Source organism: Hymenobacter sp. M1-2, from assembly GCF_057808495.1.
Map to the genome: position 1 here is coordinate 1 of NZ_JBTYZO010000034.1, position 57,671 is coordinate 57,671.

43 protein-coding genes and 1 pseudogene (1 of these 44 running past the window's edge) are annotated in these 57,671 nt (G+C 57.9%); 10 read left to right on the plus strand and 34 right to left on the minus strand.

Annotation, left to right across the window (positions count from 1 at the left end; translation table 11 throughout):
- Positions 1-154 precede the first annotated feature (154 nt).
- Together ACYSMN_RS23620 and ACYSMN_RS23625 are read left to right on the plus strand one after the other, a co-directional pair.
- Entirely contained in the window at positions 155-607 is a 453-nt protein-coding gene (locus ACYSMN_RS23620) for a hypothetical protein (protein ID WP_488926393.1), read from the plus strand.
- Positions 608-999: 392 nt separating this feature from the next.
- Positions 1,000-2,268, plus strand: a complete 1,269-nt coding sequence (locus ACYSMN_RS23625; protein WP_488926394.1) for a C45 family peptidase — start codon at positions 1,000-1,002, stop codon at positions 2,266-2,268.
- Between the two features lie 173 nt (positions 2,269-2,441).
- Here ACYSMN_RS23625 and ACYSMN_RS23630 read toward each other — a convergent pair whose 3' ends face one another.
- The 9 genes and pseudogenes from ACYSMN_RS23630 to ACYSMN_RS23670 all read right to left on the minus strand — a co-directional run bounded on the left by ACYSMN_RS23630 (position 2,442) and on the right by ACYSMN_RS23670 (position 14,053).
- Positions 2,442-2,996, minus strand: a complete 555-nt coding sequence (locus ACYSMN_RS23630) for an NUDIX hydrolase (RefSeq protein WP_488926395.1) — start codon at positions 2,994-2,996, stop codon at positions 2,442-2,444.
- 179 nt (positions 2,997-3,175) lie between these two features.
- The gene (gene rplT, locus ACYSMN_RS23635) at positions 3,176-3,520 is read right to left on the minus strand and encodes a 50S ribosomal protein L20 (RefSeq protein ID WP_488926396.1); all 345 of its coding nucleotides are present in this window, start codon (positions 3,518-3,520) and stop codon (positions 3,176-3,178) included.
- A gap of 205 nt (positions 3,521-3,725) precedes the next feature.
- Positions 3,726-3,920: a 50S ribosomal protein L35 gene (rpmI, locus tag ACYSMN_RS23640; RefSeq protein WP_045688686.1), complete on the minus strand. Its 195-nt coding sequence runs from the start codon at positions 3,918-3,920 to the stop codon at positions 3,726-3,728.
- Between the two features lie 183 nt (positions 3,921-4,103).
- A pseudogene (infC, locus tag ACYSMN_RS23645) lies at positions 4,104-4,661 on the minus strand (translation initiation factor IF-3); the annotation flags it as partial.
- A 345-nt stretch (positions 4,662-5,006) separates the two neighbouring features.
- Positions 5,007-6,950: a threonine--tRNA ligase gene (gene thrS / locus ACYSMN_RS23650; protein ID WP_488926397.1), complete on the minus strand. Its 1,944-nt coding sequence runs from the start codon at positions 6,948-6,950 to the stop codon at positions 5,007-5,009.
- 271 nt (positions 6,951-7,221) lie between these two features.
- Positions 7,222-8,379, minus strand: a complete 1,158-nt coding sequence (locus ACYSMN_RS23655) for a tetratricopeptide repeat protein (protein WP_488926398.1) — start codon at positions 8,377-8,379, stop codon at positions 7,222-7,224.
- 80 nt (positions 8,380-8,459) lie between these two features.
- Positions 8,460-9,224: a hypothetical protein gene (locus ACYSMN_RS23660; protein ID WP_488926399.1), complete on the minus strand. Its 765-nt coding sequence runs from the start codon at positions 9,222-9,224 to the stop codon at positions 8,460-8,462.
- A 263-nt stretch (positions 9,225-9,487) separates the two neighbouring features.
- Positions 9,488-12,340, minus strand: coding sequence for a DNA gyrase/topoisomerase IV subunit A (locus tag ACYSMN_RS23665; protein WP_488926435.1), 2,853 nt, complete (start codon positions 12,338-12,340; stop codon positions 9,488-9,490).
- Positions 12,341-12,850: 510 nt separating this feature from the next.
- Positions 12,851-14,053 carry a DUF4357 domain-containing protein gene (locus tag ACYSMN_RS23670; RefSeq protein ID WP_488926400.1) on the minus strand — a complete coding sequence of 401 codons (1,203 nt, stop codon included), beginning with the start codon at positions 14,051-14,053 and terminating at the stop codon, positions 12,851-12,853.
- A 183-nt stretch (positions 14,054-14,236) separates the two neighbouring features.
- On the opposite strand from ACYSMN_RS23670, the gene ACYSMN_RS23675 reads away from it, so the two are divergent.
- Positions 14,237-15,157, plus strand: coding sequence for a pirin family protein (locus ACYSMN_RS23675; RefSeq protein ID WP_488926401.1), 921 nt, complete (start codon positions 14,237-14,239; stop codon positions 15,155-15,157).
- 97 nt (positions 15,158-15,254) lie between these two features.
- Here the strand turns inward: ACYSMN_RS23675 and ACYSMN_RS23680 are convergent, their stop codons facing one another.
- Positions 15,255-17,165 carry a DNA topoisomerase IV subunit B gene (locus tag ACYSMN_RS23680; RefSeq protein WP_488926402.1) on the minus strand — a complete coding sequence of 637 codons (1,911 nt, stop codon included), beginning with the start codon at positions 17,163-17,165 and terminating at the stop codon, positions 15,255-15,257.
- Positions 17,166-17,359: 194 nt separating this feature from the next.
- Here ACYSMN_RS23680 and ACYSMN_RS23685 point away from each other — a divergent pair, with 194 nt between their 5' ends.
- On the plus strand, positions 17,360-18,547 hold the full coding sequence (locus ACYSMN_RS23685; RefSeq protein ID WP_488926403.1) for an AI-2E family transporter: 1,188 nt from the start codon (positions 17,360-17,362) through the stop codon (positions 18,545-18,547).
- Positions 18,548-18,574: 27 nt separating this feature from the next.
- Here the strand turns inward: ACYSMN_RS23685 and ACYSMN_RS23690 are convergent, their stop codons facing one another.
- The gene (locus tag ACYSMN_RS23690; protein WP_488926404.1) at positions 18,575-19,567 is read right to left on the minus strand and encodes a hypothetical protein; all 993 of its coding nucleotides are present in this window, start codon (positions 19,565-19,567) and stop codon (positions 18,575-18,577) included.
- Positions 19,564-20,004: a sugar 3,4-ketoisomerase gene (locus ACYSMN_RS23695; protein ID WP_488926405.1), complete on the minus strand. Its 441-nt coding sequence runs from the start codon at positions 20,002-20,004 to the stop codon at positions 19,564-19,566. The genes ACYSMN_RS23690 and ACYSMN_RS23695 overlap by 4 nt, the downstream gene beginning before the upstream one ends.
- Positions 20,005-20,244: 240 nt before the next feature.
- On the opposite strand from ACYSMN_RS23695, the gene ACYSMN_RS23700 reads away from it, so the two are divergent.
- The 3 genes from ACYSMN_RS23700 to ACYSMN_RS23710 all read left to right on the plus strand — a co-directional run bounded on the left by ACYSMN_RS23700 (position 20,245) and on the right by ACYSMN_RS23710 (position 23,198).
- A complete protein-coding gene (locus ACYSMN_RS23700) occupies positions 20,245-20,712 on the plus strand; it encodes a ferritin-like domain-containing protein (protein WP_488926406.1) in 468 nt (155 codons plus the stop codon).
- A 173-nt stretch (positions 20,713-20,885) separates the two neighbouring features.
- Positions 20,886-22,400, plus strand: coding sequence for an exonuclease domain-containing protein (locus ACYSMN_RS23705; protein ID WP_488926407.1), 1,515 nt, complete (start codon positions 20,886-20,888; stop codon positions 22,398-22,400).
- A 366-nt stretch (positions 22,401-22,766) separates the two neighbouring features.
- Positions 22,767-23,198: a hypothetical protein gene (locus ACYSMN_RS23710; protein WP_488926408.1), complete on the plus strand. Its 432-nt coding sequence runs from the start codon at positions 22,767-22,769 to the stop codon at positions 23,196-23,198.
- Here the strand turns inward: ACYSMN_RS23710 and ACYSMN_RS23715 are convergent.
- Both ACYSMN_RS23715 and ACYSMN_RS23720 read right to left on the minus strand, forming a co-directional pair.
- On the minus strand, positions 23,195-23,641 hold the full coding sequence (locus ACYSMN_RS23715; RefSeq protein WP_488926409.1) for a hypothetical protein: 447 nt from the start codon (positions 23,639-23,641) through the stop codon (positions 23,195-23,197). The two genes, ACYSMN_RS23710 and ACYSMN_RS23715, sit on opposite strands and share 4 nt — an antisense overlap.
- A gap of 69 nt (positions 23,642-23,710) precedes the next feature.
- Positions 23,711-25,312 carry a hypothetical protein gene (locus ACYSMN_RS23720; RefSeq protein ID WP_488926410.1) on the minus strand — a complete coding sequence of 534 codons (1,602 nt, stop codon included), beginning with the start codon at positions 25,310-25,312 and terminating at the stop codon, positions 23,711-23,713.
- A gap of 240 nt (positions 25,313-25,552) precedes the next feature.
- Between ACYSMN_RS23720 and ACYSMN_RS23725 the strand changes: the two genes are divergently transcribed.
- A complete protein-coding gene (locus ACYSMN_RS23725) occupies positions 25,553-27,154 on the plus strand; it encodes a hypothetical protein (RefSeq protein WP_488926411.1) in 1,602 nt (533 codons plus the stop codon).
- 641 nt (positions 27,155-27,795) lie between these two features.
- On the opposite strand, the gene ACYSMN_RS23730 is transcribed toward ACYSMN_RS23725, so the two are convergent.
- Positions 27,796-28,923 carry a DNA topoisomerase IB gene (locus ACYSMN_RS23730; protein ID WP_488926412.1) on the minus strand — a complete coding sequence of 376 codons (1,128 nt, stop codon included), beginning with the start codon at positions 28,921-28,923 and terminating at the stop codon, positions 27,796-27,798.
- Positions 28,924-29,198: 275 nt separating this feature from the next.
- Between ACYSMN_RS23730 and ACYSMN_RS23735 the strand changes: the two genes are divergently transcribed.
- Entirely contained in the window at positions 29,199-30,008 is an 810-nt protein-coding gene (locus tag ACYSMN_RS23735; protein ID WP_488926413.1) for a M48 family metalloprotease, read from the plus strand.
- A gap of 126 nt (positions 30,009-30,134) precedes the next feature.
- Here ACYSMN_RS23735 and ACYSMN_RS23740 read toward each other — a convergent pair whose 3' ends face one another.
- Positions 30,135-30,590 carry a PBECR3 domain-containing polyvalent protein gene (locus ACYSMN_RS23740; protein WP_488926414.1) on the minus strand — a complete coding sequence of 152 codons (456 nt, stop codon included), beginning with the start codon at positions 30,588-30,590 and terminating at the stop codon, positions 30,135-30,137.
- A gap of 146 nt (positions 30,591-30,736) precedes the next feature.
- Between ACYSMN_RS23740 and ACYSMN_RS23745 the strand changes: the two genes are divergently transcribed.
- Positions 30,737-31,915, plus strand: a complete 1,179-nt coding sequence (locus tag ACYSMN_RS23745) for an App1 family protein phosphatidate phosphatase (protein WP_488926415.1) — start codon at positions 30,737-30,739, stop codon at positions 31,913-31,915.
- Between the two features lie 200 nt (positions 31,916-32,115).
- On the opposite strand, the gene ACYSMN_RS23750 is transcribed toward ACYSMN_RS23745, so the two are convergent.
- From ACYSMN_RS23750 to ACYSMN_RS23835, 18 genes are all read right to left on the minus strand, one after another.
- On the minus strand, positions 32,116-32,565 hold the full coding sequence (locus ACYSMN_RS23750) for a YybH family protein (RefSeq protein WP_488926416.1): 450 nt from the start codon (positions 32,563-32,565) through the stop codon (positions 32,116-32,118).
- 125 nt (positions 32,566-32,690) lie between these two features.
- Entirely contained in the window at positions 32,691-33,434 is a 744-nt protein-coding gene (gene mtgA, locus ACYSMN_RS23755) for a monofunctional biosynthetic peptidoglycan transglycosylase (protein ID WP_488926417.1), read from the minus strand.
- A gap of 424 nt (positions 33,435-33,858) precedes the next feature.
- Complete coding sequence (locus tag ACYSMN_RS23760; protein WP_488926418.1) at positions 33,859-34,647, minus strand: 3-keto-disaccharide hydrolase; 789 nt, start codon at positions 34,645-34,647, stop codon at positions 33,859-33,861.
- A 14-nt stretch (positions 34,648-34,661) separates the two neighbouring features.
- Positions 34,662-35,537, minus strand: a complete 876-nt coding sequence (locus ACYSMN_RS23765) for a sugar phosphate isomerase/epimerase family protein (RefSeq protein ID WP_488926419.1) — start codon at positions 35,535-35,537, stop codon at positions 34,662-34,664.
- Between the two features lie 45 nt (positions 35,538-35,582).
- Positions 35,583-36,470 carry a hydroxypyruvate isomerase family protein gene (locus ACYSMN_RS23770; RefSeq protein ID WP_488926420.1) on the minus strand — a complete coding sequence of 296 codons (888 nt, stop codon included), beginning with the start codon at positions 36,468-36,470 and terminating at the stop codon, positions 35,583-35,585.
- A gap of 31 nt (positions 36,471-36,501) precedes the next feature.
- Positions 36,502-36,990 carry a c-type cytochrome gene (locus ACYSMN_RS23775; RefSeq protein WP_488926421.1) on the minus strand — a complete coding sequence of 163 codons (489 nt, stop codon included), beginning with the start codon at positions 36,988-36,990 and terminating at the stop codon, positions 36,502-36,504.
- Positions 36,991-37,003: 13 nt separating this feature from the next.
- Positions 37,004-38,056 (minus strand): sugar phosphate isomerase/epimerase family protein, encoded by a 1,053-nt coding sequence (locus ACYSMN_RS23780; protein WP_488926422.1) that lies wholly within the window; start codon positions 38,054-38,056, stop codon positions 37,004-37,006.
- 6 nt (positions 38,057-38,062) lie between these two features.
- Complete coding sequence (locus ACYSMN_RS23785; protein ID WP_488926423.1) at positions 38,063-39,214, minus strand: Gfo/Idh/MocA family protein; 1,152 nt, start codon at positions 39,212-39,214, stop codon at positions 38,063-38,065.
- Between the two features lie 75 nt (positions 39,215-39,289).
- Positions 39,290-40,546, minus strand: coding sequence for a nucleoside permease (locus ACYSMN_RS23790; RefSeq protein ID WP_488926424.1), 1,257 nt, complete (start codon positions 40,544-40,546; stop codon positions 39,290-39,292).
- Between the two features lie 108 nt (positions 40,547-40,654).
- Positions 40,655-41,254: a gluconate 2-dehydrogenase subunit 3 family protein gene (locus ACYSMN_RS23795; protein WP_488926425.1), complete on the minus strand. Its 600-nt coding sequence runs from the start codon at positions 41,252-41,254 to the stop codon at positions 40,655-40,657.
- Between the two features lie 11 nt (positions 41,255-41,265).
- Positions 41,266-42,945 carry a GMC oxidoreductase gene (locus tag ACYSMN_RS23800; protein ID WP_488926426.1) on the minus strand — a complete coding sequence of 560 codons (1,680 nt, stop codon included), beginning with the start codon at positions 42,943-42,945 and terminating at the stop codon, positions 41,266-41,268.
- 60 nt (positions 42,946-43,005) lie between these two features.
- Positions 43,006-44,448: a glycoside hydrolase family 27 protein gene (locus tag ACYSMN_RS23805; protein ID WP_488926427.1), complete on the minus strand. Its 1,443-nt coding sequence runs from the start codon at positions 44,446-44,448 to the stop codon at positions 43,006-43,008.
- 174 nt (positions 44,449-44,622) lie between these two features.
- Complete coding sequence (locus ACYSMN_RS23810) at positions 44,623-46,110, minus strand: glycoside hydrolase family 30 protein (protein WP_488926428.1); 1,488 nt, start codon at positions 46,108-46,110, stop codon at positions 44,623-44,625.
- Between the two features lie 31 nt (positions 46,111-46,141).
- Positions 46,142-48,082 (minus strand): sialate O-acetylesterase, encoded by a 1,941-nt coding sequence (locus ACYSMN_RS23815; protein WP_488926429.1) that lies wholly within the window; start codon positions 48,080-48,082, stop codon positions 46,142-46,144.
- On the minus strand, positions 48,079-50,424 hold the full coding sequence (locus ACYSMN_RS23820) for a GH92 family glycosyl hydrolase (protein ID WP_488926430.1): 2,346 nt from the start codon (positions 50,422-50,424) through the stop codon (positions 48,079-48,081). Before ACYSMN_RS23820 ends, ACYSMN_RS23815 begins: the two co-directional genes overlap by 4 nt.
- Positions 50,425-50,445: 21 nt before the next feature.
- Entirely contained in the window at positions 50,446-52,794 is a 2,349-nt protein-coding gene (locus ACYSMN_RS23825) for a GH92 family glycosyl hydrolase (RefSeq protein WP_488926431.1), read from the minus strand.
- A gap of 293 nt (positions 52,795-53,087) precedes the next feature.
- On the minus strand, positions 53,088-55,346 hold the full coding sequence (locus ACYSMN_RS23830; protein ID WP_488926432.1) for an RICIN domain-containing protein: 2,259 nt from the start codon (positions 55,344-55,346) through the stop codon (positions 53,088-53,090).
- Between the two features lie 114 nt (positions 55,347-55,460).
- Positions 55,461-57,671, minus strand: the 3' portion of a protein-coding gene (locus tag ACYSMN_RS23835) for an RICIN domain-containing protein (protein ID WP_488926433.1). It continues 36 nt past the right edge of the window; only the last 2,211 of its 2,247 coding nucleotides appear in the window; its start codon lies off the right edge, out of view; its stop codon occupies positions 55,461-55,463.

Consider the following 57,671-nt stretch of genomic DNA (forward strand, 5'->3'; position numbering starts at 1 on the left):
TTCGTCTTCGTTCACGCTATCGACCGATTCGGGCTATAGCCTGCAACTTGGGTTAGGTAGCTGTTTGCCTGTGAGTTGAAGGGTTTCCCTCATTTGAAGTGTTGCTGTTCTCTTCGCCCTCTTTACTTTAGCAGTTCCCTTTCATATCCTTTCTATGCACGGTTTCCTACACTTCGTCTTCTCCTGCTCGCTTGTGCTGCTGGCCTTAACGGCCAAGGCCCAGTGCGGCTGCGACGGGTACGAGCAGGTGCAGCCAGTAATGGAGCGCAAAAAAGGCAAAGGCTCACTTGAACAGCCCTTGTTGGCCAACCGAGCCGGCAGGGTCCTATTCGTGGTGCGAGGCACCGAGCAGGATTCGGTCGGCCTGTTTGTCTGCGGCCGGTTGCAGAAGCAGTGGCGCATCCAGACAACGGAGGACGCGCCCGCCTATGCGGCCAATAGCGTCGAGGTAGCGCTTACCGGCACCCATGACATGACCATTGTAAACTATGATAAGAAGCAATGCGCGTGCTTCTCTGCAACAGACCGGTTTCGGATTGTTAGCGTTTTTGTGTCGCCGCACACTTGGTGGTTCACGAAAACCAATTTGACCATGATCCTGGAATAAGCGTTCATAGCAGGCATGGCCGCGGGGAAGAATCGAAATAACATCTAAAGAACCCTCCTTTTCGCGGACGACCAGCAGCAGCCCAACAGTAATGGGTGCTGCTAAACAAATAAGGCAAGCCTTCCGAGTCGGTCCTATGCGGGTTTACGTAGCGGCTCCTGAGCTGTAATTGGGTTCCTGTCAAGGGAGGCTTTGGCCGACATGGCCTGATAGGGAAGTTTTTCCTATTTGTTTACAGCACCCAAAGTTTCTTGACTTTCTCAGTAACCTATCCAATTACGCGAAGTTACCCCGCCGATTACCAGGCACCCGCGTCGGCGTGCTTAGGTGCCGACGCGGGTGTTCTTACTACAGACGGCGCCCTATTTGTTACTCCACTAACTACTTGCGCCATGAAACAGCTCCTCGCTTTCCTCTTGTTGTGTCTGCTTTGCTCCAACAACGCACTGCAGGCGTGCACCATTGTTTCCGCCGCCCTGAAAGGCGAAGTTTTTGCTGCTTCGAACGAGGATGATTTCACCCCCTTTGCGCGCGTCTGGTTTAATCCCGCCACCAAGGGGCGCTACGGCTCCGTCTGTTTTGGGCAACCGGATTTGCAGGCGCAGGCCGCGGTCAATGAACACGGGCTCTTCTTTGACTTTACCCAACAAAACATCGACCCGTCGAAGTACAATATACAAAACCCTTATCCGGGCGACCTGTTTTTTGACCTCTTGGGCCAATGCAAAACAGTACCCGAAGCCCTAGCCTTTCTCAAAGCCCATCCGTACAGCAACTCCGCCCAAGCACTCCTGGCAGATGCCTACGGCAACTCATTGATCATCAATGCAGGGGCACAGGTCGAAAAGCAGGGACACTACCAAATCAACACCAACTTCAATGTGTGCGACCTCAAAACGGGCTCCTATTCGTGCCAACGCTACGACATCGCCAATGCGATGCTGGCGCAGACCTCCACCCTGTCGGTGCCGTTCTTTCAGAAGCTGCTGAGTCAAGTTCGGCAAGAAGGAAGCCTTGCCACGCAGTACTCGCTCATCTGTGATTTAAAACGAGGGCTTATTCAGGTGTATAACTTTCACGATTACGAAAACGGCTACACCATCGACATAAAGAAAGAGTTGAAGAAAGGCTACCGCCTCCAGAAAGTGGCCCAATTGTTCCCCCCTTCTTTTGCGTACCAGTCCTATGCCAAAGCCAGCCCGCTCTTTCGCAAGGAGCAACTCTTGGATCAGATAGCGCAGGTGGGCTTCGAGCAGGCCTTGCAGCCGTACCTCTCGGAGAGTCAACGACAGGCTCCGCGGGACTCCGCGTTGGTCGGGACAGTGGTAGAAGTGGCGCTGCAACTAGTTAAGGATACCTGGAACCAGCACCAGCAGGGCCAGATATGGACCTACTGGTTTAGTATGCCGGCCGGCTACCACGTCCCGCGCCTGCAAGACGAGCGGTTGACTCAAGCTCGCATCCTCATGAAGACATTGATGGCAGATGCCATGACGGACACCAAGCTGCGACATTTTTTGGCCGAAATGTACGCCTATACGCACCTGCTGGCCGGGGACGTCGCCACGGCACGGATATTTTACCACCAAGCCATCTCCGAGCCGGCGCAAACGTACCCTGTGTCCTACAACCGCGCGAAGACGATGCTCAACCGGCTTTAAACCACGCTGGAAGTAGTTTTCTTACAAGCGCACCTTTGCATTTTGGAGCCACCCTTTGGGTGTTGTTAAACAAATAAGGCAAAGCCTCCTATTCAGGGTAAAACGGGCGCCTAGCGAATTCTAGATCTATAGCGTCTTTTCTAACCTTGAAGTGCTCTAATAGCTAGCCTACGTCAAGGCTGCAGCTTCCGCAGGGCCAGTAGGCACAGGGCCACCGAGCCGGCCACTTGGATCTGGCCGCTGAGAATCATGGGTTCTATCTGGTCTAGCGGCACGGCCAGCACCTCAATATTTTCGGTGGCGTCCAGCTCCTGCACGGCGACCAGGCGGGCGTTGCGGGCCAGGAAGAAATAAATGGTATTGGTATCCTTGGTTGGGTTGTCGCTAACGGCCAGCAGCTGCTCTACTTCGTCGGAGGCGTAGCCGGTCTCTTCCAGTAATTCGCGTTTGGCGGCTTCGAGAGGCGTGGTTTCATCTTCATCCACCACCCCACCCGGCAGCTCAATCAGAATCATGCCGATGCCGTGCTTGTACTGGCGCACTAGCACTACGTGGTTGTCTTCAGTCAGGGCAAACACCAGCACCACGTCGGCCCGTACGCTCACAAAGTAGTCGTCAAGCTCCTGGCCGTCGGGCAGAGCTACATGGTCGCGGCGGAGCTGGTACCAACGGTGGTCGAAAACCAACTCGGACTTGAGCGTTTTCCAGGGCTCGATTTCTTTAGGCATAGCGCACTGTTGGAAAAGAAGCGGCAAGGTAATGATGGAAGCGGCCGAGTTTGGGCAGCGACCCAAAAGCGGGAGATGGTTTTATGGAGACGGTAATGACTACTGGTCCGGCTGACAAACGCGCACAAAAAAGAGCCTGCCCAGATGGGGCAGGCTCTTCGATCAGCAAGCACTAAAGCTTATTTGATTTTCTCTACGATGCCTTTGAACGCCTCGGGGTGGTTCAGAGCGAGGTCGGCCAGAACTTTGCGGTTCAGGTCGATGCCGCTCTTCTTGAGGCCACCCATGAACTGCGAGTACGACAAGCCATGCTCGCGGGCACCCGCGTTGATACGCTGAATCCAGAGGGCGCGGAACTCACGCTTCTTCACTTTCCGGTCGCGGTAGGCGTACAGCAGACCTTTTTCAACGGCGTTCTTGGCTACCGTCCATACGTTCTTGCGACGGCCGTAATAGCCTTTCGCCAAACGCATTACTTTTTTCCGACGATGGCGCGAAGCCACGTGGTTTACACTTCTTGGCATAACCTGCTTGTTTTTGGCGGCCGGCGGCGGACTACTGCCGCATCTTTCGTTTCAGCCGGACGCCTGGTGAAAAATGGTTTTTGGTTTTTGGTTAGTTGTTTTTGGTTGTGGTCGAGTTAAGCGCCAAAACCAATTAGATATTGATCGTTTTCGGATGTTGGCCAAATCAAGAGCCAAAAACTAAAAACGAACAACCAAAAACCAATCAAATGTTAAGCATGTCCTTTACGCGGTTCATGTCGGCCGAGCTAACCAGACCAACGTGCGTGAGGGCACGCTTCTGCTTGGTGGTTTTCTTGGTCAAGATGTGGCTTTTGAAGGCGTGCTTGCGCTTCACTTTGCCCGTGCCGGTCAGCGAGAAACGCTTCTTGGCACCAGACTTGGTTTTTACTTTCGGCATTGTGGTGGTAATAAAAGGTGAAAAACTGCGGCGGTCGGCTGCCTAGGGCCGGTGCGCCAGCGTGAAAACGGGCCGAAGCCCAGGGAAAAACTATTCAGCGGCCTTATCGGCGGGAGCGGGAGCCGGCTTGGGCTCTTTCGGGGCTTGCTTGCCTTCTTCCTTCGGAGCCGCAGGTTTGCTGGGCTTAACTGGAGCTGCCGCCTTAGGAGCCAGGTAGAGGAACATGCGCTTGCCTTCGAGCTTGGGCAATTGCTCCACTTTGCCGAGGTCCTCAAGGGCCTGCGCAAACTTGAGCAGCAGGATTTCGCCCCGCTCCTTGAAGACGATGCTCCGACCGACGAAGTGCACGTACGCCTTGATTTTGGCGCCCTCGCGCAGGAATTCCTGGGCGTGCTTGAGCTTGAAAGCGAAGTCGTGGTCGTCGGTGTTGGGTCCGAAACGGATTTCCTTGATGACAACCTTGGTTTGCTTGGCTTTCAGCTCCCGGGTTTTCTTCTTCTGCTCGTACTTGAATTTCGAGTAGTCGATAACGCGGCACACGGGCGGCACGGCCGTGGGCGAAATTTCTACGAGGTCGAGGTTTTGCTCCTGCGCCATACGGCGGGCCTGCTCGATAGAGTAGACGCCCTGCTCGATGTTGTCGCCGACGAGGCGAACTTCACGGGCCGTAATCTTTTGGTTGATTTTAAACGGCTCCTCTACTTGGGCGCGAGGAATATAACGGCGGTTGGGGGTAGCTATGGCGGTTTCTCCTTAAGGTGAAAGTCGGTTTTACGGGACTGACACGACAATGGGCGGACCCAGTACGTTCAATCAGCGGGCAAATATCCAGCATTTTTTCCGAACGCTCAAGAAAGCCTATATAAAATTGCCGTTTTCGCCCGTGTTTTTGAGGTATGAGGATGTCCTTAGTCCGTTGTCATTGCGAGGAGGCACGACGACGCAATCCTTCCTCTTGCAGCACAACACCCACTGAAGCAACAAGCCCTTAATTCCAGTGCGGATGTTAAGGGCTTGTCTGTGTAGAATACTGGTCTCAGCGAGAGGAAGGATTGCGTCGTCGTGCCTCCTCGCAATGACAGCTGGTTATTTACCGTCCATCATGTCCGTTACCTGCTGCTGAAAGCTCTGCACGAACTCCGTGATGGGCATGGAACCCAAGTCGCCTTCGCCGTGCTTGCGGACGGAAACAACGCCGTTTTCCTGCTCCTTCTCCCCTACGATTAGCATGTAGGGCACTTTAGACACTTCCGCATCCCGAATTTTGCGGCCGATTTTCTCGTCGCGGTGGTCTACGGTGCCGCGCAGCTCGGCTTGTACCAGCGTGTCGTAGACCTGCTGGGCGTAGTCGTGGTACTTCTCCGAAATGGGCAGCACGGCAAACTGCTCGGGCGAGAGCCAGAGCGGAAAGTTGCCGCCGCAGTGCTCAATGAGCACGGCCACGAAACGCTCCAGCGACCCAAACGGCGCGCGGTGAATCATGACGGGGCGCTGGCGGGAGTTGTCGGGCGCCACGTACTCCAGCTCGAAACGCTCGGGCAGGTTGTAATCCACCTGAATGGTGCCGAGCTGCCATTTGCGGCCGAGCGCGTCGCGCACCATGAAATCGAGCTTGGGGCCGTAGAAAGCTGCTTCGCCAAGCTCGGTTACGGTGTTGAGTCCTTTTTCGGCGGCGGCTTCCTGAATGGAGGCTTCGGCACGGGCCCAGTTTTCGTCGGAGCCGATGTACTTGGTCTTGTTTTCCGGGTCGCGCAGGGAAATCTGGGCCGTGAAGTCGGGGAAGTCCAGGGCTTTCAGCACGTAGAGTACGATGTCGATTACCTTCAGGAACTCCTCCTTCACCTGGTCGGGGCGGCAGAAGATATGGGCGTCGTCTTGGGTAAAGCCCCGCACGCGGGTCAGTCCGTGCAGCTCGCCGCTTTGCTCGTAACGGTACACCGTCCCGAACTCGGCGAGGCGCACCGGCAGGTCGCGGTAGCTGCGCGGCTTGCTCTTGTATATTTCGCAGTGGTGGGGGCAGTTCATGGGCTTGAGGAAGAATTCCTCGCCCGGGTTTGGCGTCTTGATGGGCTGGAACGAGTCGGCGCCATACTTTTCGTAGTGGCCGCTGGTCACGTACAACTCCTTGGACCCAATGTGCGGCGTCACGACGGGCAAGTAGCCGGCTTTCATTTGGGCGCGGCGCAGAAACTGCTCCAGCCGCTCGCGCAGCGCCGTGCCTTTGGGCAGCCACAGCGGCAGCCCCGCTCCTACTTTCTCCGAAAACGTGAACAGCTCCAGTTCCTTGCCCAGCTTGCGGTGGTCGCGGCGCTTGGCTTCTTCCAGTTTCTCCAGGTACTCGCTCAGCTCCTTCGCCTTCGGAAACGTGATGCCGTAGATGCGCGTGAGCTGCTTGTTCTTCTCGTCGCCACGCCAGTAAGCGCCGGCCACGTTCAGCAGCTTCACCGCCTTGATGGGGCTGGTATCGGGGATGTGCGGGCCGCGGCAAAGGTCGGTGAAGTCGCCCTGGGTGTAGAACGTGATGGAACCGTCTTCGAGCCGCTCCAGCAGGTCCAGCTTGTAGGGGTCGGCCTTCTCGGTGAAGTAGGCAATAGCATCGGCCTTGCTCACGGCCTTACGCTCGTACTGGCTTTTTTTCTTGGCCAGTTCCAGCATCTTGGCTTCGATCTGCGGAAACTCGTCGGTAGAGATGGAGCGGCCATCGCCTAAATCAATGTCATAGTAGAAGCCGTTTTCGATACTTGGGCCGATGCCTAGCTTCACGCCGGGGTACAGCGCTTCGAGGGCTTCGGCCATGAGGTGGGCCGAGGAGTGCCAGAAGGTGGACTTGCCTTCCGGGTCGTTCCAGGTCAGGATGGCCACGTTGGCATCGTGTTCGATGGGGCGGTGCAGGTCGCGCACTTCGCCGTCGACGCGCACGCCGAGGGCATTACGGGCGAGGCCTTCGCTGATGCCGGCGGCAACGTCGTAGCCCGTAGCGCCATCTACAAACTGGCGCACCGAGCCGTCGGGGAGGGTGATGTTAAGCATTGAGAGAAGTGGATAATGGCTATACAAACAGCCGTGAGGCCGCAAGTTAAGCAATGCCTGAATGTCGGAACGCGCAATTCCTCTGTCATTGCGAGGCCAGAGGCCGTGGCAATCCTTCCTTTTGCTGAGACCAGTATTCTAAACAGACAAGCCCTTGATGCCAGCACGGACGGCAAGGGCTTGGTGCTTCAGTGGGTGTTGCGCTGTAAGAGGAAGGATTGCGTCGTCGTGCCTCCTCGCAATGACAGCGCCCGACCGGGAGATTTCTGCCTCAGAACTTAATCCGCTGCTGCTGAATAGTAATGGGCTCGATGGGCTCCACCGTCTGGCGCGGCGTTTCGTCCACGATGATGCCTCTGGCCCGGTTGCCGACTTTCCAGGCTTTGTAGGTCCAGTGCCTGTTGCCCGGGTTTTCGGCCACGAGCAGGCGGTATTGGTTGGCGGCTTCTTCGTAGCGGGCTAAACTTTCCAGGCTTTCGGCCAGCATCTGGCGGGCCCCGGCTAGCCGTGGCGCACGGCGCAAGGCGCGCTGTAGGTGTGGTATGGCTACCGCGTACTGACGCTTTTTGAAAGTGGCCAGGGCCAAGCGGTAGTCGGCGCGGTAGAAGGTGGTGTCCAGCTGCACGGTGCGGCTATAGATGCGCGCGGCACTGTCGGGCAGGTTTTGCAGCTCAAACTGCCGCCCGTAGTCGTACCAGAGCGGCGCGTAGGTGGGCGCTACCTTCAGGCCACGCGCCGCGTACAGGGCGGCATTAGCCGGCTGGCGGTAGGCATTCGAGAGGAAAGCCAGCTGGTGCAGCGTTTCGGGCTGTCGGGGGTCGCGGGCCAGGCTGGCGCGCAAGTAGTCGAGGGCCTGAGTGGTGTCTTGCAGGCCCACGTACGCCAGCCCCTTGTAAAAGAGTGCCGCGGTTTGGTCGGGCTCCTGCTGCAAGGCCCGGTCGAGGTAGTCGATGGCCGTTTGGTAGTGGCGCGCGGCCAGGTGAGTTTCGCCTACCAGCAAGTTCAGCTCGGGCGAGGCGTAGCCGTGGCGCGAGGCCACATCGGCGGCGACCAAGGCAGCTTCCAGCTTGCCTTGCGTGCGCAGGGCGCGGGCTTTGGTGAAGTAAAACTCGCCGGGCGCATCATCAAGGCTCAGGGCCTGGTTGATATCGAGCAGAGCGGGCTCCACTTGGCCGGCATCCAACCGAAAAGCCGCCCGGCGGGCGTAGAGCGAGGCATTGCGCGGCTGGCGGGCAATAGCCCCATCCAGCTCCTCAGCCTGAATTTTGGGTCCGCTCTGCACGGTTTTCAGGTTCACCATCGTCTCGGGCTGCTCCGGGTGCTCCTCCGAAACTGGCTCGCACGAGCCGGCCAGCACAGCCACTACGGGCAGCACCGTCAGTCGAAACAGACGAAAGAAAGGCACGGACAGAAAAGACAAGGCACGCATCAGGCAGCGAAGATACGCAGCCGGGGCCGGGGCTGCTACGCCGTTCCATCCCAAAAATCTACTTAGCCCCTCGCTACGGCCTATTCCATCCGCTTTACCGAATGCCTCATCTGCTTCGTCTGCTTGCGGTTGACCTGCTCCAGTAGCTTGCGGCAGCGGCGGCTAATTTCCAGCTCCTCGGCCGTGAAAGGCGTCAGAGACACCGCCGCTTGCAATACTATGCGGGCTTGGCTCTGCTGGCCTTGGTTGAGGTGCACCCGGGCGAGGTCGTAGGCGTACTGAATCCGTTTGGGGTCGAGCTGCTGGGCGATGGTAAGGGCGTTGATGGCGGCTCGGGTGCTGGCGCCAGAGGGCGTACCACCCAGAAAAAGCTGACTGTACAATCGCTCCAGCAGGTTGTAGTGGTCGACGCGGTAGTGCCAGCGGCCCAATAGCTGCCAGGCGTCAGCGAAATCGGCTCGCTGCTCCACGGCTTTGAAGATGTAAGGCTTCATTTCCTTGTACACCAACAGCCGACCCCGGGCAGTGAGTAAGGTGGCCTGGTTGGCCAGCGCCAGCGCTTCGGCATAGTTTCCTTCGGCCGCTTCGGGGCGCACCACCAGGGCCCGGCTGGCATAGAGCCGCGCCGCCGAGAAGTAGGCTATTTTCCGGGTTTCATCGTTGTAGCGCGCGCCTATCCGCACGCTGAGCACGGCGGCCCGCCAGAGCGCCTCGTACGAAGATGGTGCTTTGGCCAGTACTTGCTCGTACTTGGCCAAGGCTTCCGAATCTTTGTACTGGGCCTCCAGCGCGCGGGCTTCACTCAATAGCCTCGCTACCTCGTTGGGAAGTGGAGACTCGACCACGGGTCGGGGTTTAGGCTTGGCTTTAGCTTTACGAAACTGCGCCGAGGCAGGCAGCACCAATAGCCCCATCAACAGCCCCCACAGTAGAAACACGCGACCCAAAGCCCCAACCATCCAAAAGAAAATGCAGTCTGAAGTGTAAAGCTGTAGCTTTTCAGCGTATCGCCGGTTATGCTGAGTTGTTCTGGGTGCCACCGTACGGCCGGGCTGCCGCAAAGTTCATAAAAAAGCCCCACCAGATGTACTAGTGGGGCTTTTTTAATCTAAAACAGCTTCAGCTGCGACTTCGGCGTTTTCAGTATGGCCTGGGCTTGAGCTACCTCGGCGGCCGAGATGTCGATGGGGCCGCTGGGCTCGGGCAGCGAATCACCTTCGTCCTCAGAACCAGAGGCGACACCTGGGCGGGGCAGCGTAACGGGGCCTTTTTTCTTGGCTACCACGCGACGCTCCGGCTCGGGGCCTTCGTCGGTGAGGAGCGTTATGGCGTGAATGCGGAAGTAGTTGAGCTTGTTGCCCATAGCCTTCCAGCCTTTCACGTCAATGAACTCGTGCAGCAGGATTTTCTCGTTTTCCTTATCGGCTTTCTTGTCGCGCTGGAGCTTCACTTCCACGTGCGGCTCGGGGTTGCAAGTCACGCACAGCATCTTCGAGCCCTTGGTTTCGGCAATGAAGGTGAAGCGCTTGGCAATGGTGCTCGTTTCGATGCGGAAGCGCTTGACGTAGTGCATCTTGGTTTCGCCTTCCACGTACACGGCGCTCAGCACGGTGTCGGGCTCGAACTTGCGCAGCAGCACAATGTTGGGCACGTCGAAGTGAATGGCCGGGTCGGGCGCAGTGAGTTCGTAGGAGCCGTCCTTGTACACCACCAGAATGGCGTTGTCGGTGTCGAAAGTGCCCAGGTAGCGGCCGTGGCCGTCGGTGTTGAGGCGGCCCACCACGGCGTCGAAGAAAACTTCGCGCCCGCCCAGCGTGGAGTCGCCGCGGCTCTTTTGGGTGATTTTCTTGATCGGCTGCTTGGTCACGATGTTGCCCATCGAGCCTTTGCCCTTGATGGCCAGTTCAGCGAAGTCGAAATCAAACTGCTTCACGCGGGCTGGCGCCTTGTCGGAGAGCTGAATGCTCACGATTTCCGACTCCGAGTTGGGGTTGGCCGTGAGGTAGAGCGTCTTGGTGCCTTTGGTGCCTTTGGTGAGGTCGTAGGTTTTGTCGCGGGTGATGCCCGTCACGAGGAAGCGCTTGGCGAAGGCAATGCCCGAGGCGCCGTCCTGGTACACCATGTTGTACACCAGCCGGTCGTCGTTTTTGTTGTAGACGCCCACGTGCAGAATGTCCTTGCCCACGAAGGTTTTTTCCGCAATGCGGGTCACCATGAATGTGCCGTCGCGCTTGATGGCGATGATGTCGTCGAGGTCCGAGCAGTCGCACACCAGCTCGTCCTTTTTGAGCCCGTAGCCCACAAAACCATCTTGGCGGTTCACGTAGAGCTTCTGGTTGGCTACGGCTACTTTCTGGGCCGTCACTACGTCGAAGGTGCGCAGCTGGGTTTTGCGCTCCCGGTTCTGGCCGTACTTTTTCAGCAACCCTTCGAAGTAGCTGATGGCGTAGCGCGTGAGGTGAGCCAGGTGGTCAGCCACTTCCAGCAACTCGGCTTCGAGCCGCTGAATGTACTCCTCGGCCTTGAACCCATCGTACTTGGAAATCCGCTTGATACGAATTTCGGTGAGACGGGTGAGATCTTCCTCCGTGATGGCGCGGCGCAGCACAATGCGCGTGTCGTTGGCCCGAAGCTTCTCGCCTTCAATGCGCACGAACTTGCGCAGGCCGGCATCAATGGTCTGGAGAATGTCTTCCCAGGTTTCGCACTCCTCGATTTTGCGGTAGATGCGGTTTTCGATGAAGATCTTCTCCAGCGAAGCCGAATGCCACTTTTCCTGCAACTCGTCCTGCCGGATTTCCAGCTCCCGCTCCAGCAGCCGTACCGTTTTCTGGGTGCTCAGCCGCAGCATGTCTTCCACGCCCACGAAGCGCGGCTTGTCTTCGATGATGACGCAGGTATTGGGCGAGATGCTGATTTCGCAGTCGGTGAAGGCGTACAGGGCGTCCATGGTGAGGTCGGGGCTCACGCCGGTAGGCAAGTGCACCTGAATTTCCACCTGGGCCGCCGTATTGTCGACCACCTTCCGAATCTTGATTTTATTGGCCTCTGAGGCTTTCACGATGCTTTCCATCAGCGCCGTAGTGGTGGTGCCGTATGGAATGTCCCGGATGATGAGCATGGTCTTGTCGGCCTTCTCGATGGTGGCGCGCAAGCGAATTTTGGCCCCGCGCAGGCCGCCGTTGTAGTTCGAGACGTCGCAGAGGCCGCCGGTCGGGAAGTCGGGGAAGAGCTGAATGTCCTTGCCCCGCAACACGTCGATGCTGGCCTTGCACAGCTCCCGGAAGTTGTGGGGCATGATCTTGGTGCTCAGACCCACGGCAATACCTTCTACGCCTTGTGCGAGCAGCAGCGGGAACTTCACGGGTAGCGTGGTAGGCTCGCGCTTGCGGCCGTCGTAGCTCATTTGCCACTCCGTGATGTCGGGATTGAACACTACGTCGAGCGCAAACTTGCTCAGGCGGGCTTCGATGTAACGCGGCGCGGCGGCTCCGTCGCCGGTACGAATATCGCCCCAGTTGCCCTGCGTTTCGATGAGTAGATCCTTCTGGCCCAGATTCACCATGGCGTCACCGATGGAGGCGTCGCCGTGCGGGTGGTACTGCATGGTTTGCCCGATGACGTTGGCCACTTTGTTGAAGCGGCCGTCGTCCATCTCCTTCATGGCGTGCAGAATGCGGCGCTGCACGGGCTTCAACCCATCCTCAATGGCCGGCACTGCCCGCTCCAAAATCACGTAGGAAGCGTAGTCCAGAAACCAGTTCTGGTACATGCCGTTCACGGTGGCCACGTCGTGAATGGTTTCGCCGGGCGCGAACTTGGGTTCCTCCTCGGCTTCTTCCGTCACCGGCACAGGCTCAGTTACGGCTTCCACATCGGCGCTCGACTCAGCCAGCAGCAGCTCGCCGGTTTCGCTCACCACAAATTGGGCCGACTCTTCCTCAGCATCAGCATCACCCATTGCGGCAGGCTCAGCGCCAAACTCAAAGGAGTCGCCGGCGCCGAATACGTTCTCTGGCTGCTCTTCGTGCGGGTCTTGGGGGTTGTTCTCTTCTGACACAGTGCGGTGTGGCGCTTGCCACGGTTATTGTTCTTGTACCTCTCTCCCAACCAAAGTGGCGGAAGGCTTCTCACGCGAAAGGCTCCTGGCACGCCAAATGCGCAGGAGAAAATGTAGGGGTCAGCTCATAGAGCTAGGGGAAAAAGCTGCAACTTAAAAAGCTGAAGCGCCCTAGAGAGCTAGAACAGGACCCTTGAACATCAAAAGTACCGTTAGCCACGCAGAACGCAATATTTCTAATGCCGAGCAGGGCCATAAAGTTCCTAATTATATTAGTCATGCGCAAGCCCCGAAAGCACTGTATTCAGGAAAATTCTTTATTCTATTGACCAAGACTGACTGAACACTTGGCAGCAGCATACTAATTTAATTAGTCATGTCACTTAGCATAGCGCTGGCCATTATGATGCATTACATGAAATCACGTACCTGTTTCCCTGTGGCGTGTTTCCAGGCGAGCTGAGCGTTCACAGAACGCGCTACAATTACTTGCGCCGCTGTGTTAGCAGATTCGAATGAATAGTTTTCAGTGAACAGCAAGTAGACTCCATGTGGCTTTAGTGTACCTGCCGCCAGTAACTGCTGCCGCAGCATCACCCCTCCTGGCCGCATGCTATCTGTAGCTGTAGCCGCCGCCAACGACCCAGCTACAACAATCATATGGCCACTGGGCTGTAGATAAGCCGTGGCGTCAGCAGTGCCTTGGCGTAGGACAAACTTTTCGCCCGGCAAGCCAGTAATTGGAGCGGCGGGCTGAGTAATTGATGATGTGATGGTTGCTGCATCCTCCAGAGCTTTCCTTGGTTGCTTCGAACGAGCTTCGACGCTTGGTCGTGAGGCTAGTTTCTTATTAGGCGGGGCTGGTAAAAATGTAGATGCCAGCGCGATTGGAGAAGATGGCACAAGTCGAGTAAGGGGCCGGCCGTCGTGGCCTTCTAGAAATGCTTCTGCTTCCTGCCGCGACACGTTGGTGTGCTGCTCGGCAACCACTTGCACCAAAGCATCAGGCAAGCTCGGAAAAGGATATTGCGTAATACGACGCTCTGCTTCAGGCCGAGCATCCTGCATCTTCTGCTGCTTACGCGTCAGATTCAGATAGCTTTCGGCAGCGGTGCGGGCGCTACGGTCAGCAACAGCAGCCTTGCTTAGAAACAGCATGAAGAACTCTGCCACTGTTTCCAGATCGTCTTCCGACAGGTTGAGGGTCTTGAAATGCTTACTGGCGAATTCACCGCTGGTGTAGCAATAGTAAAAGCGCCATATCCGGCCGTTGGTGATAATAGCCAGCTGAGCAGTATTATCCTTATTGTAGTCGCGGAGTTGGCGTTCCACTTTGGCCAAATCTTCGGGTAGACCTTTGGTTAGATTACCAGTGCCTTTACATTCGATGAAGATGGCGTCTTCCGAGAGATTATCAGCGAATAAAGCTAGATCTACCTTCTTTACATCCTCGTTCGGCGTCGCTTTGAACTCGGCATATACCTCACTTGGATTCCAGATATTCCATCCTAAAGCCTGCACAATGCGCGCCACCAGCGATAGACGAACATGCTCTTCATTTTTATAGTCGCCTACCTTCAGACGGTGGCGGATATCGGCCAGGATTTCTAGCATGGTAAGTAGACAATGAAACCACCAAAGTAATGAAAGCCCAGCTTCTAAAAAGACTAGACGTCATCGATTTCATCATTTACATCCGACTATAGATCTTCATTCATACGAGAACATTAAGTAGCTTTCCAACAACCAATCAGGTCAGCAAGATCAGGCATCTTCCCACTCTAACTGCTTTTCCTCATGCTCGATTTAGTGATTAATGCGCGCCAGGCGTCCATCAGTGCCGGGTTCGATGTGCGGCGGATCCTGCCTTTCCGGGAACGGCGCATGGTGGGGCCGTTCATCTTCATGGACCACGCCGGGCCCGTAAACGCGCCAGTAGGCCAACTGCCGGACCTCGACGTGCTGCCACACCCGCACATCGGGCTCTCTACGGTGAGCTACCTGTTTGGCGGCCAAGTCACGCACCGCGACAGCCTGGGCGTGGAGCAGATTATTCGGCCGGGCGAAGTGAACTGGATGACAGCCGGCAGTGGCATTGCCCACTCGGAACGGTTCGAGGACCCAGCCGCGTTGGCGGGTGGGCAACTGGAAATGATTCAGACCTGGGTGGCGCTCCCCGAAGCCGACGAAGAGACGGCGCCTAGCTTCCGCAACTACCAGCCGCAGGAATTGCACATCTTCACGGATACGGGCGTGTGGATGCGCCTCATCGCGGGCGAAGCCTTCGGCCTGCGCAACGACGTGCGGACGCATTCGCCGCTGTTTTATCTGCACGTGGTGCTGCAGCCGGGCACGCGCTTCGGGCCGCCGCGCGGCCACCAGGAGCGCGGAGCCTATGTAGCCAAGGGCCAGATTGAAGTGGCCGGCCACCGCTACTCGGCCGGGCAGTTGCTGGTGTTCACGCCAGGCCAGGACCCGCTCATCACCGCCCTCGAAACCACGACGCTCATGCTACTAGGCGGCGAGCAGCTCGGGCCGCGCTTCATCTGGTGGAACTTCGTGTCGTCGCGGAAGGAGCGCATCGAGCAGGCCAAGGCCGACTGGCAAGCTGGCCGCATCGCCTTACCACCCAACGACAACGAGGAATTTGTGCCTCTCCCCCAGGACAAGTCGCGCCCCGCTTCGTCGGCGTCGACGGCGCCGGAACCGTTGTCGTAGCGCGCAGTCAGGCTGCGCCATAGTAGCTCCGCAAAACATAAAAAAGCTCCGGCCCAAAGGCTGGAGCTTTTTTATGGGAGTCTTCACAATGGTGGGGTTACGCCAGGTCCTCCTCCAGCACTTCCGCCACCGGCAGTACATCGGAAGTCACGAGGTCCTTCTCGAGACGCAGGTTTTCGATGATGAACTCCTGCCGGGCGGGCGTATTCTTGCCCATGTAGTAGGTGAGCACCTGCTGAATAGAACGGTCCGATTGCAGAATCACGGGTTCCAGCTTGATATTGTCGCCAATGAACTTGCCAAACTCATCGGGGCTGATTTCGCCGAGACCTTTGAAGCGCGTGACTTCGGGGTTGCGGCCGAGCTGGCGCATGGCGGCCTGTTTTTCCTGCTCGTTGTAGCAGTAGATGGTGGTTTTCTTGTTCCGCACCCGGAACAGTGGCGTTTCCAGAATGTACACGTGGCCGTTGCGCACGAGGTCGGGGAAGAATTGTAGGAAGAAGGTGAGCAGCAGCAGCCGGATGTGCATGCCGTCCACGTCGGCATCGGTGGCAATGACGACGCGGTTATAACGCAGGCCTTCGATGCCTTCTTCGATGTTGAGCGCGTGCTGAAGCAGGTTTAGCTCCTCGTTCTCGTACACTATCTTCTTCTTCAGGCCGAAGCAGTTCAGGGGCTTACCACGCAAACTGAATACGGCTTCCGTTTCCACGTTGCGGCTTTTGGTGATGGAACCCGAGGCGGAGTCGCCCTCCGTGATGAAGAGCGTGGTAAGAGCTTCGGCTTCCTGCTTGCCTTCGCCGAGGTGGAAGCGGCAGTCGCGCAGTTTGCGGTTGTGCAGGTTGGCTTTCTTGGCCCGCTGGTTGGCCAGCTTCTTCACGCCCGCCATGTCTTTACGCTCCCGCTCGTTCTGCTCGATGCGCTTTTTAAGGGCCTCAGCCGTTTCGGGGTTCTTGTGCAGGAAGTTGTCGAGGTGTTCCTTCACGAAGTCCAGAATGAAGCCCCGCACCGTTGGCCCATCGGGACCCATGTTCATGGAGCCGAGTTTAGTCTTGGTTTGGCTTTCGAACACTGGTTCTTGCACCCGCACCGAAATAGCGGCTACAATGGAGCCGCGGACATCGGCGGCATCGTATTCCTTCTTGTAGAACTCGCGCAGGGTTTTCACTACCGCCTCGCGGAAAGCAGCCAGATGGGTGCCGCCCTGCGTGGTGTACTGTCCGTTCACGAACGAGTAGTATTCCTCGCCGTAGTCGTTGCCGTGGGTGAGGGCCAGCTCAATATCTTCCGCCTTCAGGTGAATGATGGGGTAGCGCACACTCTCGGCGTCGGCTTTGCGGGCCAGCAGGTCGAGCAGGCCGTTTTCGGAGTAGTATTTCTGGCCGTTGAAGTTGATGGTCAGGCCAGCATTCAGGTAGACGTAGTTCCAGATCTGGTTTTCCAGATACTCCGGGATGAAGCGGTAGTTGCGGAAAATCGTGTCGTCGGGCTGGAAGGCGATGAGCGTACCGTTGCGCTGGCTGGTTTTCTGCGGTTTAGCGTCCTGCGTGAGGATGCCTTGGGCAAACTCAGCTGACTTCATCTGGCCGTCGCGCACGCTCTGCACCAGAAAATAATTGCTGAGCGCGTTAACCGCCTTGGTGCCGACGCCGTTCAACCCAACAGATTTCTGGAAAACTTTGGAGTCGTACTTGCCGCCCGTGTTAATCTTGCTCACCACGTCCACCACTTTGCCCAGCGGAATGCCGCGGCCGTAGTCGCGCACTTGCACGCGGTGGTCGGAGATCTTGATTTCGATGGTGCGGCCGTGGCCCATCACGTGTTCGTCAATCGAGTTGTCGATGACTTCCTTCACCAACACATAGATGCCATCGTCGTACGCCGAACCATCGCCGAGCTTACCGATGTACATGCCGGGCCGCAACCGGATGTGCTCCCGCCAGTCGAGGGAGCGGATGCTGTCTTCGGTGTAGCCATGCGTGGCGACGGATATCTGTTCTTCAGCCATCTGAGAAGTGCAAGTCAAATTTCAAGTAAAATAACGCAGAAAACTGTCTTTTCCCACGCTTTCATTTCGCTAGTAAACTTAGCAAAAGTACTTCTTTCAATCCAGCATCGAGCTGCTTTTTTCGGAGATAATTCCGCAAAATGTTTGTCCGAAGCTTTTTTCAAGCCTCCCGCTTTCCCAATCATATTAGCAAAATGAACTCTCCTTCTACGCAACATCATTTGCCTCCTTCCGGCCACAAGCCCAGCTCAGTGGTTCACCAGACGCCCATCATCCAGTTTGCCTTCTTTATGCTGGGGGCGGTGCTGCTGGTGTACTCGCTCCGGGTGCTCGACAGTTTGCTGCTGCCAATGCTTTTTTCGGCGCTTTTTTCGCTGTTGCTGCTGCCGATTTGCCGCTGGCTGGAGCAACGGGGCCTGCCACGGGTGCTGGCCATCATCGTGAGCCTGCTGCTGCTCGTGCTGGTGCTGGCGGGTATTATTTTAGGCTTCGGCTCCCAGCTTACGCAGTTTAAAAGTGAGCTGCCCAAGCTGCAAGTCAAGCTAATGGAGTTTTTCAACGACGCGCAGGAATGGGCCCACCTCCGGTTCGGCTACCAGCCTATGAGCATTGAAGACCTGAAAGATTCGACGCTGAAACTGCTCAAAAAATCGGGCGGCAGCTACCTCGGCACCACCCTAAATACTACCTCTGCCGTGCTGAGCAACTTGGCGCAGGTCCTGATTTATATCTTCTGTCTGCTACTTTACCGGGACCATCTGCGGCAGTTTATGTTCCGTTTCGTGGCGCCCGATAAGCGCACTTCCATCCTGCACACCGTCGACAATATCCAGACCGTGGTGCAAGCCTACATCTCTGGTCTAGTGAAGGTTATCATTATCGTGGCGGTTCTTAACGGCATTGGTTTGATGATTCTGGGGGTGAAGTTCGCCATCTTCTTTGCCATTTTCGCCTCGGTTCTGGCCATCATTCCCTACATCGGCATCATGATTGGCGCCGCGTTGCCTGCCATTGTCACGCTAGTCGAAACGGGCTCCCCCGTGCAGGCCGCGCTGGTAGTTGGGGTGTTTGTGATAGTGCAGTTTCTGGAAGGCAACTTCATCACCCCCATGATTACGGGCTCCCAGGTAAGCATCAACCCGCTGGCTGCCATTCTGGCCCTGATTCTGGGTGCGGAATTGTGGGGCACGCCGGGTATGATTCTAAGTATTCCGCTTGTGGCCGTCATCAAGGTAGTGCTGGACGCCAACAAAACCACCGAGCCCTGGGGCTTCCTACTCGGCGACACCGCCGAAGGCGACGACTCCACCAAACCCGAAAACAAGAAACCCGGCGGCCTCAAAAAACTCTGGAGACGAGCCGTCGGACAGGCAGTTCAATGAAGAATGAGGAATTGCGTGCGGAAGCTATCAAGAAGATTCATTCTTCAAAGAAAGCACGTAAGTATCTACCGTTTCGGCGGTGGCGCCAAAGCCTTCTTTCTGCGTGAGCAGGCCGGAGTTTACCTCGCCTTGCACGGAGGAAATGCCAAAGGAGAGGCGCTGAAAATCACTCCGTTTTGCGGTCAGGATGTGGGCCAACACGGCATCTACGGCGCCTACTTGCTTACCTCGTAGGCTGCCAGCAATATATTGGGTGTGCACGAAGCCCTGCCGTGCATCCTGAAACAGCAGCACTCCACCTACTATTTCGGTTTCGAGACGAGCCACCCAGAGCTCTAGGTTGCTAAGATGCTGGTCACGCAGGCGACTTATTTCCGCCAAGGCGTGCACGGGGCGGCGGCCGTGGCTTTGCAACAGATTCTGCGTGAGTAGCTCCCAAAAAGTAGCGTAATCGGCTGTGCTGCCTGGTACCACGACTACGCCATGACGGCGGGCTTTGCGCAGGTTGCCGCGCCGCCACGTGCCAATACGGAAAGGCTGCGTCAGGTCGATTACGGAATTCATTTCGCGTGCCGCTAGCTGGGCATCTTGCTGATGCAGCCAAAACAGCAGCGCCTCAGAAGGCTGTCGGCAGAATACCCGTGGCACGGGTTTGAGCACCAGTTGCTGAAACCCCGCCGCCCGCCACGCCGCCCGCAGCAACTCCAGCCACGCGGCCAATTCAGTGTATTTAGGCAGCGTTGCCGTTACTAGCCCGCCATAAGCAAGCCCAGGATGTGCGATAAGCTTAGTGGGCTCCGGTGTATCACGGGCCACCCCGGCCACAAATATGGCCTGCAATGTTGCGCCCTGCCACACGAGCCACGAATGGTCCTGGAAACGGTCTTGGTGGTACTCCAGGAAAGAGCGCCGAAACGTAAATGGCCCGTTGATGGAGGTAGCTACCAAGGCGTCCCAGGCACCAGCGTAAGCGGAAGTATAAGGTTCTACCCGTAGCAGCGCGGGCCGGGCCGGGCTCATGAAGAATGGGCCGCACCGGGGCCGGCCAAGGCCCGAAAAGCCGCGTAATCGCGGAGGTAGCTGGCTTCAGAATACGCCTCTGATACCAGGCATAGCAGTACGGCTTGCTCGTGAAACCGAATGGTGCGCCAGTAAAGCCCCGGCAGATACAACCCTACATCAGGGCTTTCCAACACAAAGTGCTGCTGCTCGCCGGCGGGGTTTTCCAGGGTGATGCCGAGGCGGCCACTGACGGCGACGAGCAACTGTTGCAGGGTATGGTGGGCGTGGTGGCCACGCAGTACGTCGTTGGGGGTGAGGTAAGTCCAGTAAGCCCGCACCACCGGAAACGGCAGCAGCTCCGGCGCGGCCGTTACTTCGAAGCCCGTCTGCGCGTCGCCGGTGCGGGGCAGCGGCAACAGGTGCGGAACGGACAGGGTTTCGGCGGGAATGGTCATCAACGGCAAACGAGCGGGGGTAAGCGCCGGAAACAACGGGCGGAACGGCCAAAAGTAGCGCTTCTCCCCTTTCCAGCCAACCAGCCCGCCCGTTTTAGCCCCATCGGCCCGGATGAAACAGGAAGGCAGAATTTTTTTCCGCTACTGTACAACTTGCCGTCAAACAAGCCGGTATATACACTCGGCCTTACTTCCAAGAAGCAAGCGAGGCCCCATCTTTCCACTTTAACTTTCTCCACCATGTCTATCAACAGCGAAACCACTCGCGCCTACAACGACCTAGTCGAAATCAACAAAACGGCTGCTAAAGGCTACCAGGAAGCCGCTGAAGGTATATCCAACGCCCAGCTGAAATCGAAGCTGAGCCAGATGAGCCAACAGCGCGCCCAGTTTGCCGCCGAGCTGACGCAACACGCGCAGCAATATGGCATCAGCCCTGAGCAAGGCAATACCGTGGAAGGCGTAGTGGCCGATGCCGCCGCCGCCGTACACCGGGGCTGGATCAATATTAAATCGGCCATCACGGGCCAAGACGACTCGGCCATTCTTGGCGAGTGCGAAACCGGTGACGCCGTGGCGCTGCAGTCGTACGAGACGGCGCTAAAGTCGAACGAGCTGCCCGCCGAAGCGCGCAACGTGATGCAGCAGCAGCACGGTACTATCCTGTCGGACAAAAACTGGGTAACTCAGCAGAAGAGCAACTATTAATTGGGTTGCTTGCCCTATCTAGAAAAGGCCCGCTTCGTGCGGGCCTTTTTTGTGGGCTATGTGCGGTTTGGTTCGGGAGCAAGGCGTGGCTTTTCGCTTCTTGCAACCTTCCGGCCGTGTATCTTTGTTACCAACTGTATTAGCATCGTTCACTACCCGATACCGCGCCGCTTTTGTACGCCATCATCGACCTAGAAACTACCGGAGGCCAGCCCGCGCAGGACCGCATCACGGAAATAGCCATTTTTATTCACGATGGCGATAAGGTCGTGGACCAGTTCGAAACGCTACTTAATCCGGGGCGGCCCATCCCCTTCTTCATCACCCAGCTCACCGGCATCACCGATGATATGGTGCGGGAAGCCCCCAAGTTTCATGAGGTGGCCCGCAAGGTGGTAGAGATGACCGAGGGCTGTGTATTTGTAGCTCATAATGTACGCTTTGACTATTCTTTCCTCAAGAAGGAGTTTGGGGATTTAGGCTACAATTACTCGCGCAAAACTTTGTGCACCGTGCGCCTGAGCCGTTCGTTGATGCCGGGCCAGCCGAGCTATAGTCTGGGCAAGCTTTGCCAAAACATCGGCATTCCGCTCAACGGTAGGCACCGCGCCGCGGGAGATGCCGCCGCTACCGCCATCCTATTTGATCGGCTCCTTAAAATCAGCCAGCAGGAAGAGGCCCTGACGAAGCCGGGAATCTCCGCGGCCGACACGCTGGCGGCAGTAGATGCTAACGCCCCGGCGGGCCGGCGGCCCATCGCTACGGCTGCTGGCACCACGGCCGTAGCCACCAAACAGCCCTCGGCGCGCAAGATCAAAGCGGTGCAGGATGCCATTCGCACGGCGCTGCTGCCACCCAACATCACTCCCGAAAAAGTCGCGTCGCTGCCCCAGACGGCCGGCGTGTACTACTTCCACAACGAGGATGGAGAGGTGATTTACGTGGGCAAGAGCATCAACATTTACAAGCGCATTCAGCAGCACTTTGCCGTCGACTATAAATCGCGTAAGAGCATCGAGTTCAAGAACTCCATTTCGGATATCACCTGGGAGCTGACGGGCTCGGAGCTGGTGGCGCTGCTCTACGAGTCGCACGAGATAAAGCGGCTGAAACCGCTCTACAATCGCGCCCAGCGCCGTTCAGTGTTTCCGGCGGGTATCTTTCTGCGCACCGATGAGAACGGCTACAAGCGCCTCTACTATGGCCGTGCTGACGACCACGCCGAGTCGCACCCGCTTATCGCGCTTGGCAACCAGTTTAAGGCCAAAGGCTTCCTGTTTCACAAGGTGGCGAAATTCAACCTTTGCCAGAAGCTCTGCGACCTGTACAAAACCAACGGCTCGTGCTTCGACTACCAAGTGCACCGCTGTAAAGGCGCCTGCCTAGGTTTGGAACCCGCCGAGGAGTATAATCAGCGCGTGGAAGAGGCCATTGAGTCGTTTACCTACCAGCACGGTTCTTTCGTGGTGATTGGGCAAGGCCGCCACGAAACCGAAAAGACGGTGGTACTAGTAGAAAACGGCCGCTACCTGGGCTTCGGCTACGTGGATACTGACACGTTCTCAGCCAGAAAGCTGACCGATTTCAAGGACATCATCACACGCTACAACGACAACAAGGACGTACAGCAGATTATCCGGCAATACTTGCGCACCAAGCACAAAGACAAGGTAAAGGTCTTTAAGTAACGTGTTCTGACGAGCGGCAAATGTAAAACTACTGCTCTGCTCCTAGCAGCGGGGCTTTTTTATGCCCAAGAGGAATCTAATAAGGTGTTCAACTAAGCGGAATTAGCCAGCAGTTGCGTGGGCTGCTGTTAGCGTTGAGCGTCATTCTGCTTCTTGCGGTTACCGAAGCTCATGTGAGGATTCTTCATAACCTGATTTACGCTTCCGCAGCCTCACTGTAAAAATATGTGGAAGCTCAGCATTAAGAATAAAGATAAATTGTATCTTTCGAACACTGTTCCATTATACTACTACACACCTTTGCAGCACTTGTTCACGCTTCTCCCTGCCATGTAATACTCTGCATTACTGCTTGCCTGCGTTGAGATGAACAAGCTCATTTACCCAGTACACGAATCGCTGTATTTCCAAAACAGCTTAGCTCAAATCGTGGAATATTCCAGTCATTACGTGCGTGTAGAATGGCAGGCATCTCCCATGATCAGCCAGGATCTGCGTGAAGTATATGAACACATTTTGCAGCTGCTGAAAGAGTCGCAGCTGACCAAAGTGCTTTCCGACCACCAACTCATGCCCGCCATTATGCCCCAGGACCAGCACTGGCTGGCAACCGATTGGGCGCCGCGGGCCGTGCGCGAGGCTCACTACCGCCATTGCGCCGTGGTAGACGCCTACGACGTATACAACCGCCTCGGCACTACTTCCGTGGTGCAACACGTTCGCCGGAGCCTCAACCTGCGAGTAGCGCATTTTCCCGACCATGAGTCGGCAGAGCGCTGGCTGCTAGGCTGCCATTAGCTGCCCGTCCGGAGCCTGCTGCCCACTACCTCCTGGCAGCCGCTCAACCACTGAACCGCCGCCGCTTCATCATTGAAACGACGCATCTGGTAAGTTTGAGTGGGATTACTTTCGCTTTCTTGATACACCGGCATGGCGAGCGTAAGTTGCTGATACATGGGCGAAAGCAGCTGACTCAGGTACACCTGCTGGCCCAGCCAAGCGTGCAGCCTAGGAAAGAACTCTTGAAATCCCCAGTTCGTGGTTTCAGTGTCGGCCGGATGGCGACGTCGGCCATCAAGTAGCCAGTACGGGCACTGGTACTGCTGAGCGGCTTCCAGAATCCGCTGGTAGCCAGTGCGGGTTTCAGCCCCTGAAACGGGCCGTTGCCAGCGCGCTATCAGCATGTTAAGGTCAGGACGGTAAGTGATAATAAGGTAATCTGAAACTACTGCGGTGTGCATGGGAGGGAGCGAGAAAGAACGCTAATATATGGCACAATACCCACATTATAAGGGATTAGGCCAACCTCATCAGTACAAGCGGTGCCGAAGCAGCCAGCCCGTGGCATCAAACTCTTCGGCTTGCGGTTGGTAGGCTTTGACTTTCACGGCGGCAGGAACCGTTACCGAATTACCATCCCCGCTATCGAGGATGGTGGTGCGCGTATGCGTGGCTTCTGGTGCCAAAGCGCGCACGAGGTCTTGCCCGGCGCCATCGTAAATACGTAGCGTCATTCCCGGCGCCGGCAGGGCGCGCAGTTCAAATACGTCGTTGCCACCTAACCCAAACAGCTTAAGCGACTGAGTTTCGCGCGTGTGAAAAGTACGCTGACCAATGAGGCTGTCGGGGCGGGTAGTGCCGTGCTGATACACGCGCACGCGCACCTGCTGGGGCGCGGGCACTTCCACTACAAACCGCTCGGATTGGTCGGTGCCGGGTATTTCTACGTCGCGGGCCAACAAGGCGTAAAACTTATCGGCCACAGCGGGTAGTTGGTCGCGGCGGGCCGTGAGTTTTTCTTCAAATTCCGGCCCGGCCAGCGCATAGACTTCCTTGGGCCACACGCTTAATGCTTCTTTGATAACGGTAGTGGGCAACTGCTGCCGGAGCGAGTCGGCTATCTGCTGGAAGTCGTGGCGCGAGAGATACACCAGCAGCGACTTATCCATGGGCCGGGCGGCGCGGTTAAGGCCCTCCACGTTGGCCAAGCGAATGTTTTTGTCGAAAGTTTGATAATTCGACTTCAGCCAGCTAATGATGCGAGTGAAGAATCCATCGTTGAACTTGAAAAAAGCATGGTCCCGGTCGCGCGGAATGGGGCGGTATTGAATGCTGCCAGCCGGCCCCTCGAAGCTGGCCCAGCGCCACTGGTCTTCGCGGCGGCTCCAGTCGCCGAGCCACATATCGAACAGCCGGGCCCGCAGGTACTGCCGGGCTTCCACCCGAAACTGGGGGCTGGTCAGCAAGTTGGTAAACACCTTGCGCGAGCTTTCCACGTGGGCCGAGTTGCCGAAACTGGCATTACGGCGCTGGTCGCCCTCGGGCCGCTCTTCCAGCAAGTACAGCGCGTTGGCGAAGCTCTGCCGGTACTCGCCCAGGGCCGGGTCGTCGGCCACGTACACCAGCCGCGGGTTAGTGTGGTAGATGCCGGCGGCCTGAGCCAGCGGCGGCACAATGTAGGCGCCGTAGGGGTTGATAACGCTGGTTTGATCCTTCAACAGTCGCCCCACAGGACCATCGCGCATATCTTCGGGCAGGGCCTTGGTGGCATCTTTATCGACGGAGCGCAGCACGTACTGTACGCCTTGCTGGTCTACCAGGCGCAGATTACGCGTCTGATAGGAGCCTCCTTCCTGTATGGGTGTGAGGCCACCGGGCACCACGGTGCGCAGATTCAGCACGGGCACCGTTACGGGCAGCGCCCACAAGTCGCGGTAGTGGCGGCCCCAGAAAAAGCGGTACACCCCCGAACGGTCGTACTGGGGGCCAGCGGCCACGAGCACCGTAGAATCGGAGAGAATACGGGCGGCGGGGCGGCGCGGCGGAGCAGCCGGAGCCGAGCAGGCGTGACACAGCAACCCAACCCACAGCCAAGACGCCAGCCGACGGGGCTTCAGCAGAAAACACGACACGCGGCAAACCATTAGCAGCCGCCGGGTTGGCGGATAGCCTTATAGCGTAAACGCGGCCCCGGAGGTTCGGCCTCGGGTAGTGCAAGGGTTATTTTGCACTTTGCTTTTATCACGGCATACTCCCGTCCGTTGGCTGAGAAGTTGCACTTTGATTGGACGGGCCGCTGATACCTTTGCTACGAGTTGCTAACAACTGCCGGCTGGCTGCGTTGAAGGATACAGCCGCGCTTTCTGCCCCGCATGACCCTTCGCTTCTCTCTCGCCGTCGTTCTACTACTGCTGACAACTGCCTGCGCCCGCCAGGTTTTTTTTCAGGCCGATGCCCGGCTCAGCAACGAGGCTCTCCCTCCTACTGCCGATAGCGTGCGGGTGACGGCCGGCCGCCACTACCAGCGCGGGCCCTTTGGCCGATTTTGGCTAGGCAAGCACCACCGCGCGGCCTGGGCGCAACCCGTTACGCTGCCCGTCCTGAACCTGGCCTCCACGGTACCGGGCGGACTGCGGCCCGGCAAGATCGGGGGCGGCTTTCAAACCATCAGCATGACCGTACTCGGCCCCAACGGCCAGGGCTACGCCTTGCGCTCCATCGACAAAGACCCGTACCGCACGCTGCCGAAAGTGTTGCGCCGGAGCTTCGCCCTGAATCTGGTCCGGGACGCTACTTCGGCCGGACATCCCTACGGCGCTTTTGTGGTGCCGCCGCTGGCGGCGGCGGCCGGCGTAGCCCATACCAATCCAAGAGCGTATTATGTCCGGCCCAATGAAACCGGCTTAGGAGCCATTTCGGAACGGTATCGGGGCCGGGTGGTACTGCTGGAGGAAAAGTTTGAGGGCCAGGAAAATATTGCGGGCCGGGTGCCCGGCGCCTCCGCCCTGGAAGAAAGCGCCGAGATGCTGGAAAAAAGGTACGCGTCGGCGCGGCACCGAATTGATGAAGAAGCCTTTCTGCGGGCCCGGCTGCTGGATCTGTGGCTCGGCGACTGGGATCGGCACGAAGGACAATGGAGTTGGGCGGCGTACCCACAGGCGCGAGGCTACACGCGCTGGGTGCCCATTCCGCAGGACCGGGACCAGGTTTTCTTTCAGTTTGATGATGGAGTGCTGCCCTGGGTGATGAGCAAAATCGTGCACCGGTTCCGCACGTTCGGCCCGCGCTACGAAAGCATTGAGGGCTACACCAGCAACGCCCGCTACATCGATTCGCACGTGCTAACGGAGTTGGATCTTGCCGCCTACCAAGCCACGGCCCGCGACCTGCAACGCCGCCTTAGTGATACCGTGCTCGAACAAGCCGTGCGCCAAGGTCTGCCCCGCGAAGTATACCAACGCGAAGGCGCCCGCCTAGTAGCTGCTCTGCGCGCCCGCCGCGACGCCCTGCCGAAAGTAGCCACGGACTTCTACCACCTGCGCGCCCGCCACGTGCTCGTAGCCGGCACCGACCAAGCCGAGCGGTTTGTAGTAGAACGCCTCCACGACACGGCCACCGTGGTTTCGGTCTACCGCCTGCCCGGCACCAGTAGCCCGGCCCGCACCACCGACTCGCTGCTCTACCGCCGCAGCTTCCGGCCCCAAGAAACCCAGCGTCTGAGCCTGCACGGCCTTGGCGGCAATGACGTATTCGAGGTGCGCGGAACCGTACGCCGCAGTCCCTTCATCGATATTTACGGCGGCCCCCACGAGGATCAAGTGCGCGACGCGTCCCGCGTAGCCGGCCTGCGCCGCAAAACCCGCTTCTTCGACACCAAGCGCAACAACGACTTCGCCCCCGCTCCCGAGTTGAAGAACAAGACCACGAAAGGCGTCGAAAGCCACGCCTTCGACCGCGACGGCTCAGGCAGGTGAATGGATGAAGAATGGACTTACGCCCAGGCTCGGTTTTAGCCCCGGAGGGGCGGCATATTGGTAGCAAGAGGGTGGTTGAGAAGAACCGAGCCCCGGGAGGGGCGACACCTGGTACGGTGGTATAGATGTGCCGCCCCTCCGGGGCTTTAGAAGCATCCAAGCAACGGAGGACTACCGATAGGTCGCCCCGCTGGGGCTTTCGATAGACTGGCGTGCGTAAGTCCTAGAAGAATTGGGAATAAGGAGGGAAGAATTACCAGCCGGCCTTTTCTTCTTCCTTCCTCCATGCCCCAACCCTCCTGTTGACAGTGCCGACATAGGTTCTGAACATGCCGACCTCACTTTGGACGTTGCCGACTTCGTTTCGGACAGTCCGGACTTCGCTTCGGACGGTACCGACTTGCCTTTGGACAGTCCGGACTTCGCTTCGGACGGCCCGGACCTCACTTGGGACGGTCCGGACTTGGCTTCGGACGGTCCCGACACATTTCGGACGGCCCGGACTTCTCTTTGGACAGTCCCGACCTCTCTTCGGACAGTGCTGACTTCGCTTGGGACAGTCCCGACTTCGCTTGGGACAATGCCGAGTTGGCTGCTGACAATACCGGCAGCCTCATCCTTTATCCTTCATCCCTTATCCTTCATCTTTCATCCCCTTCCAACTCCGCCAGCATATCCAGCACCATGTGCTCGATGGGGCTGAGCAGGTCGTTTTCGGTGGGGTCGGCGTCGTGGCGGCGCAGGTAGTCGATGAGCTTGTCGGAGTTGAAAAGCTCCGTGACTTGCGGGTGAATGTAGTATTTGGAGCACACGGTGGGCGTGTTGCCAAGGTCGTGGGCCACGTCCTTGATGGCGAGCTTCAGGGTTTTGGGCTTGGGGAAGTTGGGCTCCTCATCCAGCACCCGTTCCAGGCATTCCACCATTTTCACGGTGCCGCCCCAGGTGCGAAAATCTTTAGCCGAAAGCTGCAAGCCGGTTATCTGCTGCAAATACTCGTTCACGTCGCCCGATTCCAGCTCCTGCCGATGGCCATCGGGGGCGTAGTACTGGAAGAGGTGCTGGCCCGGAATTTCCTTGCACTTCTGCACCAGCTGGGCCAGTTTCCGGTCGTGAATGGTGAGGTCGTGGGCCACTCCTTTCTTCCCGACGAAGGCAAAGCGGACATCGGCGCCGCTTACCTGCACGTGCTTGTCGCGCAGGGTGGTGAGGCCGTAGGTTTTGTTTTTGGTGGCGTATTCCTTGTTGCCGACGCGCATGAACGAGCGGTCCATAAGCGTAACCACTAGGGCCAGCACCTTCTGCTTGTCGAGCTGCGGGCGGGCCAGGTCCTTATGGATTTGACGGCGCAGGTCAGCCAGCTTTTCGCCGAAAGCGCGCAAGCGGCTGAACTTGGTGAGGCTGCGGGCCTGGTCCCAGGCGGCGTGGTAGAGGTACTGCTTGCGGCCCTTGGCGTCGCGGCCCGTCACTTGCAGGTGGGAGTTGGCCGCCGGCGAAATCCAGACGTCCGTCCAAGCCGGCGGAATCACGAAGCCTTGAATACGGTCTAGGGTTGCTTTATCGGTGATTTTCTCGCCCTGAACTGTGTAGTACGCGAATTTGCCGTTGCGCGTGGGCTTGCGGGTGAAGCCCGGCTTGGTATCAGGAAGGTAGCGCAGGCCGGCCAGCTCGGCTTGCCGGGCAGGGTCTTTGTATAGCTCGTGGGCCTCTTGCAGCGGCAGCAGGCGTTTCTTTTTGGTTTTGGGGCGCGGGTGGGCAGTGGTAGTAGGCATAGAGCGAAGCGGGCAAATGGCGGCCGGAGCGGCAGCGTTTTATGTACGCGAGAGGACGCGAAAAGGTCAGCTTGGCAGTTTGGCCGGGGTGGAGCTAAGTATTTCGGGATATTTTTTCCCGCTGATTTTCCGCACACTACCGCCACAGCTCGGCTTCTGGCAACCTCGTCAGATGGCTCCTCGTACCGGCTCCAACGATTCTGGCACCGTTTTTTCTTTCGGCAGCTTACATCAATCGTTCCCTCTCTTTCTTCTTCACTCCAAACCACTTGTTCATGCGCCGTTTGCTTTTCAAACCCTGGCTCCTGCTTTCTCTCGCCGCTACGCTCGGTGGCACCGCCGCCTGCTCCTCCGACGGCGACGGCGTGCTGCTCTTCTCCATCGAAGACGACAAGGCCCTGGGCGAGCAAGTAGCCGCCCAGACCGATTCCACCTACCGCGCCCAGCGCAAGCTATTGGAACGCAACTCGAGCAACGCCCGCGCCTACCAGCTCCTCGACGGCGTGGTAAACAAAGTCCTCAACTCCGGCGAGGTGAAATACCGCAACGAGTTTCCCTGGGACGTTAAAATTATCAAGGATGATGCCGTACAGAACGCCTTCGCAACGCCCGGCGGCCACATTTACGTGTTTTCGGGCCTCATCAAGTTCCTCGATGATGAGAACCAGCTAGCCGGCGTACTGGGCCACGAAATTGCCCACGCCGACCGTCGCCACACCTCCAAACAACTCCAGCAGCAGTACGGTATTGGGGTGCTACTAAGCTTGCTCGTCGGCGATAATCCCGGCCAGCTCGTAGAGATTGCGGCTGGTCTAGGTCAACTCAAGTTTGGCCGCGACGATGAGAATGAGGCCGACCAGTACTCGGTTATCTACCTCAACAAAACCACCTACGCCTGCGACGGCGCGGCTGGCTTCTTCATCAAAGCCGAAGCGCAGGGCCAAAGCAACGTGCCCACCTTCCTTAGCACCCACCCCAACCCCGGCAGCCGCATTCAAAACATTCAGAACAAAGCCAACGAGCTCAACTGCCGCAACCGCACCGTTTCGAGCGCCAACTTCGATGAGCTGAAGCGGATTCTGTAAGACGTATTTGAAACCGTTTGCCACTGAGGCTTGTATATTTGAGTGAAAGGAGTGGTCGGTTATGGACGATTAAGGAAGGGGACGGTTTTTCCGGCTGCATCTTCCGCCACTCGCTAAGGCCAGTCGCTATTGCGGCTGGCCTTTTCTTTTGTACATGGTCACGGGGCAAAGGACGCGGCGGCCTGTGCGGACTTTGAGGATGATAGTGATTAGCCAATCCATGTCGTACACGGTTAATTCCACGCATTTTGTATCCTTTTGTCGTGCTAGGCCCGGATTAACGCTTTGTGGTGCCAACAGCCACTCGGCCAGACGTATTATGTCCTCCGGCACAATCTCTATCTGCCCCTGTAGTTGCTCCTGGCTGGCTTTGCCGTGCCGCTTGAGAATATGGCGTACGGCTGAATCATCAATCATAAAGCTGTAACCAGATACATTAATGCCCGTCTCTTTCAGTATTTGCTGGTGAACAGTATCAGAAACAAGGAAGAGGTGACAAAATGCTTTCTGACTTCTCAACGTGTAATCTTCTTGCAGGGCATATTCCACTAATTTTTTAATCGTTCGAAACTCTGTATGCATAGACGAGGTAGTGAAAACATTATTGACGAGTACTGAAGCATGGCTTCTGTATTGCCAGTCTTAACCACTGCTTATATTCTCTGTTGCAGGATTTACAATTAAATCTTTTCGACAGCAAACTGCTCCGTTCCCGCGTACTTGCCCTCATGTCTCTCTTCCACAAACTCGGCAATCTAGCCGAACAGGCCGACGACCTGCTGACGCGCACGCGCGCCCGGCTGGGCCTGCTCCATCCCTTGCAGTTGCTGCCCTACCGCAGCTACGGCACGTCTACGCGCCTCTACGTGAAAGGCCGCCTGCTCACCGATAAAGGCATTGCCGAGCCCGATGCCTCCGATTCGCGTCTGCACAACCTGCTGAACATGTACCGCCGCTTCGACAGCAACGAAATCAGCGGGGCGCAACTGCTAGTAAGGCCCGCCGATGGCTCAGAGCACACCGTAGTGACGGACGAGGAAGGCTATTTCACGCTGAATCTGGAGCCCAAGACCCTGCCCGAGCCGATAGACTACCTCTGGTATCCGGTGGAGGTGCTGCTGCAACAAGTGCCCCACCCCTACTCGGCCCACGACTTACGCGCGGCCGCGCCGGTGCTTATTCCGCCACCCGACGCCGAGTACGGCATAATCTCCGACCTCGACGACACCGTTATCCAGACCTCGGCTACCAACCTGTTGCGCATGGCCCGCACCGTGCTGGTCCGCAATGCCAAGTCGCGGCTGCCGTTTAAGGGAGTGGCGGAGTTTTACCGGCAGTTGCAGCTGGGCCGCAACGGCAAGCGCAACAACCCCTTCTTTTACGTCAGCAGCTCGCCCTGGAATCTGTACGATTTGCTGGAAGATTTCCTGGACCTAAACGACATTCCGCCCGGCCCGCTGCTGCTGCGCGACATGGCCCTGGCGAGCAAGAAAACCGGCGCGGCCACTGCTCACCACGGTCACAAGCTCAAGGAAATTGACAACCTGCTGCTCACTTATCCGCAACTGCCCTTCGTGCTCATCGGCGACTCGGGGCAAGAAGACGCCAACATCTACCGCGAAGTGGTGCGCCGCCACCCCGGCCGCATCCTCGCCATCTACATCCGCGACGTGAACCTGCCAGAACGAGCTGCGCTAGTGGAGCGCGTACGGGAAGATCTACGCGCTGATAAGGTGGAAATGCTGCTGGTGCAAGACACCGTGCAAGCCGCTAAACACGCCGCCGAAATGGGCCTTATTTTCCAGGAAGCCGTGGCGGCCGTGGAACAGGAAAAACAAAAAGACGAGGCCCCCGCCACCGAAAACGACTTGGATGGCGAAGGTACCGGCGAGCCGGTGATGCAATGAATCATGGCGTCGGTGTCATTGCGAGGAGGCACGACGACGCAATCCTTCCTCTCAAAGGGACTAACGCTACTTACAAGACTAAGCCCTTGGCGTTAGTGTAGTAACCTAATGCCAAGGGCTTGGTCTGACAAGTGCAGTTTTCAGCAGAGAGGAAGGATTGCGTCGTCGTGCCTCCTCGCAATGACAGTTTGCTTTGCTCCTCAACTGGAATGGTCGGCGACAATGAGCCAGCGGCCGTTGATGCGGCGCAGCACCAGCAGATAGTGGCCGTTTAGGTCGCCGGCCGTGGGGCGCGTCAGGTGCCAGCGGCCCACTACTTGCGCCGCATCGGGGCCGATGGGCGTGATGCGCAGGCCGTCGAAACGGAGCTGGCCCATGGCGGTGGTATCGGGGTAGTTGCGGCGGTAGTTGTCGAGGGTGCTTTGCCAGCCGTAGGTCAGGCCACTCTTGCCAATGAACACCAGCGAGTCGTTTTGCCAGTAGCCTTGCATGAAGCCAGACACGTCGCCACGGTTCCAGGCGGCGGTTTGGGTGGTGAGCAGCTGCGCGATGGCGCGGCGCGTTTCGGCTGGCGCTTCGGTGGCGGGTGGGCGGCCCGGCTCACAGGCTAGTACGAGTAGCGCGAGTGGCAAAACAGCAAGTCGTTTCATACGAGTAAGTATAGCTGTTTCCACTTCAACCCTAGGTATTTGCTACAGCACCAAAACCTGCTACGAAGCACCCGACTATACCATAGCGTGACGCTCCTCGCATCCACACAAATGCCGAAACGTGCTTAATCCACCAGCTCCCGCACGTAGGCTCGGCCGCCGAGCCGACCCATATTGCGCATGACGCGCTGCTGCTTGGCGCGGGCCTGCGGGCCGGGGTTGCTGGCCCGGAAACGCAGTGGGTTGGGCAGCACACCGGCCAGTAGTGCGGCTTCGGCGCGGGTCAGCATGTTGGCTGGTTTGCGGAAGTAGCGTTGTGAAGCGGCTTCTACCCCGAACGTGCAGTCGCCCATTTCAGCCACGCTCAGGTACATTTCCATGATGCGTCGCTTGTCCCAGAACAGTTCGATGAGGACGGTAAAATAGGCTTCAGCCGCCTTGCGCACGTAGCTGCGGCCCTGCCAGAGAAACACGTTCTTGGCTACTTGCTGCGAGATAGTACTGCCGCCGCGTAGCTTTTTGCCTCCGCTAAAATTATACTTCGCCGCGTTCCACAGCGCGTTGCCATCGAAGCCGTGATGCAGCAGAAAGCGTTGATCTTCGGCGGCAATCAGGGCCAGCGGCACTTCCGGCGATACTTCATCGAGGCCCTTGAAGTAGTAGCGAATGCGCCGGTCGTCTTCCTGAATACCGTAGTAGCCGAGGCCTATCGGGGCGTGGGCGCGGCGCTCCAGCATGAGCCACGTGGCCGGCGGCGACACCCACCGGTACACCAGCACCCAGGCCACCGACGACAGAAACAAAGCCGCTACCACTTGCAGCAGCACTTGCCGGGTCCGCCGCCACACTTTTTTGTAATCCGTTGCCAAAGCCAGAAAAATAGTCTGCTACTGGGCGGCTCCACTCCGGGCGCCCAGCAGCAAAAGTAGCGTTTTTAGGGCCAGAGCCTATCTGTTAAGTAGTGAGACTTGAGATATGAGAAGTGAGATGGAAAACAGCTTTTCTGCTTGTTTAGATGAGTAACTCAGGTTAGGAAGTAAGCAGTTAAGCCCCGGAGGGGCGACATATCGGTAGCTATTGTGTTCCTCATATGACTTTAAAGCCCCATCGGGGCGACACCAACCGTTGCACGATTAGTGTCGCCCCGATGGGGCTTTACCTAATTTTACGTTCGGTTTTCTACCAATATGCCGCCCCGCCGGGGCTCAACAGCTTGCTCAGTAAGTAATAGGTGCGAAAAAGATTTCCTTTTACGCTCAGATGGGTGTCTTCAACTGTCGCTGTAGCAATGAGCTACAACACCCGTACCCAGATATTGCGGAAGCTGATGGGCTCGCTTTTGTCGCCGTGGGCTTGCAGCTTTATGGGTGCTGATCCGGGCTTTTGGTTCTGATAAGTTGGTTTGCCAATGTAGACGGTAGGCCCAAGAAGCGCTACATTATTCTGCACCAGAACGCCATTGAAAAACACGGTTACTCGGGCGGGAGTAGCCAGCTGGCCGCCCGCCTCGAAGGTGGGAGCCGTCCAGATAATATCATAGAATTGCCACTCGCCGGGTTTGCGGGTGGGGTTGGCTAGCGGAATGTGTTGCTTGTAGATGCTGCCGGCCATTCCATTTACGTAGGTTTTGTTGTTGTAGGAATCGAGAATCTGGAGCTCGTAACCCAGATCCTCTTTGCCGAGCGAGGCCAAAAATACGCCGCTATTGCCTCGCTCCTGCCCTACGCCCGTTATGTTGGCGGGTACGCGCCACTCCAAGTGGAGTTGGTAATTGGTGAAAGCCTGCTTGGTTTCGATGTTGCCCGCGTCTTTTTTCACGGTCATCAGGCCATCCGCCACCGTCCATTTGGCTGGCGCACTCCGGTCGTTGGCCGACACCCATTGGTCCAGGTTTTTCCCATTGAACAGGATAACAGCATCCGAAGGCGCGTCGCTGCTGATTTTGCCGGGCGCTACAACTTTGGGTACGGGTTGCCATACTTCAGTATCCTCTGGTTTTGCCGTTTGCTGCGCCTGCGCCATACCGAAGCTACCCGCAATTATTGCCGTGACTACCACACTTAATCTAAAAGGCTCAGTCATTCTTTTCAGGAGTATTAAGCGAGTAGATTCTTTTTGATGTATGCCGCGCTTTGCGTTATACTTTGATACGGATCTTTGGAAAAATTTTCCTGCTCCATAAATATATTAGTTATTCCTGCTGTCTTCGCCGACTGAAATATCTTTTTAAAATCTATAGTACCGGAGCCAACTTCCGTATTGATTTCAGGCTTGGCTTTGTCCATGTCTTTAACGTGCCACATTACAAAGCGTTTCGGGTGTGCAGCCATCAACTTCACTGGGTCTTGACCAGCTCTTACGGCCCAATACAAATCCAATTCAAAACCAACCAAAGCAGGATCAGTTTCTTTTAACAAAACGTCATAAAGCGTCACGCCATTAATTGGCTTAAATTCAAAATCATGATTATGATACGATGCCTTGATGCCAGCTTGTTTACACAGCTCACCTATTCTATTTGCTTTTTGAGCAGCAGCTTTAAAATCATCGGTTGTTTTTCTAAATGTGTCGTTTAAATATGGAATAACAACGTAAGATTGGCCACATATTTTAGCAGCTTCGATGTAAGATTTTAACGCATCTTCATCACCGGTAGCAAAATAATTATTCATGTCATAATGCCCGCTCGAAGTAGTCAGGCCGTTGTCTTGCAGCACCGATTTGAAGTCTTTGGGCGATAGTCCCCAAAAGTTTTTCTCTTTGCTGTAGCCGTACGTTTCCACTTCCTTGTAGCCGGCTTTGGCGACTTTCGCCAACACGCCTTTTACATCCTTATCAATGTACTCACGCAGCGTATACAACTGAATGCCGAGCTTCAGAGGAGACTGAGCAAAAACTGCTGCCGGTGTAAGCAGAGAGGCCGCCGACAGTAAGCCCGCCTGCTTGAGAAAATCTCTTCTTTGCATTTTCATGAGTAAGTGAGTTGTAGGTTGGTGTAAAGCGTCTCCTGAGTTCAATTAAACGTCGCAGAGCTGAATGGCTTTTCGGAGTGAGGCAAGTTTATCAGGTTGTTTGGGCATAAATTCCTGCGCTACAAAGCCTTCAAATCCAGTGGCTTTTATGGCGCGCATAATAGCGGGGTAATATAATTCTTGCGTATCATCAATTTCATTTCGACCCGGCACTCCTGCCGTGTGATAGTGGGCAATGTAGCGGTGATTATCAGTGATATTCCGAATAACGTCGCCTTCATCGATCTGCATATGATAAATATCAAATAGCAGTTTGAAATTTTCCGAATCCAACCTTTTGGCTAGCTCCACACCCCACGCCGTTCTGTCGCACTGGTAATCCTTGTGGTCGATTTTGCTATTTAACAGCTCCATCACCAATACCACTTTATGCTTGGCTGCTAAAGTCAGCAAGGGGCGTAAACCTTCTACGCAATTTTGCCAGCCGGTTTCGTCGCTTTTGCCCCGCCGATTGCCGCTGAAACAAATGAGATTCTGGTAGCCAGCTTTGGCAACTAGCGGAATCATCTCGAAATAGTTTTTCAGTAGTGTGGCGTGGAAAGCCTTATCATTAAAGCCATCAATCAAATTGATTTCGGCCCCGTTGCACATCGAGGATACCAGGCCGTATTTCTGCAATACGGGCCAGTCTTTGGGGCCCACTAAGTCAATTCCTTTCAGGCCGATTTCTTTGGCCGCCGCGCACAGCTGCTCCATCGACAAGTCGCTGAAGCACCACCGGCAGACGGAATGGTTGAGGTTGTTTTTCAGGGCCAGGGTTTCGGATTGACGGGTTTCAGCGGTGCAGAAGCTTGCCACGACACCCGTGCTCAGCGCCGTGGTTCCAACGACGAGGTTCTTGATAGCGGTGCGGCGGGTGGGGCGAGATGCCATGGCAAGTGTCTGCTGAGAGTGGAGCAACAGCTTATTTTACAGCCAGAATGTATTTCGTCATCTCCTGAGCATCCGCCACTGACAAGCCGGGGTGTGGAGTCATCGGGATTTCGCCCCAATTGCCCTTACCGCCCTGAATGATCTTGGTAGCCAAGCTGGCCACGTTGGCGTCGGTGGCGGGATATTTGAGCGCGATGTCCCTGTAAGAAGGCCCCACCAGCAAGTCCCGCTCCCGGTGGCAACTGCCGCAATCGGAGGCATTCATCAGCGCCACCCCTTTGGGGAGCAGTCCGCCGCTCCGTTCAGTACCGATATTAGTGGCACCCGTATCGATCTGGGGCTGCCGGGCCACAGCCGTCAGGTTGGCCGCCGCGCTGCTATCACTAATTTCCTCGGCCGTTGCCGGCTCATCTGCGGCGGGCGTAGTAGTGGCCTCCCGTTCCCGCTCGGCCGACTGCGGCGACGATCCGCAGGCCGCGACTACGGCGCAAACGCTAATGAGTAAAAAAGTCTTTTTCATAGTGTTGGTGGGCTTACAGGCCTAGTACAGTGTTGTGCAATGCGTGGTCGGTTCCGGCCGCGGCGAAATCGTCGAAGGCTTTGTCGGTGACGCGGATGATGTGGTTTTGGATAAACGGCGCGCCCTCTCTGGCGCCGTCTTCCGGGTGCTTGAGGGCGCACTCCCACTCCAGAACGGCCCAGCCAGGATAGTCGTAGGCAGCGAGCTTACTGAAAATGGCTTTGAAATCAACTTGCCCATCGCCGGGTGAGCGGAAGCGCCCCGCCCGATTCGGCCACGACTGGTAGCCGCCGTACACGCCCTGCCGGCCCGTGGGGTTGAACTCGGCATCCTTGACGTGAAACATCTTAATCCGCTCGTGATAGATGTCGATGTACTCCAAATAATCGAGGCACTGGAGCACGAAGTGTGAAGGATCGTAGAGCAGGCAAGCGCGCGGGTGCTGCCCCACTTTGTCGAGAAACATCTCGTACGTGATGCCGTCGTGCAGGTCCTCGCCTGGATGGATTTCGTAGCACAAATCAATTCCGCAGGCGTCGAACTCGTTGAGAATAGGCGTCCAGCGGCGGGCCAGCTCCGTGAAAGCTGTATCGACCAAGCCGGCGGGCCGCTGCGGCCAGGGGTACAGCAGAGGCCAGAGCAAGGCGCCGCTAAACGTAGCGTGGGCCTGCAACCCCAAGTTTTGGGAGGCTTTGGCCGCGAACTTCACTTGCTGCACCGCCCACGCCTGCCGGGCCTTGGGGTTGTTGCGGTACGCTTCGGGCGCAAAACCATCGAATAGCTGATCGTAGACGGGATTGACGGCGACTAGCTGGCCCTGCAAATGGGTGGAGAGTTCGGTTATCTGCAACCCCGCGGCCCGTACTTGGCCGGTTATTTCGTCGGCGTAGGTTTTGCTTTCGGCGGCTAGCTGCAAATCCAGGAAGCGGCTGTCGTTGGTGGGCAACTGAATGCCCTGGTAGCCGAGGCTTTTGGCCCATTGGCAGATGGAAGCGAGGCTATTGAACGGCGCTTGGTCGCTGATGAATTGCGCTAGAAAAATGGCGGGGCCTTTGATGGTTTTCATAGGTTTCTAGGCGCTAAAAGCCGTCCACTTGATCTCCGATTGGCCCGAGGCAATGACGCTCTCGATGAAGGCCATGCCGCGCACACCTTCTTCCACGCCCGGATAATCGAGGGCTTCGGCGGGGGCGGTTTTGCCTTTTAATTCGGCCAATAAGCACAGCCCGAAGTTGCGGTACAGGTTGGCAAAGGCTTCGAGGTAGCCTTCGGGGTGGCCGGCCGGCGTGCGGGCATTGTGCCGCGCCAGGGCGCTGGTGTAGCCCGCGCCGGTACGCCGCAGTTCGGTTGGTTTGTCCAGCCACTTTACGGCCAGCGTGTTGGCATCGGCTTGCTGCCATTCCAGGCCGCCCCGCTCTCCGTACACTCGTATTTTGACGTTATTTTCTTCGCCGGCGGCAATTTGGGAGGCCATCAGCACGGCGCTGGCCCCGTTGCTTAACTTGAGCAGCACGGCTCCGTCGTCGTCGAGCCGGCGGCCGGCTACCACCGTGTTGATATCGGCGCAGAGCTTGACTACGGCTAGGCCCGTTACATATTCGAGCAGATTGAAGGCGTGGGTGCCGATGTCGCCCATGGCGCCGGCCACGCCGCTCCGGGCGGGGTCGGTGCGCCAGGCGGCTTGCGGGTTGCCGGTGCCTTCCTCGAAGCCACTCAGCCAGCCCTGCGGATATTCCACGTAGGCTTTGCGGATGGCCCCAAGCTCTCCCGATGCCAGCAGCTGTTTAGCCTCTTTCACCATGGGGTAGCCGGTGTAGGTGTGCGTCAGGCAGAGGTGCTGGCCGCTGGCCGCCACTACCTGGCGCAGTTCCTTGGCTTCGGCGAGAGAGAAGGTCATGGGCTTGTCTAGAATCACATGAAATCCGTTTTCCAGCGCCAGCTTGGCCGGCTCGAAATGCAGGTGGTTGGGCGTCACGATGCTAATAACCTGCACCCGCTCTTCAGCCGGCAGTTGTCTTTCCCGCTCGATTAGCTCGGCGTAGGAACCATAAACACGCTGAGCCGGCAGCCCCAATAACTCGCCCGTAGCTTTCGACTTTTCGGGTGAGCTGCTGAAGGCGCCGCACACCAACTCGTAGAGGCCGTCCAGCGAAGCAGCCAGCCGGTGAATGCCCCCGATAAACGCTCCTTGTCCCCCGCCTATCATTCCCAGCCTTATTTTCATGCAGTAATCTTGTTGTTAGCGCAGCTTAGTAGAAGCGACGAATCTGAAGTGGCGAATGCAGTGTAAAACTGTGGGCTATACTTCCAGCCGGGCCTTGGTTTCCTGGTACAGCATTTCTTCCGGCTCAGATGCCACGGCCGCGTTTTTATCCTTGAAAAGAAGAATAAATACGAGCAGAACGGCCGCCGCAATGCCCGCCGGAATCAGCCAAATCATTTGCCAATTGTGCGTATCGCCGGCGTTTTTATATCGGTCTACGATTTCACCCGAAATGAGGGAGCCAATGAGCATGCCGACGCCGTACGTGGCCAGCGTAATAAATCCTTGCGCGGCGCTTTTAAATTGTTCACCCGCTAAATTATCGGTGTAAATCTGGCCGGTCACGAAAAAGAAATCGTAGCAAATGCCGTGCAGCACAATGCCCGCAATAAGCATCCAGTACGTGGTGTCGGCGTTGCCGTAAGCGAAGAAAATATAGCGCAGCACCCAGGCAAACATGCCAATAGCCAACATCTTTTTTACGCCGAGCCGCACAAAAAACACCGGTATGAGCAGCATAAATAACACCTCCGACACCTGCCCCAAGCTTTGAATGCCCGCGGCCGATTTCATGCCGGTTTCATTTAAGAAAGGATTGGTAAAACCGTAGTAAAAAGATAGTGGAACACAAATAGCCACCGAGGCTAGAAAAAATATTAGATAAGACCTATTCTTCAGCAGCCCAATTGCCTCCAGGCCCAGCATTTCTCCCACGGTGCTCTTGCCGGCTTTTTTTATCGGTGGGGTGGCGGGCAGCGTGAAGCTGAAAACGCCTAGCAAGGCGGAAGCGCCGGCGGCCATTTTGAAGGTGAGGCCCAAATTTCCGCTCTGCTCCCAGTTCAGCCACCCTATGGTGATGCCGGCCACAATCCAGCCCAGCGTGCCTAATACGCGAATAAGCGCAAATTCCTTCTGCGGGTTTTTCATTTGCCGGAAGGAAATGGAATTAACTAGAGCCAACGTTGGCATATACAAAATCATATACACCAAGATGTTGGGATAAAAGCTGCTAAAATCGGCGGCAGTAGAGGCCAGCCACAGCAACACGGCTCCCACCAAATGCAGAATCCCTAATATTTTCTGCGCTGAAAAATAGCGGTCCGCAATTAAGCCGATAATAAAGGGCGCAACAATAGCGCCGATGGATTGGGTTAAAAACGCAGTTCCAACTTGCGAGCCCGTGGTATTGAGATTTTTCAACAGATAAGTCCCCAACGTAACGAACCAGGCGCCCCAAATAAAGAACTCCAGAAACATCATGATGGACAACTTAATACGGATGGTTGAAGTCATGAGATTCTCGATTTAATTTGAGTGGGTACATACAAAATGGCACCGGCCTAATTCATTAGTGGGCCAGTCCTTATCTACTGCTTGGCAAGTACTGCGGGCTATTTTTGGCTATACTGTAGCCCACGCTTTGTCGCCTTTTTTGTACGGCACGCAACCATCGTAGCGGCCCGGGACTGGGGCGTAACGCAGGGCTTTTGTGCTACCTATTTCCGAGGTAAAATATCCCAGCAGGGTCAATTCTTTCATCATGCGGAAATACCGGCTAGGGTCGTCTTTGCGGCGGTTCTGCGTGAAGTCTTTCTGCTCTGTGTCCCGCTTGGTCAGGAAGGCGGTTCGTTGCTCGGGCGTGCAGTCGAGAAAAGCCTTGCCGTGCTCTTTTTTGCAGTCTTCGTTGAGCTGCACCAAGCCGGCTTTAAATACTTTTTGGTCGGCGGGCGTGTAGCAGTCCCGCACCATAACGGCCATAAAGCTGCCTACTTTGGCCGCTTTGGCGCCGGGCGTTTGGGTGGTGGGCAGAATGGTTTCGCCCACCTCATCGAGCAAATCAATTTGCTTCTGACTCAGAAACTCCTCGTTCTTCTTGCTCTTGTTTGCAGCGGACTTTTCCTTTTCGGCAGGAGAACTGCAACCACTCAAAAAATACTCGGCTCCTAATACGGTGCCGCCCATAAGCAAGGCAACCCGCGCAATAGCGTCTCTACGATTCATGGGAGGTGCGCTTAGATGTTTTGTTTCTTCAGTTCGCTTACGGCGTGGTCCACGGCGCGGGCAGTCAGGGCCATGTAGGTCAGGGACGGATTCTGGCACGCCGAGGAAGTCATGCAGGCTCCATCCGTGACGTACACGTTGGGCGCGTCCCACACTTGATTGTATTTGTTCAGGACCGAGGTTTTGGGGTCCTTACCCATGCGCGCCGTTCCCATTTCGTGAATGCCGCCGCCCATGGCGTAGCCGTTGTTGTAGGTTTTCACGTTTTTGAGGCCGGCCTTTTCCAGCATTTCCTGCGCGTCCTGCATCATGTCGATGCGCATTTTCTGCTCGTTTTCGCCGATGGCTGCGTCCAGGGCCAGCACGGGCAGGCCCCACTTGTCTTTCTTGGTTTTGTCGAGGTAGGCGCGGTTCTGGTGGTTGGGCAGCGTCTCACCGAAGCCGCCTAGCCCCATCGTCCACTTGCCGGGCTCGGTCAGGGCTTCCTTGAATTCGGCCCCAATGCTCATTTCGGCTACTTCGCGGCTCCAGCCCTCGCGGCCGGCGGCGCCCTGGTAGCCAAAGCCACGGAGGTAGTCGCGCTTGTCGCCGAACAGGTTGCGGTAACGCGGCACATAAATGCCGTTGGCCCGCTGCCCGTACACGTACTTGTCCTCGTACCCTTCCGCGTCGCCGTGGGCGCCCACCCGGAAATGGTGGTCCATAAGGTTGTGCCCTAACTCGCCACTGCTGCTGCCCAAGCCATCGGGCCACACCTCGGTAGCCGAATTCATCAGCACCCAAGCCGAGTTGAGCGCCGAGGCATTGAGGAAAATGATTTTGGCGAAGTACTCGTATGTCTGGTTGGTTTCGGCGTCCAGCACTTCCACGCCCGTTGCTCTCTTGGTGTCCTTGTCGTACAGGATTTTGGTGACGATGGAAAACGGGCGCAACGTGAGGTTGCCGGTGGCTACGGCCGCCGGCAACGACGCCGACTGCGTGCTGAAATACGCTCCGAACGGACAGCCAAGCCAGCATTTGTTGCGATACTGGCAGCTCACGCGGTTGTTGTGGGCCACCGTAATATTGGCCGTGCGGCCGATAATCATGTGCCGCTTGCTGTCATACTGTTTCTTGATGCGGGCCGCCACGTCCTGCTCCACGCAGTTCATGTTCATGGGCGGCATAAAGGCCCCGTCGGGCAGGTGTGGCAGCCCTTCTTTGGAACCGCTGATGCCGGCAAATTTCTCTACGTGGGTGTACCAGGGAGCCAGCTCGGCGTAGCGAATGGGCCAGTCGACGGCAATACCGTCTTTGGCGTTGGCTTCGAAATCGTAGTCGCTCAGGCGGTAGGACTGCCGGCCCCACATGAGGGAGCGGCCCCCCACATGGTAGCCCCGAAACCAATCGAATGGTCTCACCTCGACGTAGGGACTTTCCTTTTCGTTTACCCAGTACGACAAGTTGCTCTCGTTCAGGGTATAATCTCGCTTGAGCACTGGGTAGTCGGCTATCATCTGCTGGGTTTTGCCCCCGCGGTGCGGCAGTTCCCAGGGCGCTTTGTTGGCATTCACATAGTCCTTGACGTGTTCTATGTTGCGGCCTCGCTCCAGCATAATTGTTTTCAATCCTTTCTCGGTCAGCTCTTTGGCTGCCAAGCCGCCAGAGATACCTGAACCGATAACAATGGCGTCGTACGTATTCTTTTCCATGAACTGCGGGTGGGAGAGAAGAGAGAGGAACAGATAAGCTACGCGAGGGCCGCGTTCCGGTTAGGGCGTACGCACCCGGTACAAGCCGGCGCCGTGGGGCGGAATGGCGGCCGAAAACTCGGCCGAAAAGCTGCCTAGCTCCTTTTGCTGCCATAAGTCGCGGACGGCCGGTTGGCCGCTCACGCCCAGTTCGGTCCAGCTTACGCGGACCGTGGCCGTGGCCTTGTCCTGTAAATTAAAAAAAGCTACGTACTTATCCTTGGAATTTGGCACATCGGCGGCCCACACAATGGTGCCATTGCGGCGGAATAGCTCCCGGTTGTTGGCGCTATGCTGGTTGACGGCCAGCGCTTCGTCGTTGGTAGTCAGCTTGATAGCCAGCGAATCGTTGTCCGGCAAATTGCCGCCGAGCATAAGTGGCGAGCGAAAAATACTCCAGAGCGTCATCATGGTGTACTGCTCGTTGGGCGTGAAATATGTGTAGCGGCCCATTACTTCGCCGCCCGCCTTGGTTTTGGCTTTCTCGATTTGATCGGGAGAGCCGGAGCGCATGCCGAAGCGCCCTAGCGCTACCAAATCGGCATCGGGCCAGCCGCCGGCCGTTACGTGGGGAGCCCAGTTGCGACACAGGTCAAATTGCTTGCGCAAAGACTTCCAGTCGTCCCAAAAATCGGCCGAAATGCGCCACATGTTGGCGTGCTCCCGCAGGTGCTTGACGTTGCCGACCAGTGCCGGGCCGGGTGAGAGACTGAGCACGATGGGCCGGCCGGAATTGGCAATAGCCTTGCTCAGGCCCGCAATTTCGTCGGCGTGGTAGGGGTAGCTCATGTCATCGGCCTTGATAAAGTCGACGCCCCAGCTAGCGTAGAGCTTGGCTAGCGAGTTGTAGTATTCCTGGCCGCCGGGCTTGCTCATGTTCACGCCGTACAACCCGCCGTACCACTCGCAGGTGTCGGGGTAATTCACGATGTCGCGGGCGTGGTAGGTGGTGCCCAAGATGGGCGTGTTCTGGTCGACGGCCTTCCAGTTGATGCCCCGCATAATGTGGATGCCGAACTTCAAGCCGTTCTGGTGCAGGTAGTCGGCCAGCGGCTTGAAGCCTTGCCCGCCTTTGGCAGAAGGAAACCGGTTTTCGGCGGGTTGCAGCCGGCCGTAGGCATCAATGGTCAGGTCGGGTTTGCGGCGAGTGAAAGTCTTGATATTCTCGGTGGGCGAAAACCAATTGATATCCACTACCACGTACTCGTAGCCGTGCTTTTTGAGGTTTTTGCTCAGGTATTCAGCATTGCTGCGAACTTCCTGCTCGGTTACGTCCACACCAAACGCTATCCAGCTATTCCAGCCCATCGGCGGTTTGGGCGCTCGGGCAGCCACGGCCGGCGTGCTCTGCGCCTGAATTGCCTCGGCGACTGGGCGTTTTGCCTGCTCCTGGCACCCACACACCACGGCGCTCAGCAGGGAAAGTAGCAAGCTAACGCATTGCCAAAATCGAGGATACAGCATAGCGTGGAGAGTAAGCAACTAGAAAAACAGACGAATGCACGGATAAGGCCGTCCGAAAACGTGTGTCATTCCGAGTAGCGCGAGGAATCTGAGTGCCTATCCGGCCCCGTTTACTCAGATTCCTCGCGCTACTCGGAATGACAACCTGACAACACGCGTAGCCCAAACGGGTCGCTAAAACACCATCGTGATGATGGAGTGAGCCGGGGACGTGGTTTTGGCGAGCTTGCCGGCAATGTTCACCTGGAAGTCCTGGGCCTTGTCGGTTTTGTTGAAGGCTATCACCGCGATTTTGCCGTCGGGGTTGCGGAAGGCGGTGGCCAGCAGGTCGTCGCTGTAGGAGGAGGTGGCCAGGCGGCGGGCACCGGGGCGCACGAACTTGGAAAAGTGGCCCAGATAGTAGAACGAATTCATGTACGTGACCTGGCCGGTGCGCGTGTTGGCAATGACCGGGGCGTAGCAGAAGTTGTTGACGTGGTTGGGGCCGCCCTGCTCGTTGAGAATCATGTTCCAATCGGTCCAGCCTTCGGCGCCGTTGTTGAAGTCGTTCACCAAGGACTCACCGTAGATTTCGCCCCAGTTCCAGTCGTTGATTTTCGCGTACTCAAACGGGTAGTTGCAGCCTTCGGAGAAGAGCAAGTGCTTGTCGGGGAAAGACTCGCGGACGCGCTGCACGTTTTCGAAGTGGTTGCCGACGTACCAGTGGAAAGCCATGCCCCAGATGTATTTGGCGGCTTCGGGGTCGTTGTAGGCGGCTTGGGCGCGCACGTGCATGGGCCCGCGGTTGTGGTCCCAGATCATGAGTTTGAGCCGGTCGAGGTTGGCGCGTTTCAGCTCCGGGCCCAGGTGGTCGCGCACGAAGTTTTTCTCGTCTTCGGCGCTGAAGATGCACGACTCCCAGGTTTGCTTGGCCAGGGGCTCGTTCTGCACCGTGAGGCCCCACATCGGGATGCCGGCCTTCTCGTACTCATTCACGAAACGCGAGAAATAACGGGCCCAGGTGCGGCGGTATTCGGGCTTGAGCTGGCCGCCTTGCAGCATGTTGTTGTTGGTCTTCATCCAGGCCGGCGGGCTCCACGGCGAAGCGTACATGGTGATCTTGTTGCCGGCGGTCTGTAGGGCCGCTTTGATAAACGGAATTCGGTACTTCTGGTCGTGGGCCAGCGAGAAGCTGTTGAGCGTGGTGTCGCCGTCCTGCACGTAAGTATAGCTCTCGCTGGAAAAGTCGCAGCTATGAATGTGGGTGCGGCCCAGCGAGTAGCCGATGCCCTTCTGCGGGTCGAAATAGGCCGTGAGCAGCTCCTGCTGCTTGTCTTTGGGCAACTTGTAGAACGTCTCCGCGGTGGCATCGGTGAAGGCCCCTCCCACCCCTACAATGGTTTGGAACGGCCGGCGGTAATCGACGAAAATGGTAACCGATTGCTCGGCCGGTTCATCGACGGCCGTGAAGGAAACCGGGGCTTGCTTGGTGAGGCGGTTGGTGGTGCCTTTGGCCGTGAGGTAGACGTCGGCCTGCGTGGGGTTGGGCGCCGGAAGCTGAGCCTCTTTGTCGGTTTGCCCGCTTTCGGCGGTGGCGGCCTGGTTTTCCGCGGTTTTCTTGGTTTCGCAGCCAGTTACGGCGGCAGCCAGCAAGCTGGCCACTAGGAAGCGTTTGGAGAGCATATAAGAACTGGAAGGGTGAACAAAGGAAGAATTAGGGCGTGACGGGCCAGGAGTCGGTGCGGAAGGGCGCGGCGGGCAGGCCGTCTTTGTTGAAAAGATTGGCGAAGGGGCTGTTGCTCCAGGCGTAGCGCACGGCTACCGGCTTGGGTACATCCGGGCTGCTCAGCACCAGCGTGTTGCCTTCGAGTTTACCCTGCGCCCACACGAACTTTTGGTTGGCGCCGGCAATGGCAAAGCTTTTCAGCAGGGGACCGCCGGGGTCTTTCAGCACCAACCCGCCGCCCACGTTCTGAAACGCAAGCCGCACCTGATTACCCTCAATGGTCATCTTGCTGAACGCGGGCCCGGAAGCCACCACGGCGTTGTCGGCGTAGGCTACGCGGCGGGCTTGCAGGGCGAGGCGCTTGCCCACGTCCAGCTTGTTGCGCGGATGAATGTCGAGTGGGTCGCCGATGTCGATGGTGACGGCCATGCCGGTACTGGGCAGGGCCAGCGCCTTGGCCTGGGCTTCGCGCAAATCGGCCCAGGGGTAATTGGCGGGTTGGGGCTCATCTTTCTGATAACTGGCCAGCTGCACAAACAGAAACGGCAGCTTGGGTTGCTTCCACTGCGCGCGCCAATCGGTGATGAGGGCCGGAAACAAACGGCCATACTGCGCGGCACGGCCCACGTTGGTTTCACCTTGGTACCAGATCACGCCTTTCAGCGCGTAGGGCACGAGCGGCGCAATCATGGCATTGTAGAGCGTGGAAGGAACCGTGTGCGCGCCACCGGGGAAGGGGTTGCGCGGCATGTTGGCGATGTCGACGGCCGGACGGTACTGCCAGGCGCCGGCCAACGGCAGGGCTTGCCCACCTACTTCTGCCCGCAACTCCTCGGGCTGGCCCCAGATGCCGCCCCCGCCGCCAGTATCCACTACGCGCACCGCCACTACGTTGCGGCCGGGCCGAAGTGCGGCAGCTGGCACCGGATAGTGGCGCGGCACGTTATAGCCGGTTGTCTGGCCCACCAGCGTACCGTTCACCCACGTAGAATCGTTGTCGTCGACGGCGGGCAAGTGGATGGTGAGGGCTTGGCGGGCTTGCTCCGCGCTGAGCGTAAATTCCTTGCGAAACCACGCTATGCCATCGTAGTCGCGCAGTTCTGCGGTTTCTTCCCAGAGCTTGGGCAGCGGCATGGTGGCCCAGGCGCTGGCGTTGTAGGCGGGGTCGAACCAGGCTTGCTGGCCGGCGCGGTGGCCCTGCACCACGGCCGCGGGCGTTTTGAGCCAGGCAGCGTAGCGGGCATCGAAATTAGACTGCTCAGCCTTTTCCAGCTGGCCCGCAAACTCCGGGAAAGCCTTGAGGCTGGCAGAGCTGGTCCAGGACTCGGCGGGCGTGCCACCCCATTCGGAGGCAATAAGGCCCACGGGAATTTTATAGCGGCGGTGCAACTCCCGACCAAAAAAGTAAGCCACGGCCGAGAAATCAGCGGCGGTAGTGGGCGTGCAGACCTGCCAGCCGGAGCCCGTAACATCGGGCTGAGGCGCGTAGGCAGTGGTGTTGGGTACGCTCAGCAGCCGGATTTGCGGAAAATTGGCAGCGGCGGCTTCGGCTGGGCCGTTCTGGGCTTCGCGCAGAAGCCACTCCATGTTCGACTGGCCGGAAGCCAGCCAGACATCACCCACCAATACATCTTGCAGCGTGATGGTGTTACTACCCTTCACAACCAGTTCAAACGGCCCGCCAGCCGCCTGGGCGGGCAGCGTCACGGTCCATTTGCCGCCCGCGCCGGGCGTGGCGGCGTAGGTTTTGTTTCGAAAAGTGACACTTACTTTTTCGCCCGCGTCGGCCCAGCCCCAAAGCGGCAGCGGCGTATCGCGTTGGAGCACCATGTGGTCGGTGGCGAGCTTGGGCAGGCGCACGGCCGCCTGGGCCGGTGCGGCGGCTATTGGCGTAAAAAACAGAGCAGCAAGAAAACGGTGGTACTTCATCGAGCGGTGGTAGTGGGTGGATTGGGCGCTGTAGCCGGCCCAGCTACTGCAGGCGAAGCGGCGGCGCGAGTGCCGAATTGCTTGTTGGGCTTCGGCCCCATGTCGAATATCAACTCGCCGCCCGCGGCCACATCGGCGTGCGTCACGTAGGTTTTCGCGTAGGATTTGCCGTTAAGCCTTACAGCCTGAATGTACTTATTCTGCGCTGATGCTTTGCGGGCAATAACGCGAAACTGTTTGCCGCCTGCCACGTTCAGCACCGCCTCGCGCAGCAGCGGCGAACCGAACACATAGCGCCCATCGGCGGGGTTGACGGGGTACAGGCCCATGGCGGAGAAGATGTACCAAGCCGACATCTGCCCGCAGTCCTCGTTGCCGCTCAGGCCATCGGGGGCGTTGTGGTATTGGCTTTTGAGAATGTCGCGGAGGCGCTCCTGCGTGCGCCAGGGTTGGCCGGCGTAAGTGTAGAGGTAGGCAATGTGGTGGCTAGGCTCGTTGCCGTGGGCATACTGCCCCATCAGGCCCGACATGTCCTGCACGGAGCCCGTGGTGGCCTTTTTCAAGTCGAAGAGCGAATCGAGGCGCTGCACGAAACGAGGCTGGCCGCCGATGAGGCCCATGAGGCCGGGCACGTCGTGGGGCACGTACCAGAGCCACTGCCAGGCGGTGCCCTCGGTGTAGTCGGACTGGTAATCGGCTTGGTAGGGCGAGAAGGGCGTGGTCCACTGGCCGGCCGCGGTTTTGCCGCGCATAAAGCCGGTGGCGGGGTCGTAGTGCTGGCGGTAGTTCTGGCTGCGTTTGAGGAAGAACTGGTAGTCGTCGGTTTTGCCCAGGGCTTGGGCCATCTGGGCAGCGCACCAGTCGTCGTAGCTCATTTCCAGGGTTTTCGACACGCTGTTCACCTCGGTTTCGGCGGGCATGTAGCCGGCGCGGTCATAAATCTGCCAGGGCGAGTTGAAATGGTCGCGGCGTAGCGTCTGGCGAATGGCGGCGTAGGCGCGCTCGGTCTGGTCGGCGGGCAGCAGGCCCTTGCGCCAGGCATCCACCACAATGGGCACGGCATGGTTACCAATCATGGTGTGGGCCTCATTGCCCCAAATGGCCCAGATGGGCAGGTAGCCGGTTTGGTCGTGGTGGTTGAGGAAGGTGCTCAAAAATTCCGGTACCCGCTCGGGCTCGGTGAGGGTGTAGAGCGGGTTGGCAGCCCGGTACGTATCCCAGAGCGAAAGTGTGGAATACGTGGGCTGGGCGCTGCGGTGCACGTTGTAATCGGCTCCGCGGTAGTCGCCGTTTTGGTCGCTGATGAGGTTGGGCGCGACGCCCGTGTGATAGAGCGACGTGTAGAAGATGGTTTTCTGCTCCGGCGTGCCGTCTACTTTGATTTTAGCCAGGTGTATTTCCCATTCCTGGCGGGCCTGCTCGCGTACCTGCTCGAAATTCCAGCCCGGCAGCTCGGCTTGCAGGTTTTGGCGCGCGCCTTCCACACTCACCGACGACAAACCTACCTTCAGCAACAGTGGCCGGGCGGGTCCCAGGTCCGTGAACTGAAACGCGGCCTGCAGCTCCTGGCCCCGCAGCTGGCGGTGGCCCTTCTGGTAGCGCCCATCAAAGTACACGCCGGTTTCGGCGACCGGGCGGGATAGTTTCAGGACAAAGTACACTGCCTGCATCCGCGCCCAACCCGTGGACAGGCGGTAGCCGCTGATGGTGGAATCGTTTTCGATGGTGAGCTGCGAATCCAGTACCCGCTCGGGCAGGCCCCAGTCGCGCTTGGGGTCGATGCCGTGCTTCAGGTCGAGGATGACGTGGCCGGCGCTGCCGCCCTGAAACGTGTACCGGTGCAAACCGGCGCGGGCGGTGGCCGTGAGTTCTACCTGCACCTTGGGCTCGTCTAAAAACACCGAGTAGTAGCCGGGAGCGGCCTTTTCGGTGCGGTGCGAGAAGCGCGAGCGGTAGCCGGTTTCGGGCGCTTTAGTGGTGCCGGGCCCAAACTGCAGCGGGCCAGTGTTGGGCATCACCAGAATGTCGGCAAAGTCCGCGATGCCGGTGCCGCTGAGGTGAGTGTGCGAAAAGCCGAGGATGGTGGAATCGGGATAGTGGTAGCCGCCGCAATGGTCCCAGCCGGTGTCGTCGGTGTCGGGCGAGAGCTGCACCATGCCGAAGGGGCGCGTGGGCCCCGGAAAGGTGTGCCCATGTCCGCCCGTACCAATGAAGGGATTAACGTAGGTGGTGAGGCGAGTGGTGGGTTTGGGTTTGCTAAATTTTGCTTGCGCCGCTGCCGGGTGTTGGGCAGCAAGCGAGGACAACATCAACAGGATGCGGTAAACTAGTTGCTTGGGCATCATCGAACGAGAAAAAAAAAACTACTGCCCGGCGGCTGCACTCATCGAGGGCGGCCAGGTGCCGGGCGCGGCGCCAAACTGCTTGTTGGGCTGCGCGCCCATCGTAAACTCCAGCGTGCCGCCGCGCACCAGGTCGGTGTGGCGCAGGTAGGTTTTGTCGTAGGCTTTGCCATTGAGGGTGATGGCCTGGATGTACTTGTTGGCCGCCGAGCGGTTTTTGGCCCGCACGCGGAACGTCTTGGCTGGGCCCGCGGGGGCACTTACTTGCACGGCAACTTCATCGAAAAGCGGCGTGCCGAAGACGTAGGTGCCGTCGGCGGGATTGACCGGGTAAAAGCCGAGCGCCGAGAAGATGTACCAGGCCGACATTTGCCCGCAGTCTTCGTTGCCGCTCAGGCCGTCGGGCGTGTTGTTGTACATCGAGGCCCGGATTTCGCTCACCTTTTCCTGCGTTTTCCAGGGTTGGCCGGCGTAGCTATAGAGGTAGGCGACGTGGTGGCTGGGCTCGTTGCCGTGGGCATATTGGCCCACCAGCCCGCTCACGTCCGGGGGCGCGTCGCCGACTACTTCCGAGCTTTGGGCGAAGAGCGCGTCGAGCTTTTGCACGAACTTATCGGGGCCACCCAGCAGCTTGGCCAGGCCGTGCACGTCCTGGGGCACAAACCAGGTGTACTGCCAGGAATTGCCCTCGGTGAAGTCGCTGCCGCCGGCGCTGGGTTTAGCGCCGTGGGGGTTCACGGCTTTGGGGTCGAAGGGCGTCACCCACTGCCCGGCCGCCGACTTGCCGCGCGCGAAGCCCACGCTGGGGTCAAACACGTTGCGGTAGTTGGTGGCGCGCTTGGCAAAGAGCTGCTGGTCTTCTTTTTTGCCCAGGGCCTGGGCCATCTGCGCAATGCACCAGTCGTCGTAGGCATACTCCATCGTTTTCGATACCGATTCGCCTTCCGCTTCGGTCGGGATGAAGCCGTACTGCTGGTAGCCGGCCAGGCCCCGGTCGGGCACGGTGGCCGAGTGACGCATGGCCGCAAAGGCCTTTTGAGCGTCGAAGCCGCGGTAGCCTTTCTGGTAAGCATCCACAATGACCGGCACCGAGTGGTAACCGATCATGCAGTAGGTTTCGTTGCCGGCCAGCGGCCACACGGGCAGCAGCTTGAACTGGTCATAATGGGCCAGCATACTCTGCACCATGTCGTTTATCCGCTCGCCCTGCACCAGGGTGTAGAGCGGGTGCGCGGCCCGGAACGTGTCCCAGAGCGAAAACACGGTGTAGTTAGTAAAGCCTTGCGCCTTATGCACGGCCTTGTCGAGGCCGCGGTACTGCCCGTCCACGTCCTGGTACAGATAGGGCGCCAGCAGGGTGTGGTAGAGAGCCGTATAGAAAATCTCCTTGTCCTTGCGGCTGGCCGTCGTGACCTGCATTTTTTGCAGTTCTTTTTCCCAGGCCTGCCGGGCCTGAGCTTTGGTTTTCTCGAAGTTCCAGCCCGGCAGCTCGGCTTGGAGGTTCTGTTTGGCGCCAGCCACGCTCACCGCCGACAGGGCCACTTTCACCAGAATTGGCTCACTAGCGCGGGTCTTATAATCGACGTAAGCCTGCACGCTTTTGCCGCTGGCGGTGCGCTGGCCGGGCCGGGCCTTGCCGTGGGTGCCGACACCAGACAAAGCGAACGGCTTGGAGAAGCGCGCCACGAAATACACGTACTGCTCCTTGGCCCAGCCCGTAGACTGACGCATGCCGCTAATGGTGGAATCGTTTTCGATGTTTACGCTGAGTACGGCCAGCGAATCGGTGGCTTCCTTACCGGTTCCCCAGTTGATGGCGTGGGCCAGGTTGAGCACGATATGGGCCTGGTCGGACTGCGGAAACACGTACTTATGGAAGCCCACCCGCGGGGTCACGGTCAGCTCGGCCTGGATTTTGGGGTCTTGCAGAAACACCGAATAGAAGCCGGGCGCGGCCTTTTCCTGCTGGTGCGAGAAGCGGGAGCGGTAGCCGGCATCGGGGTTGTCGCGGGGGCCGGGCACGAGTTGAAGCGGGCCGGTAGTGGGCATCACCAGAATATCGAGCAGGTCGCCCACGCCGGTGCCGCTGAGGTGGGTGTGCGAGAAGCCCATGATGGACTGGTCGGACTGATGATAGCCCGAGCTCCAATCCCAGCCTTCGTTGTAGGTGTCGGGGGAGAGTTGTACCATGCCAAAGGGCAGCGCCGCCCCCGGAAATGTGTGCCCATGCCCGCCCGTGCCAATGAAGGGGTTGACGTAATCAGTGAGGCGGACCGGGGCGGGTTTGGTCTGGGTTTGTGCTGTGGCCGCTGAACCAGAGCATAGCACCAACAGCAGCAGGCCGAACAGACGGAAAGGCGAAAGAGTCATTGGACAAGTAACATTACAGTGGGATAACTATCTGGGGTGGAGCACAACCGCCGCCACGAGGCGCTACAGCTGCCGTTGCACTCCACCCAAGACAGCCAGTGACTAAGATTGCTCCTGGGTTTTTAGTTGAATTCCAGCGGCCACTAGGATTCAACTAAAAACCCAGGAGCAATCTTATCTACCTGTAGGGTTCGTTAATTAAAAACGAATCAACCCTACAGTTCATTACAACTTTTTCCACTCCGCAAACTCAATAGGTCTGAGTACACGGGCGGTGCTTTACACCTCTCCTGCTACCGGGCCACGATGATGCGGCGGGTGAGCAAGCCAGCGGATGTGGTTACGCGCAGCAGGTAGACACCTTGGCGCACACTGCCCACGGGCACCGTGAGCTGGTTGAGTCCCGCTTTCATCGAGGCTTCCGCCTTGGGCACGGCCGTGCGCCCCGTCATATCTACCAGTTGCAAGCCCACCGCTTGCGCCTTCTCAGCCGTGTATTCGAGACGGATTTCCGAATCCACTGTCGTCGGGTAGACTTGCAGACGCAGCTCCTCGGCCAGGTTAGCGGCTGTGGTCAATACGCCGGCCGAGCGGGCGGCCCCGAGGTCGGTGAAGGTCCAGCGCTGGTTGTTAGCGCCTTGGCTGGTGTAGTCGGTGTACTGCTGCACCTGCGCGCCGTTGGCGGTGCTCGGGCCATCTACGTCGAGCACCTTGCCTGAGTACACGCTCTCAATCTTGTACTGACTGTTGCCCAGGCTCACAATGCGAAACTTCTGATTGTCGGCGTAGTAGTTGGTGAACTGCTGCGCCTTGGCGCCGTCGGCGTAGCTTGGCCCGGCAATGTCGAGCACCTTTTGCGAGTACATGCTCACGAGTTGGTATTGGCCGTTGCCAGCGTCATCCAGGCGCCACATCTGGTTGTTAGCGCCCTGGCTGGTGTAATCGTCGTACTGCTGCACCTTGGCGCCATCGGCCGTGCTGGGGCCATCTACGTCCAGCACTTTGCCCGAGTATACGCTTGTGATGCGGTACTTGTGCCCTGCTACCAGGCCGTTCGTGCTGCCGCCGCCCGTATTGCCGGTGGGTGTGGCCCCGTTTTGCGTGCCACTCCACTTAAAAGTAACCACGGCACCCGCGGGCAGCGTGTAATTGAAAGCCTGGTTGCCCCAGCGTACTTTGAAGGTATTTTGCGAGGAGCTGTTGTTGACGGCAACCAGTACCTTGGAACCATCAGGGTTCTTGAAAGCCACATTCTCGATGCCGCCGCTGTAGGAGTTGGACGCAATGCGCACGGCGCCCGAGTTCACAAACTTACTGGCGTGGCCAAAGGCGTAGTATTCCACGTTGCGGGTCACGTTGCCATTGTTGTTGTCGATGGTGACGATGCCGCGGCAGGTGCTACAGCCGCCGTTGGTGGGGCCGTTGTTTTGGTCGAGGGCCAGGTTCCACATCATCACGCTCTTGGCCCAGTTGCGCACCGAGCCAATAATCAAGTTTGAGAGCGTCCACTTCAAGTCCCCACCGAAGTCGGAGCCGGTAGTGCCGGAGCACTCCGTAAACCAAATGTCCTTGTCGGGGTGGGCGTCGCGGGTGGTGCTTTGGTTGCCCACCGAGCCGCCGTAGCAGTGGAAAGCGGAGCCGGCGGCGTACTGCTTGGCCGCGGCGTCGGCATACACATCATTGGGGTAGTCGGGCCGGTCCCAGTTGTGGTCGTACACAATGAGCTTGGTATTGATGCCTGCATTGCGGAAAGCCGGTCCGATGTTGTTTTTCAGGAAGCTGGCCTGGTTGCCGGGGTCCATGCGCATGGAGGCGTACGGGGCCGAAAACAAAGGCTCATTCTGGAGCGTAACGGCATAAATTGGCAGGCCCTCCGCCGCGTAGGCCTGCACGTACCGCACGAAGTAGTTGGCGTAGGTCTGGTAGTAGGCCGTGTTCAGCCAGCTCCCGTTCCACACGTAGTTTTCCTTCATCCACAGCGGGGCCGTCCAGGGAGAACCCATGATCTTGAGGTCCGAGTTTTTGGCGCGGGCGGCCTTCAACACCGGAATCAGGTCGGTCTTGTCGTAGTTGATGGAGAAGTTGTTGAGGTTAGTATCGGTCTGGCCCTGCGGAATGTCGTTGTAGGTGTGGTTTTGGAGCGAGAAATCCGAAGCGCCCATCGTGTGCCGTACAATGCTAAAGTGCACACCGCCGCTGCCGAAAAGGTCCGAGAGCAAGGCGTCGCGCTGGCTGGCGTTCATCCGCTGGTTGATGAGGTAGGCCGACGAGCCCGTCATGGAAGCGCCGAAACCGTCCATGCTCTGGTAGGTCGTGTTCTCCTCTACTGCAATGGTGGTCGGGTTGGTGCCGCTGTCGGCCCCGAAGCTCACGTTGCCTTGCTGTTCGAGCAGCTTGCTCCGGTCGCCGTACGTGAGCCAAACGCTCACCGTTTCGTTGGCCTGCGTGCCGAGTGTACCGGCCGGCGCCGAGGCGGGCCGGAAGGCGCTGAGCCCGCAGAGCGTGAGGCTGCCGGCCAACAGGCCCAGCAGCGGACGAGAGTAGTTTTTCATAGTGGTTGGTGGGGTTTGGTGGAAAGGAACAGAAGGCTCCGAAAACGGAGTAAGAAATCAAGTAAGTGAAGCAGTAGAAGGCAGTTACCTACCTCCTACTGCTTCTACATCTACTTAGCGGGCCACAATGATGCGGCGGGTGAGTAAGCCAGCGGATGTGGTCACGCGCAGCAGGTACACGCCCTGACGCGCACTACCCACGGGCAGCGTGAGCCGGTTGAGCCCCGCTTTCACCGAAGCCTCCGCTTTGGGCACGGCTGTGCGGCCGGTCATGTCTACCAGTTGTAAGCCTACAGCCTGCGCCTTCTCGGCCGTGTATTCGAGCCGGATTTCCGAATCCACCGTCGTCGGGTACACTTGCAGGCGCAACTCCTCGGCCTTGCTAGCCGCCGAAGGGCTCGTGGCTAGGGCCGTGCGGCCGGAGGTGCCGAGGTCGGTGAAGGTCCAGCGTTGGTTGTTGGCGCCTTGGCTGGTGTAGTCGGTGTACTGCTGCACCTGCGCGCCGTTGTTGTAGGAAGGACCGTCCACGTCGAGCACCTTGCCCGAGTACACGCTCTCGATCTTGTACTGGCTGTTGCCCAGGCTCACAATGCGGAACTTCTGGTTGGCAGAATAAAAGTTGTCGTACTGCTGCGCTTTGGCACCATCGCTGAAGGAAGGCCCGGCGATGTCGAGCACCTTGCCCGAGTAGAGATTCTCAAACTGCACCTCGCCGTTGCCGGCATCCTTCACCCGCCATTTCTGGCCGGCGCTGCCATCGTAGTCGTACTGCTGCACCCGCGTGCCGTTGTCGTAGGTAGGCCCATCCACATCCAGCACCTTGCCGGAGTACACGCTCGATATTTTGTAGACGTTGCCCGCCACGATGCCATTGCTACCGCCACCCGTGCTGCCGCCCCCATTCTGCGTACCGCTCCACTTGAAGGTGGCCACCGCGCCCGCGGGCAAAGTGTAGCTGAACGCTTGGTCGCCCCACTTCACTTTAAAGGTGTTTTGCGAGGAGCCGTTATTGAGTGCTACCAGCACTTTTGAACCATCGGGGTTTTTGAAAGCCACATTCTCAATGCCGCCGCTGTAGGAGTTGGACGCGATGCGCACGGCATCATTCTTCACGAATTTGCTGGCGTGCCCGAAGGCGTAGTATTCTACGTTGCGCGTCACGTTGCCCGTGTTGTTGTCGATGGTCACGACGCCGCGGCAGCTAATGCAGCCGTTGTTGGTGGGGCCGTTGTTCTGGTCCAGGGCCAGGTTCCACATCAGCACGCCCTTAGCCCAGGCCCTAGTCGAGCCGATGATCAGGTTGGAAAGCGTCCACTTCAAATCCCCGCCGAAGTCGGAACCAACGGTGCCGGAGCACTCAGTCATCCAGATGCCTTTGTCGGGAAAGTCGTTGTGCACTCCGTTTTGCTGATCGGGCGTGCCCGAGTAGCAGTGGAAGGCCGAGCCAGCTGCGTACCGCCGGGCTTCAGAATCAGCAAAGGCTTCGTTGACGTAGCCCGGCGAATCCCAGGCATTATCATAAACGACAAGCTTGGTGTTGATGCCCGCGTTGGCGAAGGCCGGCCCGATGTGGTAGCGCAGGAAGTTGCTCTGCTGATAAGCAAACATCTGCATGGTTGGGTAGTAGTCCGAGGTGGCAAAGGGCTCGTTCTGCAGCGTAACGGCATAAATGGGCAATCCCTCGTTGGCAAAAGCCTGAATGTACTTGACGAAATAGTTAGCGTACACGCCGTACTTATCGTCAGCCAACGAGCTGCCTTTGAGGGTGTAGCTGTTCTTCATCCAGGCCGGCGCGCTCCAGGGCGTACCCATAATGCGCAAGCTGCTGTTCTTCGCCCGCGCCGCCTTCAACATTGGAATCACATCGGCCTGGTCCGGCGCGATGGAGAAGTTATTCAGGCTGAAGTCGGTCTGGCCCTGTGGCACATCGTTGTAAGTGTAGTCGTAGAGCGAGAAATCCGAGGCCCCGATGCTGTGGCGCACGAAGCTGAAGTTGAGCCCGCCTGAGCCAAACAGGTCCGAGAGCAGCGCGTCGCGCTGACTGGCGTTCATCTTCTGGTTCATCAGGTAGGCTGACGAGCCGGTCATGGCCGCCCCAAAGCCGTCCATACTTTGGTACGTCGTGTTTTCGTCGACCGTGATGGTCGTGGGGTTGCTGCCGCTGTCGGCCCCGAAGCTGATGTTGCTTTGCTGCTCCAGCAGCTTGCTCTGGTTGCCGTACGTGAGCCAGACGCTCACCACTTCGTTGGCTTGCGTGCCTTGGGTACTCAGCGGAACCGGCGCGGGCCGGAAGGCGCTCAGCCCGCACAGGGTGAGACTACCAGC

Coding starts and splice junctions, on each gene's coding strand:
- ACYSMN_RS23620 (WP_488926393.1), top strand. CDS start 155: ATGCACGGTTTCCTACACTTCGTCTTCTCCTGCTCGCTTGTGCTGCTG.
- ACYSMN_RS23625 (WP_488926394.1), top strand. CDS start 1,000: ATGAAACAGCTCCTCGCTTTCCTCTTGTTGTGTCTGCTTTGCTCCAAC.
- ACYSMN_RS23630 (WP_488926395.1), bottom strand. CDS start 2,996: ATGCCTAAAGAAATCGAGCCCTGGAAAACGCTCAAGTCCGAGTTGGTT.
- rplT (WP_488926396.1), bottom strand. CDS start 3,520: ATGCCAAGAAGTGTAAACCACGTGGCTTCGCGCCATCGTCGGAAAAAA.
- rpmI (WP_045688686.1), bottom strand. CDS start 3,920: ATGCCGAAAGTAAAAACCAAGTCTGGTGCCAAGAAGCGTTTCTCGCTG.
- thrS (WP_488926397.1), bottom strand. CDS start 6,950: ATGCTTAACATCACCCTCCCCGACGGCTCGGTGCGCCAGTTTGTAGAT.
- ACYSMN_RS23655 (WP_488926398.1), bottom strand. CDS start 8,379: ATGCGTGCCTTGTCTTTTCTGTCCGTGCCTTTCTTTCGTCTGTTTCGA.
- ACYSMN_RS23665 (WP_488926435.1), bottom strand. CDS start 12,340: ATGGGTGATGCTGATGCTGAGGAAGAGTCGGCCCAATTTGTGGTGAGC.
- ACYSMN_RS23670 (WP_488926400.1), bottom strand. CDS start 14,053: ATGCTAGAAATCCTGGCCGATATCCGCCACCGTCTGAAGGTAGGCGAC.
- ACYSMN_RS23675 (WP_488926401.1), top strand. CDS start 14,237: ATGCTCGATTTAGTGATTAATGCGCGCCAGGCGTCCATCAGTGCCGGG.
- ACYSMN_RS23680 (WP_488926402.1), bottom strand. CDS start 17,165: ATGGCTGAAGAACAGATATCCGTCGCCACGCATGGCTACACCGAAGAC.
- ACYSMN_RS23685 (WP_488926403.1), top strand. CDS start 17,360: ATGAACTCTCCTTCTACGCAACATCATTTGCCTCCTTCCGGCCACAAG.
- ACYSMN_RS23690 (WP_488926404.1), bottom strand. CDS start 19,567: ATGAGCCCGGCCCGGCCCGCGCTGCTACGGGTAGAACCTTATACTTCC.
- ACYSMN_RS23695 (WP_488926405.1), bottom strand. CDS start 20,004: ATGACCATTCCCGCCGAAACCCTGTCCGTTCCGCACCTGTTGCCGCTG.
- ACYSMN_RS23700 (WP_488926406.1), top strand. CDS start 20,245: ATGTCTATCAACAGCGAAACCACTCGCGCCTACAACGACCTAGTCGAA.
- ACYSMN_RS23710 (WP_488926408.1), top strand. CDS start 22,767: ATGAACAAGCTCATTTACCCAGTACACGAATCGCTGTATTTCCAAAAC.
- ACYSMN_RS23715 (WP_488926409.1), bottom strand. CDS start 23,641: ATGCACACCGCAGTAGTTTCAGATTACCTTATTATCACTTACCGTCCT.
- ACYSMN_RS23725 (WP_488926411.1), top strand. CDS start 25,553: ATGACCCTTCGCTTCTCTCTCGCCGTCGTTCTACTACTGCTGACAACT.
- ACYSMN_RS23730 (WP_488926412.1), bottom strand. CDS start 28,923: ATGCCTACTACCACTGCCCACCCGCGCCCCAAAACCAAAAAGAAACGC.
- ACYSMN_RS23735 (WP_488926413.1), top strand. CDS start 29,199: ATGCGCCGTTTGCTTTTCAAACCCTGGCTCCTGCTTTCTCTCGCCGCT.
- ACYSMN_RS23740 (WP_488926414.1), bottom strand. CDS start 30,590: ATGCATACAGAGTTTCGAACGATTAAAAAATTAGTGGAATATGCCCTG.
- ACYSMN_RS23745 (WP_488926415.1), top strand. CDS start 30,737: ATGTCTCTCTTCCACAAACTCGGCAATCTAGCCGAACAGGCCGACGAC.
- ACYSMN_RS23750 (WP_488926416.1), bottom strand. CDS start 32,565: ATGAAACGACTTGCTGTTTTGCCACTCGCGCTACTCGTACTAGCCTGT.
- ACYSMN_RS23760 (WP_488926418.1), bottom strand. CDS start 34,647: ATGACTGAGCCTTTTAGATTAAGTGTGGTAGTCACGGCAATAATTGCG.
- ACYSMN_RS23765 (WP_488926419.1), bottom strand. CDS start 35,537: ATGAAAATGCAAAGAAGAGATTTTCTCAAGCAGGCGGGCTTACTGTCG.
- ACYSMN_RS23770 (WP_488926420.1), bottom strand. CDS start 36,470: ATGGCATCTCGCCCCACCCGCCGCACCGCTATCAAGAACCTCGTCGTT.
- ACYSMN_RS23775 (WP_488926421.1), bottom strand. CDS start 36,990: ATGAAAAAGACTTTTTTACTCATTAGCGTTTGCGCCGTAGTCGCGGCC.
- ACYSMN_RS23780 (WP_488926422.1), bottom strand. CDS start 38,056: ATGAAAACCATCAAAGGCCCCGCCATTTTTCTAGCGCAATTCATCAGC.
- ACYSMN_RS23785 (WP_488926423.1), bottom strand. CDS start 39,214: ATGAAAATAAGGCTGGGAATGATAGGCGGGGGACAAGGAGCGTTTATC.
- ACYSMN_RS23790 (WP_488926424.1), bottom strand. CDS start 40,546: ATGACTTCAACCATCCGTATTAAGTTGTCCATCATGATGTTTCTGGAG.
- ACYSMN_RS23795 (WP_488926425.1), bottom strand. CDS start 41,254: ATGAATCGTAGAGACGCTATTGCGCGGGTTGCCTTGCTTATGGGCGGC.
- ACYSMN_RS23800 (WP_488926426.1), bottom strand. CDS start 42,945: ATGGAAAAGAATACGTACGACGCCATTGTTATCGGTTCAGGTATCTCT.
- ACYSMN_RS23805 (WP_488926427.1), bottom strand. CDS start 44,448: ATGCTGTATCCTCGATTTTGGCAATGCGTTAGCTTGCTACTTTCCCTG.
- ACYSMN_RS23810 (WP_488926428.1), bottom strand. CDS start 46,110: ATGCTCTCCAAACGCTTCCTAGTGGCCAGCTTGCTGGCTGCCGCCGTA.
- ACYSMN_RS23815 (WP_488926429.1), bottom strand. CDS start 48,082: ATGAAGTACCACCGTTTTCTTGCTGCTCTGTTTTTTACGCCAATAGCC.
- ACYSMN_RS23820 (WP_488926430.1), bottom strand. CDS start 50,424: ATGCCCAAGCAACTAGTTTACCGCATCCTGTTGATGTTGTCCTCGCTT.
- ACYSMN_RS23825 (WP_488926431.1), bottom strand. CDS start 52,794: ATGACTCTTTCGCCTTTCCGTCTGTTCGGCCTGCTGCTGTTGGTGCTA.
- ACYSMN_RS23830 (WP_488926432.1), bottom strand. CDS start 55,346: ATGAAAAACTACTCTCGTCCGCTGCTGGGCCTGTTGGCCGGCAGCCTC.